A 57671-nucleotide genomic window follows, 5' to 3' on the forward strand; every position below is an offset into this window, starting at 1 on the left:
CACGGTTCTTTTCACCTTTCCCTCACGGTACTGGTTCACTATCGGTCTCCCAGGAGTATTTAGCCTTGGCGGATGGTCCCGCCGGATTCACACAGGGTTTCACGTGCCCCGCGCTACTCAGGATACCACTATCTTAAACGCTCCTTGCCCGTACGGGACTGTCACCCATATCGTGCAGCTTTCCAACTGCTTCCGGTTCGTCGCGCTAAGAACATTGTGGTCCTACAACCCCGTCATTGCCGAAACAACAACGGTTTGGGCCAGTCCGATTTCGCTCGCCGCTACTCTCGGAATCACTCTTGTTTTCTCTTCCTCCGCCTACTTAGATGTTTCAGTTCAGCGGGTTCGCCCACCTTGCGGTGTGACTGGCCTTCAACCAGCCGGGTTGCCCCATTCGGACACCCGCGGATCAATGCTCATGTGCAGCTCCCCGCGGATTTTCGCAGCTTATCACGTCCTTCATCGCCTCTGAGAGCCTAGGCATTCCCCATACGCCCTTCTTTTGCTTGTCGCACCTGTACCTAAGTACAAATGCCCTCTCGTAATCCTTAATGTTCTATTCTACTTCGTGTTTCTTCTTTGACTTCGCAATAAAACGACCTAAGTCGCTCTTGCTCCGTCCCAATATGTCAATGAACTTTTAATCCCGGACTTGTTCCGGGACCTCTCCGGCAAAGTACCGAACTTAATCGGTGCACCCCCTTTGAGGTTCCCGCCTCCGCGGGAAAAATGTGGAGAATATCGGAGTCGAACCGATGACCTCCTGCGTGCAAGGCAGGCGCTCTAGCCAGCTGAGCTAATCCCCCATTACCCTAGTGTAGAGTTGTGAGTTGTGAGTTATGAGTCTATAACCCGCAATAACTCGCTCCTAGAATTTCCAATTCAATATCCCTCAATGAACCTGGTCCGTAGTCTCAGGCAGACTTACTTCGACTGCGCTCAGCACAGGCTTCTCGTCCGCTCTCGCCTACTTTCGTAGTCTCAGGCAGACTCGAACTGCCGACCTCTACATTATCAGTGTAGCGCTCTAACCAGCTGAGCTATGAGACTGTTTGGCCTTATTGCCAGTATTTGTAACATATTATAAACGACAGCGCAGAGATAAAACCATCTCGTGCGGGACAAGGGTGTTCCGGACATCTCTTTCTCTAGAAAGGAGGTGTTCCAGCCGCACCTTCCGGTACGGCTACCTTGTTACGACTTAGCCCTAGTTACCGATTTTGCCCTAGGCCGCTCCTCTCGGTGACGGACTTCAGGCACTCCCGGCTTCCATGGCTTGACGGGCGGTGTGTACAAGGCCCGGGAACGTATTCACCGGATCATGGCTGATATCCGATTACTAGCGATTCCAGCTTCACGGGGTCGAGTTGCAGACCCCGATCCGAACTGTGACCGGTTTTGTAGATCCGCGCCCCCTTGCGGGGTGGCTTCCCTCTGTACCGGCCATTGTAGCACGTGTGTAGCCCAGGACGTAAGGGCCGTGATGATTTGACGTCGTCCCCACCTTCCTCACGGTTTGCACCGGCAGTCCCGTTAGAGTCCCCATCTTTACATGCTGGCAACTAACGGTAGGGGTTGCGCTCGTTATAGGACTTAACCTGACACCTCACGGCACGAGCTGACGACAACCATGCAGCACCTTGCAGGCAGTCCGAAGAAAGGGGTGTCTCCACCCCATGCAGCCTGCATTTAAGCCCTGGTAAGGTTCCTCGCGTATCATCGAATTAAACCACATGCTCCACCGCTTGTGCGGGCCCCCGTCAATTCCTTTGAGTTTCATTCTTGCGAACGTACTCCCCAGGTGGGATACTTATCACTTTCGCTTGGCCACGGAGACCGAAGTCCCCACAGCTAGTATCCATCGTTTACGGCGTGGACTACCGGGGTATCTAATCCCGTTCGCTACCCACGCTTTCGTCCATCAGCGTCAGTACATGGTTGGCCACCTGCCTTCGCGATCGGTGTTCTATGTGATATCTATGCATTTCACCGCTACACCACATGTTCCGGCGACCCCACCATGACTCAAGACCTGCAGTATCAAAGGCAATTTTATGGTTGAGCCACAAACTTTCACCCCTGACTTACAGGCCCGCCTACGGACCCTTTAAACCCAATGATTCCGGATAACGCTCGGACCCTCCGTATTACCGCGGCTGCTGGCACGGAGTTAGCCGGTCCTTATTCTTACGGTACCGTCAGACACCTACACGTAGGTGCGTTTCTTCCCGTATAAAAGCAGTTTACAACCCATAGGGCCGTCATCCTGCACGCGGCATGGCTGGATCAGGCTCCCGCCCATTGTCCAATATTCCTCACTGCTGCCTCCCGTAGGAGTCTGGTCCGTGTCTCAGTACCAGTGTGGGGGATCCCCCTCTCAGGGCCCCTAACCATCGCTGCCTTGGTGGGCCGTTACCCCACCAACTAACTAATGGTACGCATGGCCATCCCTGTCCGATAAATCTTTAACCGCAATATCATGCGATATCGCGGTACCATGGGGCATTAATCCAAGTTTCCCTGGGCTATTCCCCTGACAGGGGCAGGTTCCATACGCGTTCCGCACCCGTGCGCCGGTCGTCATCAAGAAAGCAAGCTTTCCTATGTTACCCCTCGACTTGCATGTGTTAGGCCTGCCGCTAGCGTTCATCCTGAGCCAGGATCAAACTCTTCATTGTATTTCCTTGAATGTCTGTCCGACACCCGGAAACCCGAGTCCCTGCATCAAAATGGTTTATTCTTAATTCTACGCTGTCGTTACAATATGTATATGAACTTCTTTACTTTTTTCCAAACTCAAAAGGACTCTCTTCTCATAAAATCCCCTCTCGTCAACGCCCTGCCTTATCAGCTAAGCGGGTGCAAATATACGCACCTTATTTCCTTACCGCAAAATGTTTTTCAATATTTTTTTGAAAAAAAATCAGTTAAATTATAAGTGCTTGTTTTTCAGTATTTCCTTGTTTTGCTTCTCATCAAATTTTATGAAAAGAAATTCCAAACCAACCCAAATCTAATCACAAAATCCCGGTATGGATAATTTGGTGAGGAGTAATAATTAGGTTCTGAAAAAATGGAATTCAGGTGTTCTGCCTTTAAATAAATCCTGGTTTGCTTCACTTTGGCATTTATAAAAACATCCAATAGCGGATATCCTCCCAACTCTTCGTTATTCTGAATATAGAACTCGCCCAACAATGGGTTATAGGCATTCATATTATAGGAAGTGAAATATTTAAAGGTTACTCCTGTTTGCAAGAACATGGCTTTCTTAAATACATCGCTTGAAAAGTACAGACTATTTCTTGTTACCACTTGGGGAAGATTGAGCACTTGATTGTCCTGCGTTACCTCCTGATACATTACGGTGTTCATCAACGCCCACTTTCGCCACTTCACTTCTTTTATATACTTCGCCTTTAGGTGATTTATGGTTCCCGATTCTTGAAACGGCCTCACAAAAGCAGTTTCTTGCCCCAACCCTATTTCTTCTTCACTTGCTGTAGATGCAAAGTAGGTATAATTGTCCACTACGCTATACGTTGCTTCCAACTGACCAAAATATTTTGAATCGAAACCAAACTTGATACTCTGCGTTTGCACCTTCTCGAAGGTATTGTTGTTTTGCCAATTGAAATTGCGATAATCACTTTGATATAGCAAATAATTAAAGTCTGGCATCCGTGAAGAAATATGTATGGCGCCCGTTATTGAATTGTTGTCATTTAACCGATATCTCGCCATGGCATCAAAATTATTACCGGTAAGGTCTCCAGAAACGGTGTAGTTTACGTTTCCTTTTAGAAAAAATGGCCCTAAAGTGTTACTATATGACCCTCCAACCGAAATTTCCTCACCTTTCAATTTGTTTTGAATGGTTTCTTCCTCAGTTATAAGAAGACTATTGAAGAAGTAATTATAGTTGTACAAGCTTATATTACCAGACAATCTGCCCAAGGTTCTATTTGAAAACCCGACTGTTCCCTTATTGAACATCGTCTTCAGCCGGGCCCTATCTTCAATTGGGGTTAAAAACGGGTCTTGACCAAATGCATCATTCTGTCGGGTTTGTTCAAAATCGTATATTTTGGATTCGTAACTAAACTCATGCCCGATGACCAAGGTGGTTGGTTCTTTGTCCGTTGAATCTTTTTTGTGGTTGACCAATTTGTATTGGTGGTCCAGGAAATAGCGCTTTCCCAATATTCGATTGTTGGCATCGGTATACAGTAAATCGATTTTTGCCCTATCCTGAAAATCGGGCAAATCATCCTCAAATTGACTTCTATCCTGTAAGCCACCACTTTCTTCGCTTTCCATCTCTTGGGCCGCTATGTGTCCTTGAAGGCCATATCTTCCATTTTGGGTGAGATAATTAAAGGCTACCCTAAATTTCCCATCCTGCGCTTCTTCATACCTGTATTTTCCCAATGAGCGAAAACCATTGTAGGCTATAGATGCGTTAAATCGCTTGGACACATTAAAGGCAAGTAGCGCATCCAAAAACTGTCCTTGCTCCATGGTTGTCTTGAACATAAGCTCTGTCATCGGAGTAGGGACATTATAATAGTTGATGTCCTCCTTTTCAAAATATCCTGGATGTTTTGCAGTAGCTCCTATCCGTGGATAATAGGGTGTTTCCAAGAAGTTCTTACCAAGCTCGTTATAAGGTTGCCCCATATTGGTAAAAGGCATCAACTCAAAATCATCTTTTCTAAGATAATTGTACTTATACTCTTTTTTTATGGTTAAAGTGGTGTCCACATAGATGGTATCGCGTTGGTACGAAATTATTTTATAATCACGGATACTTATGGAATCCTCCTTTTTAACTCCCAACCTATCCATTCCCTTATCTTTTAATTTTCGCCTTGTGGAATCCTTTGGAATTGAATCCTTGGATTTAGTCAAAAGGGAGTCTTTATCCTGAAGCTGTAAGGAATCTGCCTGTTTTGTTGGTGGCAGCGAGTCTTGCTGCGCCATAAGGACATGGCCAAAAAATAAAAGCAGGGTCAATATTAAAAATCTCATTCCGTGATATTGGTTGGGCAAAGGTAAAAGTTTTGTTACTAAAGAAATGTGAAAAGTTGATGCATAAAAAAACCCCGCCAATTGGCGGGGTTTTCACTAAAACTTATATAACAGCTCAAAACTAGTTTTGAGTTGAAATGCTTGGATTGTTTTGGATTTCCGACTGAGGAATCTCAAAGGTCAATCTTTCATCATCGTAATTGATTGCGGTACCTACATTTGAAAGGTGATTGTCCCCCCTAACAACGGTTCCTTGGTTTCTCTTTAGAGAAAGGTAACTTTTCCCCTCTCCCCAAAGCTCAATACGAGTTTGAAGATAAATCTCGTCCAATAGTGCCTGTCCGGAAAGACCATCAATATAAGCCGTACTCGGCAATCTCTCTGCCAACAAATCCTTCAATATGGTTCTTGCCGTTCCGGCTTCACCTGCCTTGGCAGCAGCCTCTGCGTGCAATAAATACATTTCTGCCACCCTTAAGTAAACATAATCTGTAGTAATGTTGGCCTGACCACCTATTACTCTGTCCGGATGGTAGAATTTGTTCAAAGGCATTAGGTCCGTATATTCCCCGATTGGCTCGGCAAACTGCTGCTTACGCACATCGTCCTCTGGAATGGCTGCATAAAGGTCGGAGTCGATAGCCTTGGCATCGCCTGCCCAGGCATAACTATAGGTGAAAAGGTCCATTTGTCCCCACCAAGAAACAAGTCCAAGACCGGCATCAACCGTTAGGTCAACGCCCCAAATCCATCCTGAGGTGTTCAAATCGTTGAAACCGCCCAAAACTTCTTCTGAGCTCATCAGTGTATAGCCTCCATTGATAACTGCTTGTGTCAATTCCATCACTTCTTCGTGACTATCGCCCTTTGACGCAAGAACGTAAGCTAGAATAGCCTGTGCCACTGTTTTGTCAACTTGACCTTTTGAGCCTCTGGCAAAACCGTCCAACAAAGAAATAGACTCATTTAGATCCTTTTCCATAAGAGTATAAATCTCTGCAGTAGTCACCTTTGGCCCATTCAGGTCGTCCGGGCTATCGTAGATAGGCAGAATCTCAGCTGAAGGGTCGTAGGAATTTGAAAAGTATTGGGTCAAATAGAAGTAAGCATGTGCACGAAGCGTTTTTGCTTGTCCCATCAAATATTTATTTTCATCCAATTCAGGAATTACATCATTACCGCCCAAGGCATCGATTACCAAGTTCGCAGAACGAACAATGCGATAATAATATCTCCAAACAATATAGTTCCTTGTTCTAGTAAAATCCTGGGTTGCTTGGAACTCCGTGATATCTGCTCTGTACCATCCGTATGTACTTACTGAAAGTGCCATATCCCCGGAAAGCATGTCTCCGTAAATGTCATATCCCTTGTGACCAAAGTCATCATGACCTGTAGTACCCCCACTGCCCGTATCGAACATTGTTGAGTAGATACCCGAAATTGTTCCTTCAATTACCGCTGGGTTATTGGCTGCCGCCTCCCCAACTTGCTCTTGCGTTAAGAACTCGGACGGTTGCTCGTCCAAAAAATCCTTACCACAGCCCGCCAACAACAATAGCGAGGCTATAACTGAAAATTTTATATTACTGTTTTTCATAACTTTTTTTTCTAAAATTTAACTCTTACACCCAAGGTCACTGTAGTCAAAGGAGCGTAGATTTGCCTCTCTGAACTACCATCCTCCCTGATTGATGGGTTATAACCTTGTCTGGCCGTCTTGATTGCCAAGTTATCCCCGGACAACCAAATGTTCACGTTTTTCAATCCCATTCTTTCGATATCCTTTCTGGGCAAGGTATATCCAATCTTGGCATTGTTGAATGCAATGTAGTCTGTGCTTACCAACCATCTGGTCGTTCCGACTCTTTGGTCTTGACCAGTAGCATCATCCAAACGGGGTACATCGGTAACATCGCCAGGGTTTTGCCATCTCTGAGCAATATCCTTATGGAAGTTTGTGGAGGCTGCACCGAAGTTATCGCTCATCAACTCAGAATACTGATTGTCCATCGCCCATCCTCCAAGGCTATATGTAAACTGCGCAGAGAAATCGAAATTCTTCACTTGGGCCGCCAACCTAAATGCTCCTCTTAAATCTGGAATTCCGGACTTGCCCACATACTTTTGAGTCGCATCGGCATAAGTCTCGGTAGTTTGTCTTGCAACATTGGCATCAGGGTTTTCATCCATATATGCCATCATGTCCGCAATACCATCTTCCCCATCATCAAGGGTACCGTTTCCGTTGGTATCGTTAAAGTACTGATAATACATACCCACACCATTGTCTGGATTTACACCTGCCCATTCCCTGATATAAAAATCATAGATAGAGCTTCCTTTGGAATATCCATAAGGAGATGCAGAAGTATCCAAAATTCTTGGCTCACCTGTTGAAGGTTCAAGGGGCATGGTCAAAATCTCGTTGTTCACGTGGGAACCGTTGATAGAAAGATCCAATTTAAAATCTTCCTTGTTAAAGATATGTCCTGTAAGGTCAAATTCAACACCTTGGTTCAACAATTCACCGTCGTTTACCGTAACAATTGCAATACCTTGTGATGGCCCAACCCTTCTCTCAAAAATCAGGTTGTCCGTCTTTTTGCTATAGAAATCAACAACACCGTCCAAATATCTTCCAAGTCCAAACTCGATACCTGTCTGGAACATTTTTGAAGTCTCCCATGTCAGGTCAGGGTTTCCATTGTCCCTGATAGAAAGGGAAATTCGGTCGTTAAGGTTGTTGATGTCGTAAGTATCGTATGCGATGTAATAATCATTTTCATCAACTGCTTGATCACCGGTAAGCCCGTAAGACGCTTTCAACTTCAAGAAATCGAAAACACCGTTGCCGGACATGAAGTCTTCATTGGAGATAACCCATGCTGCACCAACCGAACCGAAGGTACCCCATTTTTCGTTGATAAACCTAGAAGAACCGTCCCTACGTACCGATGCGGTCAAGAAATATTTCTTATCGTAATCATAGTTTACCTGACCAAAGTAAGACTCAATGCTATACCCTCTGGAAAAACCGGAAGGAGGTCCTTGCGAAACAACAAAGTTGTTCAACTCATAAATATCGGGGTGTACCGCCAATCTTTTTGAAGCAACACTTTGCTCTCTCTCGAACTGGTTGTTCTCATGGGCAACCAAGGCTTCAATGGAGTGGCTACCAAATTCAGTCTGGTAACGCAACAGTTTCAAGAAATTGGTTGTCAAGAAATTCCTGTCCCTTTGGTACAAGCTACCACCAGTGGAAATACCACCACCATAGAATGGGTTAGTGAATGACTTATAACGTTCAGTGGCAAATTGCGCACCGAAACGAGTTTCAAAGGTCAATCCTTTGGCAATATCAATATCCAATGAAAAGTTTCCATTCACCTCATGCCTGTCTGTACCAACATAATCGTACAATGCTGATGCAATAGGGTTCAACTGGTCAGCGTTTGGTCTTGACCTGAATCCAGAAGCCGTACCGTAATCGTACTGATAACCTCCAAATATTGGATCTTCAACCAATTGAGCATTATCGTCCCTTAAGAATACCGGGAATATCGGCGCCATTTTATCGGCGAATTCAAACAGGTTCTCAGAACCATCTGTTTGACCGTTGTTTCTACTTTTTGAGTAGGCGTAACCTGCATTAACACCGACTTTTAACCATTTTTTTACTTGCGAATCTGCATTCAATCTGGCAGTATACCTTTGGTATCCAGTGTTGATGGCATATCCATTATCATCAAGATAACCAACGGAAGCAAAGTATTTACTTTTTTCGTCGCCACCTCCCATTCTTAAGTTGGTTTCTGTCCTGATAGCGGCATCGAATGCCAAATCAGCATATCTCTCGGGAGTGTACTTTCTTGTTACGCCCGGTCTAACAGTACCGGTAGCCGGATCAATCAATTCACCTCCATCGGCAACGTTCCACATATTGTACCCAGAAGCTACATAATTGGCCGTAAACAAGTTGTCGTTGGCAAAAGCTACAGGATCGGCCTCACCGTCCAATGCCGCACCATTGCGAATACCTTCCCACACGTAACCAATGTACTCTTCGGGAGAGGTTAGCACATTGTATCTTGGAATCAACTGCATGTTGAAACCTGATTTCACATCAACCTCAACAAAAGATTCGTTGGCCGTACCTGTTTTAGTGGTAATCAAAATAACACCATTGGCGCCACGAGAACCATAAATTGCAGTTGCCGTAGCATCCTTAAGTACGGTTGTTGTTTTGATATCCCCAGGGTTAATCGAGTTGATACTTCCCGTAAAAGGAACACCATCAACTACATACAAAGGGTCTCTGTTACCATTAACGGAGCCATACCCCCTTACACGGATAGTGGAAGAAGTACCTGGCTGCCCAGATTGGTTGATTACGGTAACACCCGCAACCTCACCTGCCAATGCCTGGGAAACGTTGGAAAAGGATTTCACCTCTAAGGCTTCGGCCTCAACAACAGATGCCGTACCCGCAAAGGCTTGCTTTGTTGTGGTACCATAACCTACAACAACCACCTCTTCCAGTGCTTGGGCATCGTCCTGCATCTGCACATTAATAGTGGATGATGCGCCAACAGTTCTCTCTACGGTCGCCTGACCGATATAACTGAAACGCAAAACTTGTCCTTCGGAAGCTGAGATGGTGTAATTTCCATCAAAATCTGTTTGTGTTCCATTAGACGTTCCTACAACGACTATGGAAACACCAGGAAGCGGCAGACTATTTTGGTCCGTCACGTTACCTGAAACTGTTTTCTCTTGTCCAAAAGAGAAAGACATGCATAACACCAAGAAAGGTGTTAGCATCCATGCTAACTTAGCTCTCATTTATTTCATTTTTTGAATTAGTCCGCTCAAAAATCAATATAAAAAGTTAATATTCAAAAAAATTAACAACCTTGCACATCGAATGTTAGGGTGATACTAATCAGTATTTTTCATAATTTTAACATATTATACGCAAGCCAAAGCCTTGTTTATTGGGTATGTAGGATTTTTTTTAACCTTTTGTTAGTAATTATGTTTTTCTGCAGAAATCATTTGTTAAATTTTCAAGAAGTATGTTAAAGTCCTGTTACCGTTCTTACTTTGAAGCTGGAACCGACGAAGCTGGAAGAGGCTGTTTAGCTGGTCCCGTTACTGCTGCAGCGATTACATTGCCTGAAAATTTTAATAATAACATATTAAATGACTCCAAACAGCTTTCTGAGGCTAAACGGACCATATTAAGGCCAATTTTGGAAAAAGAAGCGGTTTCTTTCTCCGTATGTCACGTTTTCGAAGATGATATCGATGAAATAAACATTTTAAACGCCTCTTTCTTGGCCATGCACCGTGCCATAGACAAGTTGGTGCCTTTACCTTCATTTTTAATAGTGGACGGTAACCGTTTTAAACCCTACCCCAACATTGACCACGAATGCATAGTTAAAGGAGACGGAAAGTATATGAGCATTGCCGCTGCCTCCGTACTTGCAAAAACCTATCGAGACGAATACATGGCAAAAATCCATGAAGAATTCCCCATGTACAACTGGAAAAAGAACAAAGGCTACCCCACCAAGGAGCATAGGGAGGCCATAAAACAATACGGCCTAACCAAATATCACAGAAAAAGCTTTAGGCAACTGCCCGAACAATTGACGCTGGATATTTAAAAATCCTAACTTTGTGTCAAACTTCAAGAATGAGATCAAAGGTACTTTTTTGTTTGCTTCCCATATTTATTGCATCCTGTACAAAAGAGGTAAAGACCAAAGATTCCCTTTTGGAACATTTACCACCTAACCCTTCACTCGTTTTAAAGATTACCAACCTGACCAATTTTAAGAGCGAACTCAAAAACAACTCCAACCTTAAAAGCATTGAGGGTTTTTCCAACATAAAAGAGGTTGCCGATAAAATTCAGGGACTGGAACATCTTACTACCGATAAAACCTGTGTGCTCGCACTTTACGAAGTAGGCAAGGACAACCACGACTATATAATGGCAGCTAAAAAAGGTTCCGACCTCTTTAATATTGACAGTGTTGCCAACAAAACCGTGGAAACGTTAACCTACGAAGGCACCAATATGACCAAATACAATCTTGATGGTCTAGAAGTCTATAGTCTACAGAAAAACAATGATATCTTATTGAGTTCCTCCATGATGCTGATGGAAAACCTTATCAGAGTAAGTGAAAATACACCTGTGGACCCTACCTTGGAAAAACTTTATCAGGCAAGTTCGCTTGATAAGTCGGCCACTATATTTATTAACCCTAGCGGCAATACATCTTGGTTAGCCTTAAAAGAACAGGATGAAACCATGGACAATCCATTTTCTTCTTGGATTTCTTTGGATTTTACTGCGAATTCGGATGAAGTTAACCTGAACGGCGTAGCTATGGCGCCCGATTCCACAAAAAATTTCATCAATTTATTTAAGGGCACATCTCCCCTAGCCAACAAAACACCTTCGTACGCTCCCTTGAACGCCCAGGCGATACTCTCCTATACTTTTGACGATTACCAAGTGTTCACCAAAAACCAGAACACCTATTTGGACAGAGTAAAGAAAACCGACTCCCTTTTCAATACCATCGAGGAAGTTGGGATAATCTATTTGAACAACGAAAAGGTAGTCCTTTTAAAATCTTATGGCACCGAAAGTTTGTATGATTATTTGGACAGTAGAAAAACGGCTTCTCAGGACTATCAGGGCAGCGAAATTATAGAGCTCGAAGATCCAAATATTGTTGAAGAAGGTTTTACGCCCTTGGTCAAAAATTTTGAATCCAACTTTTGCACGATCATGGAGAACAGCTTTATCTTTTCGGAAGGGAAAGAAGCGCTACAGACCATTATCAGCAACCATAAAAGTGCTTCTTCTTTTGACGGTGACCAAGGTTTCAAAACAGCAAAGGCATCTCTGGCGAACGAATCGAGCATGCTTTTTGTTTCCAATGCTTCAGGAATTGATTTTTTTGCCCAACAGGAACTTTCCCCAGAAGTATTCGAAAACATTAAAGACAATGATTTTAAGGAGCAGATTTTTGCATCACAAATGGTAATGGACAATGGTTTCGGGCATTTCAATCTACTTGTATCAAAAATTGAAAAGAACAAAGAAAGAAACACGGTGTCACCCTTGTTTACTTTGGAATTGAATACCGATTTGGCCACAGACCCCCAGTTTGTAAAAAACCATAGAACCAAACAACAGGAAATTGTGGTACAGGACCAAAATAATGTTCTCTATCTTATCTCTACTGATGGAAAAGTACTTTGGACCAAACAGTTGGATGGTCGAATTCAAGGAGGAATACAACAAGTTGACATTTATAAGAACGGAAAACTACAGCTTGCCTTCACCACAAACGACCAATTTTTGATTTTGGACCGCAATGGCGACGAAGTTCCTCCTTTTAAAATTGATTTTGAAGGTGGCAACCTGAACCCATTGGCCATTTTTGATTATGATGGAAGCAGAAATTACCGTTTTGTAATCACCCAAGGCCAAAAAGTATATATGTATAACAATCAGGGTAAGATAGTTCGCGGGTTTACCTTTACCGATGCCCCGAGCAATATTTTGGATGCTCCCAAACATTTTAGAGTGGGCAACAAGGATTACTTGGTATTTAAACAGGATAACGGCACCCTCAGAATTTTACACCGAGTGGGAAGCGACCGGATTAAGGTCCCTGAAAAGATAGATTTTTCCAACAATGAAGTGTTCCTGTATAAAAACAAGTTCTCGGTAACCAACAAAACTGGTGTGCTGCATCAAATTGATACGAACGGAAAATTGACAGCTACCAATTTTAATCTAAATCCTGACCACGGATTTTATGCCACAAGCAATACCTTGGTTTTTATGGATGACAATGTCCTTAGTATAAAAGGGAGAAAAGTAGAACTGGAACTGGGCGTATATTCCAAACCTAAAATCTTTTACATCTACGATAAAATATATGTAGGTGTCACCGATATCCAGAACCATCAGATTTACTTGTACGATAGCCAAGCGGAGCCTATTCCCAACTTTCCCGTATTTGGCAGCTCTTTGATCGACCTTACTGATATGGACAATGACAGAAGACTGGAATTGGTCGCCAAAGATCAGGACAACTCGCTGATTGTGTATAAAATAAACTAGGTTGTTTTCTTATTGCCACCTGTACAATAATTGTTGCAAAACATACATTTTTAGCCTGTACGAGGGTTTTATTTGAGTAGTTTGGACAGTATTGCTTTATCAACAAACTAAAAACACTTTTAAATGAAAACCTCAAACAAACTATTCTACTGTTTGTCCTTTGCCCTATTGCTGGGCACCAGCGGAGAGGCTCAGTTTTTTAAAAAATTGGCCAAAAAAGCGGAAAAGGCAGCTGAACGCACAGTTGAAAGACGGGTAGAAAGAGAAACCTCTAAAAAAACGGACCAAGCACTCGACAGTGTCTTAGAACCTGGTTCTGGTGGAAAACAAGCACCGAACACCGAAGGAAACGAAAACACCACGGGCACTAACGACGAAAACACAACATCTACAAGTTCGGTTGCGACCGGTCCAAAAACCATCGAAGTTTACAGTAAATTTGATTTTGTACCGGGTGACAAACCTTTGTTCTTCGATGACTTCAACGATGAGTTTATGGGCGATTTTCCTTCCAAATGGAACACCAACGGTTCCGGGGAAGTGGTCACCATTGGCTCCATACCGGGTAAATGGTATTCCATAGCCAGTAGAAGTATTACCGTGCCCAATTTGGGCACTACCCTTCCCGAGGACTTTACCATGGAGTTTGACCTTAAAGTGGTCAACTTGAGCAGAAATACGGGTTCTGGCGCCAAATTGGGCATTTATTTTTCTGAAACCTCTGGACTTACCACCAACGAAAACAATGTATTGGCCAACCTCAACTTTTGCCAATACATAGCAATCGGAGTAAGAGTGGACAACAATTTTAAGGGAGATCCGGCTCCCATACAGAACACTTTACAACAAGACCTACGAGAGATTTACAAGGATGTGGTCCATGTGTCTATAGCCGTAAACAAGAATAGATACCGCCTTTGGCTAAACGAGATAAAGGTTGCCGATCTTCCCCAATTCATCGTAAAGCCAGAATTGATCAACTATGTAAAGTTTTATGTGAACGGTATCGACAAACAAAAAAGACAGGAACAAGTACTGATCAGTAACTTGAAAATTGCAGAAGGTGGTGTTGATTTACGTAGAAAACTCATGGCCGAAGGAAAAATTTCCACCAACGGCATACGCTTCAATTCTGGTTCGGCGGACATTCTGCCGCAATCTATGGGGATTATTAGACAAATCTCCCAAGTGTTAAATCAAGATTCCTCTATGAATCTCAACATTGTGGGACATACCGATTCCGATGGAACCGACGAAAGTAACATGAAACTTTCCAAAGATCGGGCCGAGGCCGTTAAAAAAGCGCTGGTGTCCGTTTATGGAATTTCCGAGGACCGATTGAGCTCCGAAGGAAAAGGAGAAGCAGAACCTGTTGCCGACAATGGTACCTCACAAGGCAAAGCGCAAAACCGACGAGTTGAATTCATTAAACTTTAATAAAACATGAAACGTTATTTTCTTTTAATTGTACTAGCCCTATTTACGGTACACACTTCCGAGGCACAATCCAGTTGCAGTGCTTATTATCCTTTGGTAGATGGCGCCAATTTCCAATATACCAACTACAACAAAAAAGGTAAGGAAGAAGGCCAAATCAATTATAAAGTTACCAATGTTCAAAACGGCGGTGATACGGTAAGTGCCATCATGATGATGGAAATGGTGGACAGAAAAGGGAACACCTATACTTCGGATTATGAGATTGCTTGCGACGGAAATGTGGTAAAAATTGATTTTAAATCATTGATGAACGAGCAAATGATGAGTCAGTTCGAGGATATGGAAATGGATATCTCCGGAACCGATGTGGAACTCCCCAACAACCTTTCCGTGGGGCAAGAGCTACCGGACGGCAACATGGAACTTAAAATGAAGATGGGTGGAGCCATAAACATGAACATGAATGTGGAGACCATTAACCGCAAAGTGGAAAAGAAAGAAAGTGTCACCACCCCCGCAGGCACCTTTGATTGCTTTGTAATCTACAGTGAAACCAAGACCAAGATGATGATGGGCAACCAAACCTTCCCCTCCCGAACGTGGTTGGCCGAAGGTGTTGGCATGGTAAAACAAGAATCCTACAACAACAAAGGCAAATTAACGGGCAGCATGGTGCTTACCCAGTTCAGCAAATAAGTTGGTTATTTTGCAAAAAAACAAAACCGAGGCTCCGCACCTCGGTTTTATTTTTTTGAATCAATATCTATGGCACTTATCGGTTTTGGATATGAAATGTAGTGTTTTTAAAAACACCATCTTTTTGGTTTAGCACTTACTAGCAATGTTTATGCACTGTATTCTAGCCAGTTTTTATTTAAAATAACTTCCAAAATACTTTTTTACCGTTTCTAAATCATATTTATCCTCACCTCTCCAGTATCCAACAAAAGTCCAGTCATCCTTTCCTTTAATAGGTCTGTCAAACCTTTTTGGTTTTAATATTTCAATTGCAGCTAAAATCTCAATTAAGACTTGTCTTTCAGATTTACTTGATTTTAATACACTCTTTAACCTTGTTTCTAGTTTTCCTGGATAATCGTCAGCATTGGAGGTTTCAATGACTTTTAGTATATTTTTAAATATATCTACATCTTCTTTCAAAGGTTTTTGAATTTGTTCTCTTTCGAACTGCTGTAAATCAAACAGCATATATATTAATTCTCCATGTCGAACCCCTCCCCATTTTAATCTTTCAAAGTTAAGTACGTTTAAATCTTGGTTTTCATAGTTTTCATTTCCTATAACACCATATTGGACCTCCTTGCATATTCCACAAGTATAGGAATGAAATTTAGGTTTTCCACGCTCATAAGAAGTTCCTGAAATAACAGGGGAATACTTGTGCTTTGAGATTTTTTTAGCTAAAAAGTAACTTGATATAGGAGAACGCAAATCAAGTCTTTTTGATGAAAGACTACTAAGAAAGGCTTCCGATATATTTTCAGAACTAATTTTGTCCCTAATTGATATAAGCTTATCTATAGCTTCATTATGGTTAATTGTTAAAGGTTCAAACATTAGGCCTTTGGATTTAGCATATTCGAAGTCCTCTATAGACAACTGTCTATCTTTAGAATCAATCCAACCATTTTTCCAAAATGATTTAAATAAAATCTGTTTTGCTTTTTTATCTAGCATTATTTTTCAAATTGGCTTCAACGTTAAAGATATGATTCGTTTTTAATGAATTATATCGACCGGTTACTGAAACACCTTGCCTGCCAGTAGGTAGAAGTCAAGCTTTGGAGAGAAAAATAATTGAAAAATCTAGACCCCAGCTTCTCCGTTGAATGTTTTAATAAAAACATCATTGAATGTCCGCAATGTGTCATAATATTACCAGCGTCACCCTGAACTTGATTCAGGGTCACATAAAGATGCTCATATTCAGCAGGATGAGATGTTGAAACCTGCCTTTGCCGGCAGGCAGGCAAGTTCAACATGACGCCAAAAACACCATTATGACATTAAACGGACAATCAGTAAAACATCTAACTATTTTAAAAAAACCGAGGCTCCGCACCTCGGTTTTTTTCATTTCTACAGTATTTTTATCGTCTCTTATATTCAATAATTATTTCTCCCGATAAATGTGAGCCAAACTGAGCGTTGTCCAGGGTCAATTTCAAATTATCCCCGCTCAATTCTATAGATGATGTTGAGGAATACTCTTCAAACTCATCGGGACCTTGTTGGACAGAATCGGTAACGATGAGCTTTCCTTCTTCAATTTTCCAAGTACCCGCATGAAACCCTTCCCCATCATCTCCATCCATAAAATTCGTCCCCGTCGAACCGGTGAACACCTTTTCCCCATTGACTATTTCATATTCTTCCCTGGAATAGCGTAAAAAACCGGTAGTCTTTATTTCTTTGGGGTTATCGGTAAATTCAATTCCATAATCCGTTTCTTCGGGTACCATTTGTTCTATTACTCCATACTCACCTTCCACAAAAAAAGTGTCGTCGTAGTAATTGGTCAATGTCCACTTGCCCAACAGTTGCTCATCCATAGGTAAATCAGATGCAGCATCATCTTTGCTACAGGCCATTGCTAAAAAGGCTAAAAGACAAAATTTTAATTGTTTCATAAGTTATGATTGTGTTTGATTAATATTTTAAATGATTTGGATATTTCTCCCTATTGATGATTTGGGGAATTTATTCTTCCACTCGGACATACTCTTCAAAACTGTAATCCACTTCTTCTGAATCATTTTCAAAAATCCAGCGCATGGTATCAGAATCAGGGAATTGGATAGTAATGTTGGCCCCATTTCCTTCATCAGATGTATCCGAAGTATCTGTAATAATTTTGAAATGATACGACTCACCTTGATTTTCCCAAGTACCCGTAGTAACCCCAGTACTGAAACAATCATTTTCGGTACCATCAAATGTTTCCACTCTAAAACTACCATCTTTCTTAAAAGAATAATTCCCTTGGGTGGTACAGAAATATTTATGCCCATAAAACTGACTTGCGCCATCACTATAAATGGTCCCCCTGCCAGATGGGTTCCACGTACCGACAATCAGATCGGTTTTTCCTGAATCACTCGCATCATCTTTACTACAGGCCATCGCTAAAAAGGCTAAAAGGAAAACTTTTAATTGTTTCATAATTTATGATTGTGTTTGATTAATATTTAAAAAAAGAAAGTTGACGGACAGGTCTCCGTTTTGAGTTATCTAACTATTTAAAGATTGAATCCTAGTCCCAAACTGATTACGGAGGTTTTAATGATATCGTCTCGCTCTATCAAGCCATAACTATATCTCAAATTCAACTCCATTTGATCAGTGAGATCAAAACCTAGTCCCCCATTTAGACTAAAATCAAACCTATCAAAGTTAGAATATGTCGCCCTTTCACCTTCCCAGGAAGGTTCAAAAGAGACTTCCTTTACCACTACGGTTCTTTTAAGCGTATATCCTGGCTGAATACCAACCTCTAGAAATAAAAAATCGACCAATGCTAACCTATAGCTAACAGGCAATAAAATCATCAAATCATTTACCTTATTTACAACTTCACCTTCTTCTTCATAAAAGAAGTCCACATAAAATTCTTTTGAAGTTGTCCCTTGATTTGCAAATAGTAATTCTGGCCTTATGCTTGATTTATCAGAAATAGCGATATTAAAAAAACCACCAACATAATAGCCTAATTTTCCTTGGAAGTCCTGAACTTTTTCACCATTATAATATTCCACATCTGGTCTAAATTGGGAATAGTTAGTTCCAGCTTTGACACCAAAGTTATTATCGAATTGTGCCGATGCGGTAAAACAAATCAATACTGCAATAAGTAGGTTTGCTTTTTTCATTTTTAGATGTAAGATGATTAATTATTTAAATGACCGAGGCTAATTCGGCTTTGGCGGGGAAAGTAACAAGTATAGAGCGGATAGCATACCGCAAATTGACGGATGCCCCTTCTCGATTGACGGATGGCGGAAAAGTAGAAAAAAACCGATTTAAACCCGTTGTGCATTTTGATTGAAATTCGTCAGTTCGAGTGATTTTTGGTGGTTGAGCGAAGTCGAAACCATAGAAAAATCGTATCGAGAACTAGAATTTCAAGTCAAAACCCGATTCTCGATACAAAATTCCTTTGGAATTTCACGAATTGACGGCTTTTGATACATGAAGCCTTCAAAATGTACAACGGGTCTATTTAAAGCTTCCTTTTAATCATATTGTAAACAAAAAAACCGAGGCGTGGACCTCGGTTTTAATATTAAATCAATTCTTATTTTTATCTGGTAAAGGCGAAATCATAATGTGGGCCCTGTGCGTTCCGGGGTTCATGATCCAAGGATGATTTGAGCCCACGGGTTTTTCAGGAAGTCCTGTAGATTCGGCGGTGGCAAATGGCAAATAAACCACATACCGATAATGCGCCCCTTCCACTTCATTGGTTTCAGGGTTGTACAAATCACTTTCCCCATAATAAATGTGTAGGGTGGATCCCTGCTTTCCCATATCCAGCTTACCCGATTTTGCTTCTTCTTCCCTTATATCAAATATTTCGGGTCCCGTCTTTCCTTCAGCCCTCAGCTCTCGGCCTCTTGCCATAAAAGGTTCCAGACTTTTGTGGTAACAGGCCGCATTGAACCCCGATTTTTTAGGGTCATCTGCAAGCACTATAAATTCGTTATCCCCTTCTCTGAGCGTTACAAACTCACCAGCCATATTATACCCAATGACTTTGCATCCTGCCCTACTTGCTTCCGGTGCGGCCATTAATGATGCTGCAATCAAAGCTTCGTCGGAATCAATAGGAACATAGTTTGTTGTAACTTGATCAGCGGTGTTATCCTCAACGGTTTCGGCAACAGCGGAATCGTCTGCTTCTTGTTTGTTTTCACCTGCGTTCTTGCAGGAAATTAAAGCTCCTGTCAAAGCAATTGCTATGATAAATTGTTTCATGGTATTTTGAATTTAGTTATCGGTATTGGAATAGCTAACCAAAAAAATATAAAGGTATTCTACTGATTTTGTACCCAACATGTACCTATTCAGTGCAGCAGTAAGTTAAAAAAATATTCGGCACCAAGATTAAGAAGAAAGAAAAAACCCTAAACCCCTGCCCTTTCCTTAATCAATTCTGCCTCAAAAAGAGCAGTAAAATGCTTCAGCAATTTTTCTTTTACCTCTTCCATATCTACTTCCTTCTGGCCCAATTCCACGTTAAGGGAAGTCACCGCTTTATCCTTGATGCCACAGGGAATCATCATATCAAAATAACCAAGGTCGGTGTTTATGTTTAGAGCAAAGCCATGCATGGTCACCCAGCGGCTGGCGCGCACGCCCATGGCACATATTTTACGGGCAAAGGGGGTGCCCACATCCAGCCAAACACCGGTTTCTCCTTCGGAGCGCTGTCCTTTTAGGCCATATTCGGCCAAGGTGAGAATCACCATTTCTTCCAAAAAACGAAGGTATTTGTGGATATCGGTAAAGAAATTGTCCAAATCCAAAATAGGGTAGCCAACCACTTGCCCCGGACCATGGTAGGTAATATCGCCCCCACGGTTTATTTTATAAAAAGTTGCTCCTTTTTCTGCTAGTTTTTTTTCATCCACCAACAAATTGTTGATGTCACCACTTTTGCCCAAAGTGTACACATGCGGGTGTTCCACAAACAAAAAATGGTTTGGGGTTTCAAGGCCGGCATCCTCACGCCGGTTGCGGATCTTGGTATCCACAATGTCCTTGAACAGCGTTTCTTGGTAGTCCCAAGTTTCCTTGTAATCCTTAAATCCTAGATCTTGCAGGGCAACTTTCTTGTTCATGCCACAAAGATACGAAGCCTAGTAATGGAAAACTATTGCTCCAGTTCCACCTCAAGATCCAAAACCGAGGGGTCTTTCATCAAATCCAAAAAGTTTACCTCGTAGATCAACGTCTTTCCATCGGCACTAAAGGTAGCCTCTTCCACTGTAGTGGATTTCACCCTTTTCGGAAAATGATATTTAAGCGTATAGGTTGAGCCCGACAGGAACATTTCGGCACCTTGCAGACTGTCCAATTGCTGCTGAAACAGCTCTTGGTCCACAATTTTAGAGGTCCGGGTAAATGTATTTTTCTTGAATGAGTAATTCACCTCTGTTGCTTGGTCGGCAGGCTTTATCTTTTCTTGCTGCGGATTGGCATTGCCACCTATTGCACTAGCTTCTTGAAAGGTGCTGAAGGCATCATTCATTTCGCTTACATCTTTAAAATCGCTGAAAAGGTCGAACATCATCACACTTTTCTCGGGATCCATCACCATTCGCATATTAAATGGTTCCAATTTTTTCAATTTGGCCTGCTCCTCTGGTGGCAGTTGGGCAATACTGTCTTTTTTATCTTTCAACAATTCTCTAAAGGAAATAATGGAATCTACTGGCTTTTCGTTGGTCTTGGCCATTTCTTCGCCAGCCATTTGCATAAGTTCGGACCCATCAAAATTGATGGACAACTTTCCCGAACCATCTTCTTTCAAATGGATTTCCTCTGTAAAATTACATGCGTAGGTCAGGGCAACCAACATTGCCAATAACAAGATTTGGATTTTTTTCATAAGATATTTAGTTAGTGTTATTTAAAATAACCAGGGCTCCTATTACACCCGGAACCCATCCGCAAAGGGTTAAAAGTAATACAATAAGAATAGAGCCACAACCTTTTCCGATGACTGACAAGGGCGGAAACAGTATAGCCAACAAAACTCTCCAGAAACTCATTTTTTTTGATTTTGATTGATGATACCTATAAGTAGTTAAAATAACACTTTTGTTACATAAAAACCACTATTTTTAGCCCGAATCGGATACCAAATGCGGTTTTTTGTCCTTATCATATTAGTAATAAACTCATCTGCCCTTTGGGGGCAATACCATTTTTCTGGAGAAGTTTCCAAGGAAAATGCGGGCAATTCCATTTACTTATCGTTGGTGGAGGATTACCGTAAATCTTCACGGGTTTACTTGGATCAAATCGTTCAGAAATCAGAAGTAGATTCCTTGGGTCATTTTTATTTTGAAGGAAATAATCTCAACGGACAAAACCGAATGTATCGCATTCATTTGGATGGTTGTTCGGACAACACGGGGAGCAACCACTTTTTGGGCCAGTGCAACAACAGCAAAAACGTGCTTTTTATAGCCAACAATAAAGATACGCTCAAGTTCCCTACTTCTTTTGAAGATCAATCCCTCTGCACTATTTCTTCCACAAACCCCAATTCGGGACTGTTATTGGAAATAGAAAACTTGAAAGACCACATGACCTACGATTTTGTGGACTACCCGAGTGAAGCCAACAAAAAATTGAACTTGGCTAAATGGTTCACCACCCTTCACAATTTTGGAAAAGATACCCATGAGCCGCTAGCAGAGCTTTACATTTATGATTTTTTATCCGACAAAAGAAACGAAACCTTTAGGTTTTATCTGGAAGACCTTACAAACAATGATTATTACGAAAACTTGTCCGAAAGATTGAACAACACTTATCCCAACACGGAATTCACACAACAATACCAAGCCGAAATCACTACCGACAAAGAGTTGGCCAGCTTTAACCAGCCCAAATCATCCAAATGGAACAGGACCATAATTGCCCTTTTGGCTGTTTCCATATTGGGCAATGTGTTGTTCTTTCTTGGTAAAAAGAAAAAGAACAGTGCCTCCCACTTACTTGAAAAACTCACCCCTCAAGAGCAAAAAATCGTCAACTTGATGCTGCAAAACAAGACCAACAAAGAGATTGCCTCGGAACTTTTTGTGAGTGTTAGCACCATAAAAACGCACATCAACAACTTGTACAAGAAACTAGACGTTTCCTCCCGCGAAGAGATGATTGTCCGCTTTAAAAAATAAATTTCAACCCCGGTCTAGTCCCGATTTCCAACGCCTAAAAATTCTTTCAGCTATTGATTTTAGTGAATTTGGCCATCTAACCATAAATCACATAAAATCATGAAACAAGTTTTAACCGCATTGTTTATGCTATGCATTTTCTGTGTTTCGGCACAAGAATTCAACAAGGAAATCACTACCGAAAATGGATTGAAGTTTTTGGTAGGGCAAATCAATTTGGAAGGATTGCAATCCCAACCTTACGGTAAATGGTTTCAAACTAGGTACAACAACTACACTGTAGATGAAACCATGGCATCCCTTTTTAAAGAAAAATTGGCGGAATACAACATCAAGCTGTTTTTGGGCACGTGGTGTGGCGACAGCAAACGGGAAAGTCCCAGATTCATCAAAATATTGGAAGCCGCAGATTTTCCGATGGAGCAATTGGAAATCATCGCATTGGATTACCGCAAAGGGCTCTACAAAACCAGTCCGACCGGAGAAGAAAAAGGGTTGAACATTATAAAAGTACCCACCATCATATTTTTTAAAGATGGAAAAGAGGTGAACCGAATTGTGGAAAGTCCTTTGGAAACTTTGGAGGAAGACATGGCCCAAATTGTATTTAAAAAGGACTATGTGCCCAATTATGCATATTAAGTTTGACCAAGGCAAGGATTTAAAGCGCAAAAGTGTAATTTTGCGCTTTAAATTTTTTACAGACTATGCAACTATCGGAACAAGAGATCGTTCGAAGGGAAAAATTGACCAAACTCAGGGAAATGGGCATCAACCCATATCCCGCAGCATTGTATCCTGTTGATGCCACTTCCAAGAGCATCAAGAATGATTTTGAAGAAGGAAAGAGAGTAGTAATTTCCGGTAGATTGATGTCGCGTAGAATCCAAGGAAAAGCCTCTTTTGCCGAACTTCAAGACAGTGAAGGTCGCATCCAGGTCTATTTTAACCGCGATGAAATTTGTCCTGATGATGACAAAACCTTGTACAACGATGTGTACAAAAAATTGTTGGACATCGGGGACATCATCGGTATAGAGGGAGAGCTTTTCACTACGCAAGTAGGCGAAAAAACCGTGATGGTGAAGAACTTCTCGCTTTTGAGCAAAAGTTTAAAACCATTGCCGCTACCAAAGGTAGATGATGAGGGAAAAGTGTACGATGCCTTCAACGACCCGGAACTTCGTTATCGTCAGCGGTACGTGGATTTGGTCGTGAATCCTCACGTGAAGGACACTTTCATCAAAAGAACAAAAATCACCAACAGCATACGGGAGTTCTACAACCAAAAAGGATATTTGGAAGTGGAAACCCCCATTTTGCAGCCTATACCCGGGGGTGCGGCGGCTCGTCCGTTTTTAACGCATCACAATGCATTGAATGTACCCTTGTACCTACGAATTGCCAACGAGCTTTATTTGAAGCGATTGATTGTGGGCGGGTTCGATGGTGTTTATGAATTCTCAAAGGATTTCCGTAACGAGGGGATGGACCGCACCCACAATCCAGAGTTTACCGTAATGGAGCTCTATGTGGCCTACAAGGACTACAACTGGATGATGGATACTACCGAAAAGCTACTGGAGAAAGTAGCTGTTGATGCTACCGGCAGTTCCAAAGTAAAAGTGGGTGAGCACGAAATCGAATTTAAAGCGCCTTACCCAAGAGTCCCTATTTTGGAGGCCATTAAAATCCATACCGGTTATGATGTAGCTGGAATGGAAGAGGATGAACTTCGTGAAGTAGCCAAGAAATTGGACATCGAAGTGGATGAGACCATGGGTATCGGTAAATTGATCGATGAGATTTTTGGCGAAAAATGTGAGCACCACTACATTCAGCCCACCTTTATTATAGATTATCCGAAGGAAATGAGCCCGTTGACCAAAGAGCACCGTACCAATCCAAGGCTTACGGAGCGTTTTGAATTGATGGTAAACGGTAAGGAATTGGCCAATGCCTACTCCGAGCTTAACGATCCCATTGATCAGCGCGAGCGTTTTGAAGAACAGCTCAAGCTCTCCGAAAAAGGAGACGATGAGGCCATGTTCATAGACCAAGATTTTTTGCGTGCTTTGGAATATGGTATGCCTCCTACTTCGGGCATCGGAATCGGAATTGACCGCTTGGTGATGTTGATGACCAACAACTCATCCATCCAAGAAGTGTTGTTCTTCCCGCAAATGCGACCAGAGAAAAAACAGGTTGAACTTACCGAAGAGGAAAAAATCATTTTGGACATTCTTAAGCCACAAGGCGAAATGTCATTGGGCGACCTTAAAACAAAAACAGGTTTAAGCAATAAAAAATGGGACAAGAGTACCAAAAGCCTTACCAAACACGGGCTTATCAAAGTAGAAAAAACGGAAGACGCCCTACTTGTGAAGTATACGGGTTAACCTGATAAATTCCATCCTAATCATACATAAACCCCTGAGGCTTAAATCAAGTTCAGGGGTTTTCATTTTTAAAAAAAATCCTATCTTTCCACCGTTTTCCTCTTTTCTGAGGAAAATTTCCAGCAGCTACCCCCAATAATCTTACTAAAATCTACTTATATGAAAAGAATGAAATTAACATTCCTTTTTGTGCTGTTGGTATCGTTTGTTAGCAAGGCACAAGAGGTAACAGGAACCGTTTACGACGACCAAAATGTACCTTTGCCGGGAGCTTCGGTCCAATTAAAGGGCACAACAACAGGAGCCATCACCGATTTTGATGGCAACTACACTATCGAGGCAAATCAGGGCGACATTTTAGTGTTTTCCTACATCGGTTTCAACACCCAAGAAGCAACCGTAACAGGTACCACCTTGGACATTACACTACAAGCAGGGCTTGAACTGGAAAATGTGGTGGTCGTAGGATCCCGTAATGCCAACAGAACGGCAACGGACACCCCTGTTCCCGTAGATGTTTTGGATGTCACCGAATTGACTCAATCCACTCCGCAAGTCACCGTTACTGAAATTCTGAACTATGCGGCGCCATCTTTCAGCTCCAATCCGCAATCCATTTCCGATGGTACGGATCACATTGCCCCTGCTTCTTTGCGTGGACTTGGGCCCGATCAGGTTTTGGTGCTCATCAACGGTAAAAGAAGGCACAAAACAGGACTTGTAAACGTAAACGGGACCTTTGGTCGTGGTAGCGTAGGTACGGACATGACTACCATTCCCTCCAACTCCATTGCAAGAATAGAAATTTTACGTGATGGTGCAGCCGCCCAATATGGCTCTGATGCCATCGCAGGGGTCATTAACATTGTGCTAAAAAAGAACGTGAACGAATTACAAGTGGATGTTAATACTGGGGCCAACTTTACCAGCGAACATGGTCCGGACAAAAATGTGGACGGAGAAAAGGTAAGCCTCGGATTGAACTACGGGCTACCTATTGGAAAAAACGGTGGATTCATCAATTTTACGGGGAATTTCAACCACAGAGGTTCGACCAACCGTATGCAGGAGTGGGAAGGTTCTATTTTTAATGGTTATAATTCAGTTGAAAGGGTTGCAGCAGCATCCGGTGTTGATACATCAACATTGTTGATGAATGATGCATTAGTTAGACAATATGCTCAAACAGCCGGATTCACAAACAATCAATTGGCATTGGTCAATGGTGCTTCAAATCCCGAACTGCATGATTTAAACGGTTTAGCAGGCTCACAGAGGGTATATGGTGATGACTTTGGGTATAATGATTTCCAAAATGGAGTTTTCACATTCCAAGATATGTTGAATTCGTTTAATTCCCTATCCTATACAAATGCAAACCAAGCAGCACAGATACAAGAATTCTACAACAGTTTACCAAACGACATCAGTAGTTCACAGTATGGTCAACTACTTAATCAATTCCAAGTTGATTCACCTTTGGGGTTCAACAACACCAACGCAGAATTAGCTGCAAGAAATATGGTACGCAGCGACTTCAATATGCAGGTAGGGCAATCCAAAGTGAGGGGCGCTCAATTTTTCGCCAACCTTTCCATTCCTTTGGACGAAAATCTGGAGCTCTACGGTTTTGGCGGATTGAGCTTTAAAAATGGTAAAGCCGCTGGTTTTTATCGTCTGCCCAATCAATCCAGAACCTATTCCCCAGCCTATCCCAATGGTTTTCTGCCAGAAATTAATTCCAACATCATGGACCAATCGGCCGCCTTTGGTATTAAGGGAATGTTGGGCGATTGGAATGTGGACTTTAGCAATTCGTACGGAAAAAACGAGTTCATGTACTACGTTACCAACTCCAACAATGCATCCATGGGCAATTCCACTCCGTTCGAAGCAGAATCAGGTGGGTTTAACTACAGCGAGAACACCACCAATTTTGATATGAACCGCTTTTTTGAAGACACCATGGCCGGTTTGAACATCGCTTTTGGTGCCGAGTATCGTGTAGAAAACTACGGTATTGTCGCTGGTGAAGAGATTTCTTATACGCAGTACAATACTTTGGGCAATCCGCACGATCCTACCGACCCCAACTCTGTTGTTCCCACTGACTTTTTTGGAAGTTCCAGACCAGGAGGCATACAAGTATTCCCCGGTTTTAAACCTGACAATGAAGTGGATGCCTTTAGAAATACCATTGCCGGCTATTTTGATATGGAAGTAGATTTCACCGAATCCATTTTGTTGAGCGGTGCAATCCGTTATGAAAACTTCTCCGATTTTGGGGGAACCCTCAATTACAAATTGGCCACTAGAATCAAAATTTCTGAGAATTTTAACTTTAGGGGTGGTGGACAAACAGGTTTTAGGGCCCCTTCCCTACACCAAATCCATTATAGTTCCACCTCTACCCTGTTTGTAAAGGGAGTCCCGAACGAAGTCGGTATTTTCCCCAACACCTCAAGGGTTGCCCGTTTGTTGGGCATTGAATCGCTCAAAGAAGAAACTTCCATTGGGGCGACAGCGGGTTTTACGGCAAGAGTTCCCAGTGCCAATCTTAAATTTACTTTGGATGGATATCTCATCAATATTGATGACAGGGTCATCCTAACGGGCCAATTTGGTGATAATGGCAATGCAGAACTGGCCAATTTGTTTCAACAAGCCAACGCCACCCAAGCGGCTTTCTTTGCAAACTCGGTGGATACCCAAACAATGGGACTGGATTTTGTAGTTGACCACAAAGCGAATATTTCAGATAATGTTTCATTAACGAACACCTTGGCTTTTACATTTTCTGAAACAAGTGTGGAAAAGGTTAAAGTTCCCAAAGCTATCGCCGATGCAGGCTTGAGCGACACCTATTTTGATCCTACCAGTAGAATTTATTTGGAATCTGCCGTACCCACCACAAAAGGAAATCTTTCCCACAATGTAAAAGTGGGCGACAACTGGAATTTCTTTTTGAGGAACGGCTATTTTGGCGAAGTAAGGGAAGCTACCAACGAAAATGATCCTACCATTGATTATACGTTTGGTGCTAAAGTAATCACCGACCTTTCCATAGGTTATAACATTTCAAGCAATACAAGATTCACACTCGGAGCAAACAACCTTCTGGATGTGTATCCGGACAAGAACGACCCTGCTTTTAGATCGGACGGAAGATTTATCTACTCCAGAAGGTCTGTTCAATTTGGAACCAACGGACGTTATGTTTTTGGAAGGCTGACCTTCAAGATAAAATAGGGACAGTTTTTAATTTAACTGTCTCGAAGTAGAGGTAAGCAAAAAACAATGAAGTTTGAATTTTGTCAGGTTGAGCGCAGTCGAAACCTTTTGATTATTAGTAGTAGTCAATAAATTCTCGACTGCGCTCGAATTGACAGAGAGCAACTTTTTTTAGACAGCTTCTTTATATTTTTATCTTTTAACAAAAAATCCTAGCTTAGAACCCCAATGGAACTAAGCAAAAAAATTGGGCTGGTCCTAGGGCCGGTTGCCTTTCTCATTTTGAACTTTCTGCCTTTTGAACTTGTATCGGAAAAAGGCGACCCTGTAATTTCAGTAGCAGTCTGGATGCTAATTTGGTGGATTACCGAAGCGGTCTCCATTTCCGTAACCGCACTGCTTCCTTTACTTCTTTTGCCTATTTTAAAGGTGTTGCCCATTGCAGAGGTCGGAGCCAATTATGGCAGCCCTATTGTATTCCTCTTTTTTGGAGGATTTGTAATGGCGTTGGCACTGGAAAAGGTGAATCTTCATAAGCGAATAGCCCTAAATATTATCAGATTGACTGGTACGACCCCCAACAAAGTGATTTTGGGCTTCATGATTGCAACGGCTACCTTGAGCATGTGGATCAGTAATACGGCCAGTACAGTAGTTATGCTTCCCATTGCTGTTTCCGTTATCAACCTATTGATAAATGATGCCGATGGTTTTACCAAAAGTGATCAAAATTTTGCCCTGAGTGTCATGCTGGGAATCGCCTTTTCCGCAAATGCGGGAGGAATCGCCACAGTAATCGGTACGCCACCAAACTCTGTATTGATAGGGCTGCTGGAGAATGAGTACAACATAGAAATTTCATTTTTAAAGTGGATGACGATAGGTTTGCCATTTTCCATCATCATGGTTGGGATTTGTTATTTGGTACTGGTAAAATGGATGTTCCCCAATCGTGACCTGAAATTCAATGCTTCCAAAGAAGTGATTCATACTGAACTGGAAAAGTTGGGCCCTACATCGGGCAAGGAAAAAATGGTGCTGGTTATTTTTGGCATAACGGTCTTTTTATGGATTTTTAGGACATTGATCAATGGTATTTTCCCCCAATTGGGACTTACGGACACCATGATCAGTATTTTTGCAGCCATTGCGCTTTTCGCCATACCCTACAACATCAAAAAAGGTGATTTTATCATTGTATGGAAGGATACCTCCAGATTGGCGTGGGGCATATTGATCTTGTTCGGTGGGGGACTGGCCCTGGCCCAAGGCATGTCCACGAGTGGTATTGTGGATTTGGTTGCCAATGCCATTGCCCAAAGCGAAATAAGTATTTTGTTCACTGCTGCCCTATTGATTTTCCTAATGTTGTTCATGACCGAGTTGATGAGCAACGTGGCCTTGGTGGCCGTTCTTGCACCTGTAGTTGCAGGTATAGCCATTGGTCTGGATATTCCGATGTTGCACTTATTGATTCCTGTGACCATTGCCAGTAGCTGTGCTTTTATGCTTCCCATGGCCACACCTCCCAATGCCATTGTTTTTGCGAGCGGCTATGTAAAAATTCCACAGATGGCACGTGTTGGTGTAATGCTCAACCTGATTGCGGTAGTGTTGCTTATTTTGGTGTTCCAGTTCGTGATTCCGCTATTGTTCTAAACTAAAAAATGCCCCTCCGGGCGGAAGGGCATTTTCACAAACTAACTAACTCAAAAAAATGTAAGAAACTAACTTAATCAACGCTACTCACCTTTAAGCAAGTGGAACGTAACTCTTTGTTAGGTACAAAGTTACAACCCTTTTTTGTGAATTTTATTGTAATTAGTTTTTTGTTAACGCAACAGTTAAATCCCGTAAATGATTCCTTGTTATGCGTTTATCCAAAAAGGATGCAATAATTTTAGTAAAACCCATAAAAGGTTGAATAATCTGCATTCTAAAAATCATTTTACTAAAAATACTGCCGTCTAAAAAGATGATGTTATTTTTTTGTTAACCAGACATTTATAAGTTTTCATTAACAAAAAAACTTCTTCCAAACAAAAACCCCTCGATCGAGGGGTTTTCATAGCTAACTCAAATAAGTTGTAAAATGATGAACATTTTACTGTATTGACCCTGAGTATGGATCAAAATCTTCTGGGAGATACGTAGAAGTATCAAAACCCAAATCTATTTCTTCGTCTTCCATATAGTTAACGGAAGTGACTGCAATTACATCGGTGTAAGGATCAAAACCTTCAGGCAATAGATACTTGCTGTTTACTCCCAATACAAGTTCAGTTTCTTCCTCTACATAAGGAATTGACTTTAAATCCACATATACTTCATAAGGAGAAAAATCTTCGGGCAAGTAATCTTTGGTATCAAAACCTAAGTCCATATCCTCTTCCTCCATGTAATTGATGGAATGTACATCCACCACATCCGTGTAGGGATCAAAATTTTCCGGCAAGTACTTTTGGGTATCAAAACCTAATGCGGGTTCAACTTTGTTTTCGAAGTATATGATGGAATTCAAATCAAAATAGTTTTTGTAAGGGTCGAAGCCCTCGGGAAGATAATCTGCGGTATCAAAACCTAGATCTACTTCTGGCTCTTCCTCTAAATAGACTATTTCGTTCAAATTCAATTCATACGATGCGTAACCTGCCATCTCTGAAGTTGAATCGTTTAACTCAGCACTAATGTTCAATGTGGTTAAACCGGTTTCTAAACTACCTGGAGTCTCGGATTGCACCTCGACAACCTTGGTATTTTGTTGGTCGTTCGCTATGGCAGTACTACTTAATAATACACTACCATAAATTAATAATAACTTGTTCATTTTTTGATTGAATTTTATGATTGATGTTATGCTTATAAGACTGCCCTAGTTTCAAAATGTTACAGTATTTAGAAATTTTTCACAAAAATCAAACACCTCTTGAACCCAGCTATACGGGGCGATACGGCTCAAACCATCAGTAAAAGGCAGGACTCCCAAAGGTTGATGCATTCCGTTAAAAAAACGACCGTTAATATTTATTTAACAGTTAGTTCTCACGAATTTTAGGTTCTTTGAATCTTCTTAGTTATTCAAACAAACCTATAATGATCAAAAATTTACTACCTCGACTAATTTTAGTTGTTATTCTTCTGGGAACCGTCCAAACCACGGAGGCCCAACTTTTCAAAAAGAAAAAGAAGGACACCGAGCAAAAAAAGGACGACAAGTCCAAATCGGACGACATTAAACCTTATGACAAGGTAATCACCAAAGATGCGAAAACGGATGAAGGACTTTTTAGCATACACACCGTAGACGACAAACGCTATTATGAAATCCCCGATTCCTTGTTCAATCGTGAAATGCTCATGGTGAGCCGAATCTCTAAAACTGCCACAGGAATTGGTTTTGGTGGGGGAAAAATCAACACACAAGTGCTACGTTGGCAAAAAAAGGACAAAAAAGTATTGGTCCGTGTAGCTTCATACGAAAATGTGGCTGCGGATTCATTGCCTGTCCACGAAGCGGTGGTCAACTCCAACTTTGAGCCCGTGCTTTTTTCTTTTGACATCAAGGCCATCAACAAAAAAGATTCCTTGAACCCGGCAACGGTGATAGAAATAGATCCTTTGTTCACCAAGGATGTAAAAGCACTTGGTTTTCCCGATGGTTACCGAAAAAGATTTAAAGTTACCCGTATGGACGGGGACCGAAGCTATATCGAATCCATTAAAAGTTACCCTTTAAATATAGAAGCGCGCCATGTAAAAACATATCTATCCAGCGACCCGCCGAGCAATTCCAGCTTGGGTTCCATTTCTTTGGAAATCAACAATTCCATGATCTTATTGCCCAAAGAACCCATGAAGCGTCGTTATTTTGATAGACGTGTAGGTTGGTTCGCCAGAGGACAGGTAGATTACGGTTTAGATGCCCAAAAAAGCAAAACGGTTACTTACCTCGACCGTTGGAGACTCGAAGTCAAAGATGAGGACATTGAAAAATTCAAGGCCGGCGAATTGGTAGAACCCAAAAAACCTATTGTTTATTATGTGGACCGTGCCACTCCCAAAGAATGGGTACCCTATATAAAACAAGGAATTGAGGATTGGCAGGTTGCATTTGAGGAAGCAGGCTTTAAAAACGCCATTATCGCAAAGGACCCGCCTTCCTTGGAGGAAGACCCGGAATGGTCTCCAGAGGATGTTAGATATTCGGTGGTACGTTATTTGGCCTCCCCTATTCCAAATGCCAATGGTCCGCACGTGAGCGACCCAAGGAGCGGTGAAATTTTGGAATCCGACATCAACTGGTACCACAATGTTATGAGCTTGCTTCGCAATTGGTACTTTGTACAAACAGCGGCCATTAATCCAGAAGCACAAAAGGTACAGTTCAAAGAAGAAATTATGGGCCGTTTGATACGTTTTGTATCATCTCACGAAGTGGGCCACACCTTGGGATTACCGCATAATATGGGAAGTAGTGTAGCCTATCCCGTAGATTCTTTACGTTCGGCCAGTTTCACCAAAAAATATGGTACGGCACCATCCATTATGGACTATGCCCGTTTTAACTATGTTGCTCAACCAGGTGACGAGGGTGTTGCACTTATGCCAAACATTGGTATTTATGATAAATATGCCATTAAATGGGGGTACAAGCCCATTATGGACAAAACTGCGAAGGAAGAAAAACCAATTCTAAACGATTGGATTTTGGAACATGCCGGAGACCCCATGTACCGTTTTGGCCACCAACAGGTTGGGGATATCCACGACCCTAGTTCCCAAACCGAGGATTTAGGGGATGATGCCATTAAAGCCAGTATGTATGGTATTGAAAACTTAAAACGTATTGTTCCCAAATTGATGGAGTGGACCACAGAGGACGGTGAAAATTACGATGATCTGGAAACCATCTACGGCCAGGTAATTGCACAGTTCCAGAGATACATGGGACACGTTTCCAACAACATTGGAGGTGTTTACGAGTATCACAAAACCGCAGATCAAGAAGGCGCTGTTTATACCCATGTGGGCAAAGAGCATCAAAAAAATTGTATGGCTTTTATGCAGGAACAATTGTTCGAGACTCCTGAGTGGTTGATTGATCAGGATATTTTCAACAAAATTCAATATTCGGGGTCTGTGGAGCGTATCCGTTCCATGCAAGAACGCTACTTGAACACCATGCTGCAATTAGGCAAATTGGCACGAATTATAGAAAATGAGACCTTGAACAGTGATGATGCATATGGTTTAGTAGAAATGATGCGTGACCTGCGTAGGGGGATTTGGTCCGAAACCCGAAGTGGCAAAACAATCGACACTTATAGAAGAAACCTTCAAAAAGCACATATTGATCGTTTGGAATACTTGATGACTGCGGATAACCAAGATAAATTACCTGATTTTGGCGGTTATAGAAAATCCACGCCCATCAATACAAGCCAATCCGATATTCGTTCGGTGGCGCGTGCTGAGCTCAATAACCTTAAAAGAGATATTAGAGGTGGTCTTGCCCGGATTTCCGATACCATGAGCCAATACCATTTGCAAGATGCCTTGGAACGTATAGACCTTATATTGGAGCCTACTAGATAGATACTTTTTTTAGATAAGTACAAATTGTAAAGGTGTAGCCGATTCGTTTATCGGTTACACCTTGTTTTTTTTCCCATACACATCCAAACATAGCCGTTTCACAACAAATCGCTGAAATTCCCATTCGGTTTGATTACTTTAGTAATTCCAAATCTCACATCATGAACTACAAAACAAAAAGCTTAATCTACTTTTCCTGTTTCGTGGCGGCAGCTACCTTATATTATGTAATGGATCAGCGCGACGATTTCCAAGACCATCTCAATTCAAAAACTTACGTCGAGACCCATTTCGAGGATGCTGACGATTATACTGATGAGCCCAAAGAAGACGATTTGGAAGAAGAAACCAAGTAACTCCCCTTATTTATTATTAAAGGCTTCATGAACCATGCTGCCATGATTAGAACTTTGGATACTGTTTTGTCCAAAGAATAAATCATTAAAGTTTAACATGAAGTTATCAGTGGTACTATTGGCTATACTGAATAAGAGCTGAAGAAAATAGCCCCATCACAAAAAGAACGCACCACCTTGACATTGAATTTTACCAAGGTACCACAAAACATACTGCATGAGATAATTTGGAAAAGATCTAATGTCAAAAAAGAGAGATAGGGCAGGCAATAGTAAAATACAAAGAAAAGAGTACACGCTTGAGTCGTAAAACGACAATGCAGAAAAATAAAGATTGTACTGTACAATAACTAGACTTGAAAAATTCTCCAATCGCAAAAAGTCTATGCACCATGGCAATAAAAAAATGCAGGAGAGAGGGAGAAGAGGATAGTGTTTTTTGTTGATTTAAGAAGCCGCACCTGCCATGGGTGTGGCTTCTTTTTTATCTGCATTTTTACAGATATATTTGATTATCTGCTATTAAACAGATATATTTGATTATCCGTTATTTAATAGATATTTTAAATTATCTGTTAAAAAGCAGATAATTTGTCTGAAATTGAGAAAAAATGGTTGCCATTCTTACAGGAGATATCAAAAATTCAACAGCATACAAAACCGCCAAATGGCTACCCGTGCTAAAACAGGCCCTGGGCCATTATGGCAAAGAACCCACGGAATGGGAAATATACAGGGGGGACAGTTTTCAGTTGCAGACAACACCGAAACAGGCTTTGGAGGCATCAGTGTACATAAAGGCATGCATTAAGCAAACACGCGGAATGGATGTTCGCATCGCCATTGGTCTGGGAGAAAAAACTTATGATGCAGGAAAAATAACGGAATCCAATGGCGAGGCCTTTGTACATTCAGGTAAATGTTTTGAAAACCTCAAAAAACAAAACTTGGCCATAAAAACACCCAATAAACTATTTGACGAACACATCAACCTGCTTCTAGAACTGGCTCTTTTAACCATGGACAATTGGACCCCGGCCATCTCAAAAACGGTAAAAACCGCTATGGAAAACCCTGATTTTAATCAAAAGGAACTGGCATCAATACTCAACAAGTCTCAAGGGAACATTAGTGAAGAGCTGAACAAAGCAGGATTTGATGAAGTCCAAAAAATGATTCATTTTTACAGAACCCAACTCGCACAACTATGACGCTTTTAGCCCTAAAATTGATACTGGCCCATTTTATGGGAGACTTTGTACTCCAACCCGCACATTGGGTAGAACATAAATTAGCAAAGAAGGGTAAATCCAAATATCTATACTTTCATATTGGAGTACACGTATTGGTGCTATTGATCATATTACAATTTCAACATGTGGGTGCCATCCTTTTTATTGTTGCGACCCACTACTTGATCGACTTGGGAAAACTATACCTTAGCAACCCAAAAAACTACCGTTGGCTCTTTGTGGCGGACCAAGCACTGCACCTTTTGGTACTGGTAGGAGTGTTGTACTGGATATCTCCCTTTTCGTTGGATATTACCGCGGTTTTTACTGAAAGTTCACTTTTATTGATTACGTTTTTGGTCTTTGTCACCTACGTATCCGGCATTGTTATGCGGATGTTGTTGGCCCCTTATATTGATGAAGTTGCCAAGGACGACGAATCTGGGGAAGGCGGCTCCCTTAAAAATGCCGGGACCTACATCGGTATGCTGGAACGACTCTTTGTATTTGGTTTTATTTTGATGCAGCAATGGGCCGCGATAGGTTTATTGATTACGGCAAAATCCGTGTTTCGGTTTGGCGACCTCAACAAGGGGAAAAACAGAAAGTTAACGGAATACGTCCTTATCGGCACCCTTCTAAGTTTTGGCCTGGCCATACTTTCGGGCATGTGCTATCTATATATAAAGAAACAGCTTTAACCAAAAAAAAGACTGTCTAAAAGGTATTGAAATACGTCATTCTGAACCTGCCTACCGGACAGGCAGGTTCATTTCAGAATCTCATCTACTGATAAACCAATTGTTATGAGAACCTGAAACCTGTCCGTCCAGCAGGCGGGCAAGTTCAAGTTGACGGAAACCTATCTTTTAGACAGCCTCACTTGCTTAAAAAAAGTCGGCATCTTTTAAAACTTGTATACTTTCCAAAACGTTGCTCACAGCTAGGGTCATCGACTTTGCGGAAACCGTAGCACCGGAAATCCCATCGATATCCTTACCGTAAACAAGGGTCTCTCCCGATTTTTTTCCTATAAATTGTTTTAGCCAGCGTTGGCTCCCAACCTGACGGCCATGATCTTCGCGATAAATCAATATTTTGGATTTTTTCACGCTCAGTTCGGGGGTAAGCAGCACCACATAGTCAAAAGTTTTCTTTAAGCTAGGGGCCACTCCCACATAAACATACCCTAAGCTTGTACCGTCTGAAGTAATCTCAAACAGGTTATCTCCTCCCAGCTCCGAAGGAGTTTGTTCGTTTAAATCGGGTTTCACCTCCATCAAACCCATGGAAAAGTCCTCTACTTCAAAAGTGCCCTGTATGGCACTATTGATTTTTTCCTGAAGCCTTGGCGATATTTTATCCCCCTTGAATGCAAACAAAAACAAGGTCGATAAAATCACGGCAAAACTGAAAAATTTGAACCTATTGACCTTCCACATTGCTATGAGAAGCTTTGTTGGTTATGAACTTGTCTATGGTTTCCATTATTTGCGCTTTGTCCGCCCCTTCCTTTTCCAAAGCATAAAAGTGCATAAACAAAGGCTGACCATCAACCTGTTTTAGAAGCGTCAAACCTCCCTCTCTCTTATAAACCTCATCCCAAGCATTCCTTGCCGTTGCCCAGAAATCTTTGTTTTTGCTCCACCAATCTTTGGCTGCCTTGCATTTTTCATCTGCGACCTTAACGTACGTATTGTACCCTTTCTCTTGGGCCAAGAGCACATCTTCCTTACCATCTTTACGGATGATTTTGTCATTATCCTGCTCATGTACCCATCCAGTAGATGTAATTTCATGCCTATTTCCACGGCTCATCACATTATAGTCGCTCCTTTTGGTGTATTCCCTTCGTGGCAATGGCGAATCACTCTTGTTCTCCCAATAATGCTTTCCATCAAAATGTACCCAAGTTGAAGAACCCGCATATCTTGGGCTGTCATCCACTTGATACACCTTTTGGGTCCATTGCCCCACAACCTCATCTGCCGGAAGCTCGGTAAATACCCAATTATTGTCCTTATCGTAATGGAATATTTTCTGGTTCTCGTACAGCCAATCTTGTCTCCAATGCTTGATTACCATGGTATCATTGAGCACCAACAAATGTTGTAGCGAAATTTTATTGTTCTCATCCACAATGGGCAAAGCCAATTCCAAAGCTTTTGAAGTGTAGTCCAAATGCTTTTCGTAGTCAATTTCTGGAGCAAAGGTCTCGGTATACTTAAAACTTACCTCGTAGCATCCGCACATGTCCAAAATGGCTTGGCGGTCCAGTTCTTTCTTTTCTTGAGAAGTTGCCACAGTTGTTGCAAAAGCAATAAACAACAATGGCAGGATTAATTTCTTCATATCAGTCTCTGTTAGATTATTTTAAAAATGTTCTTGGCCAAAAATACTAAACTTATTTAGATTGAATTAAAATAAAATATATATTTGTCATCAAATTTAAATAGAATGAGTCTAAATAAAAACAATCTACTACTGTTTATCCCTTGCTTTTACTCCGTATTCGGATTGGCCCAGGAATCAAAAACAGCAGCAAAAGACTCATTGTCCATGCAAAAATTGGATGAAGTTGTAGTGACCGGGGAGAGCCAAGTCATGTCCCTAAGTAAAAAATTGTTTGCCGTGGGCGTGCTGGAACAAAAGGACATTGCCAAGGTCGCTGGCAACAATCTGGCCGACATTTTAAACTACAATCTTAATATAACGGTAACCCCGGATCCATCTACGGGCCGTTCTACCATAAGTATGTTCGGATTGGATGGTCAATATGTAAAAGTGCTTATTGATGGTATCCCCATGGCCAGCGATAATGGAATGGGCAATAACATAGACATTACCCAAATTAACCTGGAAGATGTGGAGCGTATCGAAATTGTGGAAGGCTCTATGGGCGTACTCTACGGTGACAATGCCGTGGCGGGGGTAATCAATATTGTGACCAAGCGCGGGTTGGAGAACGATTACAAGTGGCAGCTCCAAGTTTCCGTACAAGAGGAAACCGTGGGCAGCGAATATGCTTTATTTGATGAAGGCAGACACATTCAAAATGCAAAACTTAGCCATCAATTGAGTGATAAAACCAGTATTTCCATCGGGGGTTCCCGAAACGACAATGCTGGTTTTTTTAATAATTACCAAGGTAAAAACTATGTAAATATTCAGGACAACGCTGTGGTGAACGACAGTTTGCGGGGTATGGAATGGAATCCCAAAGAGCAGTTCACCGCTTTTGGAAACCTAAATACAGCCTTGGGAAAACATGCTATTTTCTACAAAATCCAATATTATGATGAATCTGTTCCGGTGTACAATCACTACGTAAACGGTAGGTTGGACAGCAATACGGGCATGGTGAATCCAACGGCCTTGGATGAAAATTTTGACACCCAAAGGCTGATGAACAATCTTAACATATCCGGTCCTCTAAAAGGGCCTACGATATATAATTTATCATTGTCCCATCAAACACAAAAACGTTACTACAAACAGTTCGTGTACAATATTCGTGAGCGTGGAATAGCATCTGTTATTGCCGACGATTTAAGTCAATCCAGCGAAATATGGTACTCAAAAGGATTTGTGAGCAATATGGTTCCAACATCAGATTTTTTCAACCTACAATTGGGCTACGAGTTCAATCACCAAACTGGGTTCGATGCCATCGCTACGGGCGAATATTCCAGCGATGTGGTGGAAAACACCTTGGAAAACTACGATTTTTTTGGGGTGGCCGATTTTAACATCACCGATAGATTTTCCGTCTTCCCCGGAGCAAGGTTCACGAACAACTCCCAATTTGGGAATAAATTGATCTGGTCCCTGTCCTCCACCTATAACATCAGCAATACCTTTAAAATAAAAGGCGTGTTCGGTTCTGCATTTAGGGCACCGAATTTTGAGGAATTGTTCTTCTACTTTGTGGATTCCAATCACAATGTACAAGGAAATCCCAAGCTTGACCCCGAGGACGGTATTTCACTTTTCTTGAACGTGGAGGAAAAGTTCAGGCTTTCCGACAAGAGCATGTTAAAAACTGCCTTAAAATCTTACTATTTTGATATTGATGATAAAATAGCCTCCGTAATTGTCACGGACGATGAAGACAGAAACTTGTTCACCTTTGATAATGTGGACTACTCCAAAATATTGGGCTTTTCATTGGAGAATTCCCTCATCATGGACCGCTGGCAAGCTTCCCTGGGGATGACTTATTTGGGACAATCCACTGCAATTGATGCTTCACAGGTAAGCAACAGCGACTATTTATGGAGCTTCAATCTCCAATCTTCTTTGGGCTATACCATCCCATCCATCAACACCACATTATCCGCACAGCTTAAATATACCGGAAGAACCCAGATTGTGGAAAATAATACTGGTGGAACAGAACTTGGCCAAACCGATGATTTTACTTGGATGGATGCCTCGGCCAGGGTCAATATCACCAAAAACTTAAGCCTTACGCTAGGGGCACGGAACATCTTCGACATTGTTCGGGTAAATGCCTCGGACACTCCCTCGGGGGCACACGGCAGTTCGGGGGTACCAAGTCGTTTATTCGGCAATGGAAGATCATATTACCTAAAACTATTATACAATCTAAATTTCAATTAAAACCAATGAGAAAAACAATCCTATTAAAAGCAATCGCACTCTTGCTCATCATTAGCTCCTGTAGCGACGATGACGATGGCCAAGACCTCATAGACTTTACGGTGAACTTTAGCAGTGAAACCGTTAACGCCTCTGAGGAGGACACAACATCAGAAATTACACTTAACTTTTCCAGGTCTGCCTCCGAAGCAGGAACCATTACTGTTGCCTACGCCGGCACCAATGCCGAATACGGAACAGATTTCACCACCTCCCCAGATGGAGCATCCGGAACCCTATCCATTCCCGTAGCGATAGGCGACCAATCCGCCTCTTTCACTTTTACCAAATTGGAAGATGCCATTGAGGGGGAAACAAAATCGGTAACCTTCTCCATTGATGGTTTCGATAATACGGATTGGTCCCAAGGTGCTACAGCATCCACTTTGGTAAGCTTTACCCCTATTGCGGCCACCAGCGGCGTAGTCGATTCTGAAAATGGGGGCGCCACCATACCCAACCAAGTCTATTTTGATTTTAGTTCCGCCACCCAAACAACTGTACAGCGAGATACTTGGGAAATTGCCCTGTACAACGGGGCAGAAAACCATGTGTTCCTGAATTCTGCCCTAGCTGTATCTGCTGTTGAGCTTATAGGGGTTACCGATTTACTTGCCATTACAGAAACTAGCAATCTTTCCGAACCTATGGAATTGATGGGTTTAAATGCAATGTTCCAACCAGAGCCTGTAACGGTTAATACCGTATCCGAACTTTTAGAAGGTTTGCCCGTGAGCTATAATCAATATGGGAACTTGGATGAAGGAATTTCCTTTACCGACAATCCCGAAGGCACTTTGGAGGACACGGCCTTTAGCGAGATATCGACTACCGCAGAGGAAAACTATGTCTACATTGTAAGTCTGGGCAATGAAATCCCTATTGAGGAAGAATTGGAAGAGTCAATTGAACCCGGTACCATTAACACCTCTGGAGATCATAGAGGGTTCTTAAAAGTAAGAATCTTGAGCGACGGCAACAGCTATACCATTCAATATGCGGATTTAGCTGAAACCGAGTCATACAATGAAGTGACCGTATCCAAAGACGACGCCTATAATCTCACTGCTTTTAGTTTGACCAATGGCGAAACCGTAAGCGTAGAGCCTACCAAAGAGCAGTGGGACATTAATCTAAGTGGTGTGTTTGCTTATTATGGTGATTCCGGAGGACTTGTTGCAGGTCTTACTTATTCTGATTATGTAGTGCACAATAATTTGGGGGGAGCTGGCGTATACCAAGTTATTGTTGAGGGCGATGCCCCTACATATGCTAATTTCAGTATGGATAATGTTGAGGAGGCTTCGTTTGTTTTCAACAACCGTTCTTATATAGGAACCGGATGGAGACAACCCTACGGAGGCCCAATCTATGAAGACAGGTATTATGTTCTGAAGGACATCGATGGAAATTATTATAAATTCATGTTTACAGCATATACCAGTACCGAAGGTGAAAGGGGCCATTACCAGTTTACTTACGAACGCTTATAAACACTAACCATTTATTCGGATGCTCAACACTCGATCCACATTACCTTTTGTTATGTTATCAACCTGAGTGGTTCAGTTTGAGTTAGTTTGTGTGAGAAGCGGGGCAATTGCCCCGCTTTTTATCTTCTTTTACGATACGAAAAAAATGGATTGGGTTAAGCCCTATCATCATAAATATTTTATTTTATAACCCGTTATGCTTTTTGATAAAATTTGTCATTTCGAGTGGATTTCACGACAGCATGAGTGAAATTTGTATCGAGAAAAAGAATTTTTGTCTAAAAAAGTTCTCGACCTGCCTGCCAGCAGGCAGGTGTGATTTTCGTTCCTCAAAATCGAACTGACGCCTAGAACTAAGTTTTATGTTCAAAATGCACAATGGGTATTTATAGTAAAAGATATTTAAATGAAGGACGATATGGGAGTAATATCAACAAACAAACGGGAAATAAAGCTTTTTTACAATGCGGAAACCAGTGTGGGCATGCAGACCTTGGCTTATTTAAAAGCTTCCAAGAAAAAAATATTGGATGTGGATTTGTCGAAAACCAAGGTAACCGGAACCCAATGGACCGAACTCGCCAAACGTTTGGAAAAGCCCATTAAAGAACTCATCAATATCGAACATCCTGATTTTATGAAGGAATACGGAAAAACACACGACCTCCATGGCGATGAAGATTGGCTCAAGGTTTTGGTAAACAATCCCAAGGTGGTAACCCAACCTATATTGGTGAACGGGGATAAAGTCATTCAAATAGATACCCCTTCGAGAGTTATGTCCTTCTTGGAAGAAGAAGAAGACCAAAACTAATCCCCAACTTTTACCCTTTACCTTTTACACTTAACCATTTTACCTTTAACCCACATTTTATTGACAATTGTCAACCGTTCATTACAAATTGCAGAAAACCCCCAGTTTTTTTAAGGTTTTCCGTAATGGTGTTTTGTTAACATTTGGTAATTTGCGATTCGCAGCCCCTCCCCCATATTTTACAAGAGCTAGTTTATGCTTTGGACAAAACATAAAGTAGAAAAGTATTAGTAGAACTAAAGTGCTGTTACATTATTTAATATAAAAGTGAAATTATGGGAATCAAACCAGGTAGAAAAAGAATAGCCAAATCAACTGGGAAACCTGACAGACGTCAAAGGGACAACAAAAAAACTCCTGGTAATACTAAAACTCTTAAACCACACAAACATAAAAAAGGGGATTAAAGTTATTTAATACAAAAAAGAGAGATATCTAATTCTTAGATCATTTCTATTCTTTGCGATTGACAAACAACTAATAAAAATGGCTGAATGTATCGAATGTGGTGAGTACACCAAATTTGAGGGTGGTCTTTGTTACCCTTGTTATAAAAATCAAAATATATCCAAGACGCAGGAAGAAAAAGATGATTCTGAAAAAAAAGGATTGAGTGATAAAGACTTCAATTATCGCTATGGGATGATTAAAGGCCGTATCGCAGAAACTTTAATTCAAGAATTGTTTTTAAGTCTAGATTATAATGTCTTCCGTTATGGTATGGAAAATACCATACCCGGAATAATGGAACTTTTGAAAGGTGTACGCTCCGATGTTGCACAAGAAATAAGAAGAATGCCCGATTTTGTAATTCAGGATCAACGTTCCAAAGCGGTTTATTTTCTAGAAGTGAAATTCAGGGCAAGTGGAGAGTTTAAACTGAAAGACCTACCTGAAAATTACCCTTATGAAAATGCTTACATAATATTAGTTTCAAAAAAACACATAAAATGTATTACTGTTACAGAGCTGATGGAGGGCAAAGAAATTACAGCAAATTCTAAAAATTATTTAGGTAGCCGAAAAGAATTTGACTTAGACAAAAAGGTTATAATTGACTTCTGCAATTTCGCAGTTCAGTTTTTTGAGAATGTTTAATAAAAATAAACAGACTAAGTTTTATTTATTACAATTTAAAAACGCAACTTGATAGGTTTGGCGAAAGAAATTCTTACTAAATATTTATTTGCAAATAAAATCTTATAAGATGGATGACAAAATTATCAACTTTCATATCTATACCGCTTGGTCCAAATAGCCTCCATACATTTCGGCAAACCGTTCCATTTTTGCTGGTGGCACTTCCATAAGCTCGGCTACAATGGTCATCAAATCCAAAGCATACAACCCACCATCATCCAAACCTATTTGCCTTAGAGCATCGGTGAGTTGGCTATGTTTTAAATCTTGCTGTATAAGCCGTACTGCCAAGAGTTTGCTATGCATCACAAATAGATATTATTGTATCTCAATATAAATTTATATCATTTTATATTATTTCACAACATTTTTATGTATTGTATTTTGCTATACGATAAATAATCAATTTGTAAAATGGTACAATTTCATATTACAAAGTAATATGTTCATGTATCGCTTTTCCTTATGAATAGAATTAAAGAGGTATTGAAACAACAAGGTAGAACCCAAACGTGGTTGGCGGAGCAAGTCGGTAAAAGCTACGTAGTGGTCACCAATTATTGCAATAACAATGCCCAGCCAAGCATCCCTGTTTTGCGGCAAATCGCCAAAATATTGGACGTGGATGTACGGGAACTTTTGGTGCCTACAAAGCCCTGATCAAATAACCTCTCCACTGCCCCGATTGTCACATCACCGTGTCATTTCGAACCGACTGCAAGGAGCGTGAGAAATCCCAAGCACGAACAGATTTCTCAATCGTCACTACGCTCCTCATTTCGAAATGACAAACTAAAGACACCCTCCCCACCGCCTCAATGGTCTTGTCCCATCACCGTGTCATTTCGAAACGGCCCCAACATTTTCACACAAAAAACCACTTCAACTAAGTTGAAGTGGTTCACGTAGTACAACATTACACCACTCTAATTCATGTGAACCTCGCCCCACTTTTGAGCTTGATCGGCAAGGTTGGATTTCATTAAATCCCCCATGGTCATTGCAATTCTGAATTCGCAAACGGCTTCAAAATTTAAAAACCAGGGCTCTGCAATTGATGGGATGTAGGAGGCATCTGGAACATCGACCACCATTACGGCGCCACGGTTCCCCTCCTGTTCGGTAAAGTAAATACTTTCAGGCTTGATTTCATCGACCACCCGACCGATGACTTCCCCTGCTGTACCATTTTTGACCATTGTATTGAACGGTTCAATGGGACAGCTTACACTAACCAACATTCTCATGATTGTGAATTTAAGTTATTGATTCCTTTAAGGTACAAAAAAGAAAAACCAACTCCCATCATTAACCGTATAATATTCAGTAGTTTAGTGTTAAATTTAGCCTTCTGCACACGCCCCTTTCAAACACTGTCCAATTGCCCTCATGCTAAATGGACAATTTCTTTATTTGTTGTAAAAAAAATCTGCAAGTAATGCTATATGCTATAGAAAGACTGGCCCGAGTTGAACAAGAAAATGGTAATGGAAAGATTCTAAAACACTTTCCCAACAGCCTCAATCGTCCTATCCAAATCGGCATAACTGAGGGCATCGTTTAAAAAGTAGCTTTCAAAAGCAGAAGGCGGTAAATACACCCCATTGTCCAACATACCGTGGAAGTATTTCTTAAAGGTGTCGTTGTTGCCTTTTGCAGAGCTGGCAAAATCCACCACAGGGGCATCCGTAAAGTGTACGGAAATCATACTGCCATATCGGTTAATCTGGTGTGGCACCCCTTTTTTGGTCAGTACCATGGCAATACCCTTGTGTAAATATTCCGTTTTTTCGGCCAAGCTGGTAAAAATTTCAGGCTGGTTGTTCAAGGCGGTGAGCATGGCCAGTCCGGCACTCATGGCCAAAGGGTTTCCGCTCAATGTCCCCGCTTGGTACACGGGTCCATCGGGTGCCAAATGTGCCATAATCTCGGCTCGGGCCGCAAACGCTCCTACGGGCAGTCCACCACCGATCACCTTTCCAAACATCACAATATCGGCATCAATGCCCAAGGCTTCCTGCGCGCCTCCTTTTCCGAGGCGAAAGCCCGTCATTACCTCATCAAACAACAATAAAATGCCTTCTTGGGTGCAGAGTTCGCGTAGGCCTTTAATAAATTCATCTTTTGGAATAATGCAACCCATATTCCCCGCTACGGGTTCCAAAATTATGGCAGCAATTTCACCTTTGTTAGCTTCCACCAAGGCTTTTACCCCTTCCAAATCGTTGTAATCGGCCAAAAGTGTGTCCTTGGCCGTGCCCTGGGTTACGCCGGGGCTGTTGGGGCTACCAAAGGTAACGGCACCACTCCCCGCTTGTATCAAAAAAGAGTCGGAGTGGCCGTGGTAACAACCCGCAAATTTGATAATCTTTTCTTTGCCCGTGTACCCACGCGCGAGGCGCACCGCACTCATACAGGCTTCGGTACCACTGTTCACAAAACGGATTTTATCGATGTTCGGCACCATGGATACCGCCAATTTTGCGATTTCAGTCTCAATTTCGGTGGGTGTTCCAAAGGAAGTTCCTTTTTTGGCCTTATCGACCACCGCATTGATCACCGGCTCGTATGCATGACCCAAAATAAGGGGTCCCCACGAAGCAATGTAATCGATAAGTTGGTTGCCGTCTTCATCGTACAAGTAGGCACCTTTGGCCTCCTTGATAAAAATAGGGTCGCCCCCTACCGCTTTAAACGCTCGGACAGGTGAATTTACTCCTCCAGGGATGTATTTTTTGGCCTCTGCGAACAAGGCGCTGCTTCGTTGGTAGATCATATATTCTCAATGTCATTCCCGCGAAGGCGGGAATCTTTTTATTATTCTCTTGCCTGTCGTTCCTGCACTTCGGCTATGCTCAGCATAAACTCCAGCAGGAATCTTTTTATTATTTCCTTTCGTCATGCTGAATTTAGTTCAGCATCTCATCCTCGTTGGTTTTAAGCCTTATGAGAACCTGAAACCTGCCTTTGCACAGGCAGGTCGAGAGCAAGGTTGACGTTAATTTGTCAGTTCGAGCGTAGTCGAGAACGATATTGGAGCTCACATCTCGACTGCGCTCGATGTGACTTACCCTTTTCGCTTAGGCAAGCTCGCCGCAAAGGTAATGAGGATCATTCGTTCTTGGAAACGGAATTTGTCCATCGTCATGCTGAATTTATTTCAGCATCTCATTGTTGTTGGTCAAAAATACCCTTCGGCTCCGCTCAGGGTACAAATATAATTTATCGGTTCGAGCGCCTGCCTGTAGTAGTCAGTCGAGAACGTCTTGTTGAACACCCAATGTCATTCCCGCACTTCGGCTATGCTCAGCATAAATTCCAACGGGAATCCATTCATTTACTTGTGGATTCCGCATCGTTGTTCGACTTCGCTCAACATAAACTCCGGCAGGAATCTATTTTATTATTTCCTTTCGTCATGCTGAATTTAGTTCAGCATCTCATCCTCGTTGGTTTTAAGCCTTATGAGAACCTGAAACCTGCCTTTGCCGGCAGGCAGGCGAGTTCAGGTTGACGTTAATTTGTCAGTTCGAGCACAGTCGAGAACGACAGGACATCACATCTCGACTGCGCTCGATGTTACAATTACTGCGTCACCCGAATGTTGAGCACCTGCCCTACGGAAATAATATTATCATTTAAATTGTTGAGGCGGCGAAGCTCATCCACCGAAATATCGTAGCGTTTGGAAATACCGTACAGCGTGTCCCCTTTTTCTACTTTATGGGTAAAAACGTCATACTGTCGGGGTTCGCGTACTGTGGGCAGGCCGTTTTCTACAACCGCTTCGTCATATTCATAAAGATTGTAGTTCTCTATTATGGAAATCAACTTTTGTGGATACCTCCGGTCGGTAGCATACCCCGCTTGTCGAAGTCCATGTGCCCATTTTTTGTAATCGTCCCGTTTGTAGTTGAACAAAAACGCATAGCGTGATCGCGTAGACAGAAAAATACTGTGATCGCGGAAGGAGTACATTGGGTGGTTGTACTTGCGGAAACATTCCCCTTTGGCATCATCATCATGAAAATCGAACTCACCCTCCCAACCTGTATGACATTTTATACCAAAATGGTTGTTCGTCTTTAGGGTAAGCTCCCCCTTACCTGAGCCACTTTCCAAAATACCTTGTGCCAACGTAATACTGGCAGGAATGCCAAAGGCTCGCATTTCGTACTGAGCGATTTCGGCAAAAGTTTCAATATAGTCTTTGGTATCGGAAATAGGAAAACGCTCAAAACGTCCCCTATCTTCGGGCATGGGATACAAATCCCGAACCTCTTCGGTTTCCAAATCGTTGGTGGTTCTCGTGGTTGGTCTTTCGCTGTTCACCACAACGGGAGCCCCTTTTCTTTGGGTTGACCTTCGTTTTTTGGCGCCACAACTAGAGAGCAAAAGCGCCGCAATCAATACATATATTATTCGCCTGATCATACGTCCAATAACGGTAAATTTTTCTTCTTCAGTATTTGGTTCATACCTTTTATTCCTTGTAATCCTCCTGTATGGATGGCCAAGATTTGGGTTCCAGACGGAAAAAAATCCCTTTTTATAAGGTCAAAAATACCAAAAAGCATTTTTCCCGTGTATATAGGATCCAAGGGTATGCCTTTTTCACTTTTAAAAAGGTTGATAAAATCAATCAGCTGCCGGTCCACTTTGGCGTAACCTCCAAAATGATAATCGGTTACGAGTCGCCAACGCTTATTTTGAGCAAAAGTACGAATCTCCTCGATTAAAAAATTGCCCTTTAACGCGGGGAAGCCCAAAACCGTTTGATGCGGTCGGGATGCATTGATGAGTCCGGCCAAGGTGCCACCCGTGCCGACTGCACTGCAGATGTAATCAAAGGTTGCATCATTTTGGGTTAAAATTTCAGTGCACCCTTTTACCGCCAAAGCATTGGTTCCACCTTCGGGCAGCAGGTGAAAATCTCCAAACCGCTCTTTTAAATCTTGAACAAATGATGCTTCACTTTTGAGACGATAATGACTTCGAGATACAAAATGGAATTGCATACCGTGTTCGTGCGCCATTTTCAAGGTTGGATTGTCCTGCCATTTGTTTTCCAATTCTTCGCCCCGAATCACACCAACGGTTTTTAACCCCTGTTCGTGACCTGCATAAGCCGTAGCAGCTATATGGTTGGAAAAGGCTCCACCAAAGGTGAGCAAGGTGTCCTTGCCCTGTTTTTTGGCTTCAATCAGGTTGTATTTGAGTTTGCGGTATTTATTGCCCGAAATTAAGGGATGGATGGTGTCTTCCCTTTTAATGTTGAGGATAACTCCCTTTTCTCGGAGCAGCGGCAAATCTATATGTTGATTGGGGGTAATCAAATTGTTAATTTAGGCATATTGTTCCTAAGTCTAAAAAATGATTGTTTTATATACAAAATATCTTAATATATTTGTATTGTTTTCCTAAACAAATATAGGTCAAAATGTTGGACATTGTTTTAAATTATAAAAACTTGCTAGAAAACCTCAACACATATATTGAGGAAAGTAAGTTCAAGAAGGAACATATTATCAAGGAGCTTGGTGTTTCTAGGGCGACTTTCTACAACAAACTGAAAAAACGTAGTTTCAGTGTTTCCGAAATGGTCAAATTGAGCACGCTTCTTTTCCCAGAGGATGTCAAGGCAATGGAAATTAAACAAGCTTTGGAGCGCAGCCGTGAGGATAGCGCCGCAGGTCGTGTTTTGGAACACAAATCCGTTATGGACGATGCCAGAAAAAGAGTTTCCCAGTGAAAGTCGTCTGGACCTTTGAGGCAAAAAAATCCTTTAATGGCATATTGGGCTACCTTATGGAAGTCTGGACCCAAAAAGAAGCCTTGGCCTTTATTGACCTGGTAGAAGATACTATCGAAAAAATAAAGGACAATCCAGAAATGTTCAAAGTTTCCCAATATAACGGGGCAAGCCGTGAGGCCCATATTACCAAACATACTACAATGTTTTATAGGATTTTGGATGAACTGATCGAGGTGGAGTATTTCTGGGGCAATTTCCAAAATCCCGATAAAATTGAAAAGCTTCTCAGTTAACTACTGGGCAACCAACTATATTCAGCAAGGAATATTAACGCGTCAAATAATGTAAAAAACCAAAGGTTTTGCGGTTGGATAGATACTGCATGTCCTTTTCGTTGGCATAGGCCTCACGTTCAAAACTGATGTTTTGGTAGGCGCGGTAACTATCCAAATAAAGGACGGTCCGAAACAACCACTCTAAAATATACCAGATATAAAAAGGCAAGATCAGTAGTTCCCGTTGTTGCTTTAGATGGATACGTTCGTGGTTAATGAGCACCTCGTCGGCCATTAGGGAATCCTCCTTTAGGATAATAAAAGGCCATAGCGAGAGCCCCACATAATTTTTATAGAAGAAATGTTTAAAGACAACTATCAAATTGACAAATGGTTAGGTTATCACTACAAATATAACTGCAAAAAATACTCAAAATTGGACAGTTAGCAGAAATCAATCAACATTTTCGGTGAACAACCTTGTTTTGAAAATCTTAAAACCTTCGCCCTTTTCCCACTAAAATCGTAAATTTATATAGTAAACTACCTCGGGGCAACTTGCCTAACGGCAGTCAGGTTTAAATCTCGATTATCGAGTAAAATGGCATACACCACATGAAAGAACACATTCCCTTGGAAGAGGGTGATTATTACTTATCGGAACAAGGGTATAGGGTGTTTACCGAAAAATACCACCTAAAACGTGGTTATTGTTGCGAAAGTGGTTGCCGCCATTGTCCCTATGGATATAATGCCAAAACAAACACCCAAAATTAGACATTCGGCATAATATTTGTGGTTTATTTAATTACATCTCAAGAATTTAAAAAAAGTACTATGAAAAGTTTAAAACGTTTTGCACTGATTGTCTTTTCCTTTGGTTTGTTGGCCTCCTGTACTTCCGTACGGGTGATTTCCGATTACGACCAAAAAGCTGACTTTAACACCTATAAAAGCTATGCTTTTTACAAAACTGGTATAGATAAAGCCCAAATTTCGGATTTGGACAAGAAAAGAATTTTAAGGGCCATTGAGGCTGAAATGGGTTCTCGTGGATTTGTGAAATCCGACAACCCCGATGTTTTGATCAGTATTTTTACCAAAGAGCGCGAACGTGTGGACGTCTACAACAACTACGGTTGGGGCTGGGGCGGATTTTATAGCCCATGGGCCTGGGGTCCCGGTTGGGGCTGGGGAGGCTATGGCAACAATGTTAGCACCCGTACCGAAGGTTCTTTGTACATCGACTTAATCGATGCCAATAAAAAAGAACTGGTTTGGCAAGGTCGTGGCGTAGGTACATTGAACAATACCAAAAACATTGAAAAGAAAGAACAACGCATCAAAGAATTTGTTTCACAGATTCTTGAGGAATACCCCCCAAGCACGGCTGTGGCCGTAAACTAAAAAACAGAAGGTTGCCTAAAAAGCAACAAAATTTTGATTTTGTCAGGTTGAGCGCAGTCGAAACCCATTCATTATCATCATGGTTTAGGTTCTCGACTGCGCTCGAACTGACAGGCTACAAGCTTTTTAGGCAACCTCTTTTTTATTACCCTTAACTTTCCTTAAGAGAAAATCCATTCTCTATTTCGTATCTTTAAGTCGCACAAAAATTGACTTATGAGCTACGAATCCAATCCTATACTGGACAAACTACCGAAGCACCTCAAACAATTCATAAAACCACAAAATTATGAAGAGTACACGGCCATTGACCAAGCTGTTTGGCGCTATGTGATGCGCAAAAACGTGGATTATTTGAGTAAAGTGGCCCACAGCTCCTACGTGGATGGATTAAAAAAGACAGGGATTTCCATAGACCATATTCCCAATATGTACGGAATGAATAGAATCCTCAAGGAAATTGGTTGGGCCGCCGTTGCGGTGGATGGTTTTATCCCACCTTCTGCCTTTATGGAGTTCCAAGCCTACAATGTGCTCGTGATCGCTTCGGATATTCGACAACTTGAAAATATAGAATATACCCCTGCACCCGATATTATTCATGAAGGTGCCGGACACGCTCCCATTATTGCCAATCCAGAATACGCTGAATATTTGCGCCGTTTTGGCGAAATTGGCTGCAAGGCCATTTCCAGCGCCAAGGATTATGAACTTTACAATGCGGTGCGACATCTTTCCATCATCAAAGAAGCACATGGCACCCCGAAAAGTGAAATAGAAGAAGCCGAAAAGCATATTGAGCACCTTCAGGAAAACATGGGTGAACCCAGTGAGATGGCCCTCATTAGAAATTTACATTGGTGGACCGTGGAATATGGTTTGATCGGCACCGTGGACAACCCAAAAATTTATGGGGCGGGGCTACTTTCGTCCATTGGGGAAAGTACGTGGTGCATGACGGACAAAGTGAAAAAGATTCCATACTCCATTGAAGCGGCCCACACGGAGTTCGATATCACCAAACCCCAACCACAACTTTTCGTGACACCCGATTTTGCATTTTTAAGTCAGGTTTTGGAAGACTTTGCCAATACCATGGCCGTGCGAACAGGAGGACTTTCAGGCATCAAAAAGTTGATGGGTTCCAAAGCGCTTGGTACCATCGAATTAAGCACTGGGCTCCAAATCTCTGGAGAGTTTAGCAATGTAATTGAAAACGACGGGAAACCTATCTATATACAAACCACGGGCGGTACGGCCCTTGCCTATCGTGAAAAAGAGTTGGTCGGGCATAGTATTGCACAACATGCCGATGGTTTTGGCTCACCTATCGGAAAGTTGAAAGGCATCAACATCGCCATTGAAGATATGGGTCCACGTGATCTTAAAGCCTATAAAATTTATGAAGGGGAACAAATTGCCTTGGAGTTTGAAGGCGGCATCAAAGTGGAAGGAACCATAGTAACGGGCACCCGAAACTTAATGGGTAAAATTATTCTTATCACTTTTGAAAATTGCACGGTTACCCACAACAATAAAATTTTATTCCAACCTGAATGGGGATTGTACCACATGGCTGTTGGCCAACACATTGTATCAGCTTATAATGGTCCCGCAGACCTTAATAGTTTCGACCTAACCACCCATCAAATTACAGAAAGCACCATAAAATCCAAAAAAGACGAAAAAAGGTTGCAATTGGAGCGGTATTATGAACAAATAAGGCATTTTAGGGAAGGAAAAAACACCACGATTTCACGAAACAAGGTCTTTCAAGCTCTTAAAAAAGACCATCCAAAAGATTGGTTATTGCCCGTAGAATTGTACGAACTGGCCAAACAGGACAACAATCAAGAGTATCAGCAAGAGATTTTGGAACACTTGGAAAACATTAAGCGGGATAACCCCAAGGTAGGCCATTTAATTGATGACGGTCTCCAACTGGTCGATACCGCTTTGGTAAGTTAGGCGGCGGTTAACCACTAATCCAAAAAAGTTTTCAACTGTTCGGCATTTTCAACAGGAGTATTTTCATAGACCAAAGTCCAGCCCATGGTGTTGGTGAGCACCAAAATGCGTGACAGTTCGCTGACCAGTCGGTTTTCTGCATTGGATCTCAAAGAAGAGGCTTCGATTTTCTTCATTAAAGACGCATTCACATTGCGCTTAATGGCATTGTAATCCCCTGCGTTGAAAGGATTCAAGTAATCTGCCGTAACATCGTAGTACTCAAAATCGGGACTGATTTTTATCTCTGGTTCTGGAATTTGGGTGATAGTGAGCAATTTTTGCTCTTCATCCACTTGGTAGTTGATTTTGGACATATCATAGGCGATGGACACATCGGCATTGACTACAACCAGTGCTTTTTTGTGTGCGGTTATTAACGGCCCGAACAATTCTTTGGAATCTTTGTAATTGTAAACTTCGGCAAAGTGCCCTTCGGTAACCACTAATTTGGATACGTTTCGTAATTCCTGTTGAATGAGCATGGAATTCTCTTCCAGAATTGACTTTTGTTCACGGTCATCGGTACACGATTTATAGATTAAAACCGAGGCCAAGGCAATTACTGCTCCTGCTAAAACTTTTTTCATAAAGAACTCATCTTGAATTTTATGAAAGGATATCTTTCTTGAAGATACGTAATTTTTGTGCGGAGCGATGTTTTGAACTTTTGATGTGCTTCGGAATCGGGGTTAAAAGGTCGGTGCATCAAGCCTTTTTGAACGGCATCCACCTCGTCCATAATAGAGTAAGCATCTTCAGCAATCCAAACGGATTTGAAGCGCTCCCATATATAATCGACTGCCAGTTCGTTGGGGTGCACCATATCTTTTCCGTAAAAACGGTAATCGCGTAGCTCGTCCATCATAATTTCATAGGATGGAAAATAGGACAGCTCTCTCGACTGCGCTCGAGATGACAAAACGGATTGAACTGCGGTAATTAGGTGTGCCTTGCTCTGCTGGTTCTCTACAAAACCATCTTTTAAATGACGAACGGGAGAAATCGTGAAGATGATTTGTGCATGGGGATTCACTTTTTGAATCATTCCCACTAAATTATTGAGACTGGACTCGATTTTGGTTACGCTCAACAATTTTTTAGTGAATTGCTTTTGGGGCACCTTATGGCAATTGGCCACTATTTTATTTGAATCCTGATGCTCATACACCCATGCAGTTCCGAGGGTGATAACGATATGGGAAGAAGTTTCCAACCCTATTTTGGTTTCTCTCAACCTTTGGCTGAGGAATTGCAATAATTCCTCCGAATCTTCGGAGCGTAAATCGGAATGGGCATCAAAACAACGCCAAATACCGTCTTGCTCAAAAATTTCCTCCTTTTGATAAGTTTCTTCTTGAATAGATCGTTGAACCAGATTTTCTATCGCCAAAGGATGAAACAATATCCCAAAGGGATTTTGTGCTTGTTGGAACTTGAAGTAATCCAACTTCCTGCCCATATTTTCTACAAAACAAGAACCCAAAAGCATCAATTTATTATGATAATCGATGGGATTATCGCTGGGCGTTAAAGATATCTTGGTCTGTAGTTCCATTTGCTTTGCTAAAAATGTCAGTTCGATTTTTTGGTGGTTGAGCCCTTCGGCTCTGCTCAGGATAAACTAAAGTCGAAACCAAAGAAAAATCGCCTATTTGAAGTAGACAGGTATCGAGAACCAGAATTTCAAGTCAAAACCCGATTCTCGATACAAAATTCCTTTGGAATTTCAATCGATTTGACGGCTTTTGACATCTGTATTTGAAGCCTTCAAAATGCACAACAGGTTATTTAACATACGCTCTTACTTTATCCAGCGCCTCTGGAATCCCGGATGGGTTTTTACCTCCTGCAGTGGCAAAGAAAGGTTGTCCGCCACCACCACCTTGGATGTATTTGCCCAGTTCGCGAACAATGGTTCCTGCATTCAGGTCTTTTTCGGCCACCAAACCCTTGGAAATGTAGCAGGACAATATAGCTTTTTCGTCTTTTTCGGAAGCCAGTAATAGGAATAGGTTTTCCACCTGACCCCCCATTTCAAAGGCTAAATCTTTAATGCCACCTGCATCCAAATCCACTTTTTTGGCCAAGAATTGGATTCCGTTTACCTCTTCCAATTCTGCAATCAGTTCATTTTTGAGCCCTTTGGCTTTATCCTTCAACAATTGCTCTACCTGCTTTTTAAGGGCAAGGTTTTCTTCTTGCAAACTGGCCACCGATTTTACAGGGTCTTGGGAATTTTTCAACATATCCTTAATCTCGAAGAGCATACGATTGTTGTTGAAATAAAACTCTTTTACGGCATCAGAAGTAATTGCCTCAATCCTTCGAATTCCAGCGGCAACAGCTCCTTCGGAAACTATTTTAAAATGCCAAATATCAGCCGTGTTTTTTACGTGGGTTCCTCCACAAAGTTCAATGGATTGTCCAAAACGGATGGTACGGACCGTATCGCCGTATTTTTCCCCAAAGAGTGCCATCGCACCTTGTTCCATGGCTTCTTTCATGGGAACATTACGGTTTTCTTCCAAAGGCAAGTGACCATCAATACGGGCATTGACAAAATTTTCGACTTTCCGTAGCTCTTCCACGGTCAATTTTGAAAAGTGGGAGAAATCAAAACGTAAATATTTAGAATGTACCGCAGAACCTTTTTGTTCCACATGAGTTCCCAACACTTCGCGCAAAGCTTGGTGCAACAAGTGCGTAGCTGTATGGTTACAGGCCGTTCTCCAACGTTGTTTTTCGTCCACAACCGCTTTAAAAGTTCCCGAAACTTCTTTTGGCAACGATTTTGCAAAATGAACAATCTCGTTGTTCTCCCTTTTGGTGTCAATAATATAAGTGACATCGCCATTAGGAGCTTCCAAATAGCCTTTATCTCCAACCTGACCACCGCCTTCGGGGTAAAATGGGGTAAGATTGAACACCAATTGATATTGGTCTCCTTCTTTTTTACTGGTCACTTTACGATACTTTACCAGTTTTACATTGGCTTCGAGACTATCGTAACCTATAAATTCTTGTTCAGCATCGGTCAACAAAACGTTCCAATCATCCTTGGACACTTCGGAAGCTGCCCGGGAACGGTCTTTTTGTGCTTTCAAGGCTTTTTCAAACCCCTTCGTATCCAATTGATAGCCTTTCTCTTCTAAAATCAGAGCGGTTAAATCTATCGGAAAACCAAATGTATCGTACAATTCAAAGGCCTTATCGCCAGCAATGGTTTTATCTTTAGATGAATTTATCACGGAATCCAACAACACCAAACCTTGTTCCAAGGTGCTCAAAAAAGAGCTTTCTTCCTCCTTGATTACATTTTCTATCAACTGATATTGCTCCTTCAACTCTGGGAACGCTTTGCCCATTTGTTCGCCCAACACCTTCACCAATCTGTAAATGAATGGTTTGTTGGTGTCCAAAAAGGTAAATCCGTAGCGAATGGCACGGCGTAAAATCCTTCGGATTACATAACCAGCACCTGTGTTGCTCGGTAATTGGCCATCTGCAATGGAAAATGCTACGGCACGCACATGGTCGGCCACCACACGGATTGCGATATCGGTCTGCTCGTCCTTGCCATATTTTTTCCCTGTAATAATTTCCACCTCACGAATCAGCGGGGTAAACACATCGGTATCGTAATTGGATTGTTTTCCTTGGAGTACCATACAAAGGCGCTCAAAACCCATTCCTGTATCAATATGCTTTTCGGGAAGGGGTTCCAGACTTCCATTCGCCTTACGGTTGAACTGCATAAAAACCAAGTTCCAAATCTCCACCACTTGCGGATGGTCCTGGTTTACGAGCGAAGCTCCATCCACTTTTTGTTTTTCTTCCTTGGGTCTTATATCCACATGAATCTCGGAGCAGGGCCCGCAGGGGCCTTGGTCGCCCATTTCCCAGAAATTGTCCTTTTTGTTTCCTTTTATGATTCGATTCTCAGGTACGATTGCCTTCCACAGATCGTAAGCTTCTTGATCCAATGGCAATCCATCATCCTCACTTCCTTCAAAAACCGAAACATAAAGACTTTCCTTATCAATTTTGAATACCTCGGTGAGCAATTCCCATGCCCACGCAATGGCTTCTTTCTTAAAATAATCCCCAATACTCCAATTCCCCAACATTTCGAACATGGTGTGGTGGTAGGTATCCTTCCCAACTTCTTCCAAGTCGTTGTGCTTACCGCTCACCCGAAGACATTTTTGGGTATCGGTCAATCTTTTGCTCTTTGGAACGGAATTCCCCAAAAAGTACTCCTTAAACTGGTTCATGCCGGCATTGGTGAACATCAATGTAGGGTCGTCTTTCATCACCATGGGCGCCGATGGTACAATCTTGTGGTTCTTTTCTTTAAAAAAGTTTAAAAACTGGTTTCTAACTTCTTGGGATGTCATTGAATTCCTAGGGTTTTCTTAAATTTAACACTTTAAGCAAAACAATTTTTATATTTGTTTGTTTTGATTAAATGAGTGAGCAAAAATAGGATAAAATCCATTCATGTCTAAAGTAAAGTACTATTACGATCCGGACACACTTTCTTATAGAAAGATTGAGCCGAAGAAATCCAAAAGATACAGGAATATTTTCTTGTTCTTGCTGGGCTCCGCACTGTTCGGTTTCCTTGGACTGATTATTCTTTTGAACACCCGATGGGTAAATACGCCCAAGGAACTTTCCCTTGAACGAGAGGTTCGGAATTATGAACTTCAGTATGACATCATGAGCAGGAAGATGGA

49 protein-coding genes, 2 tRNA genes and 2 rRNA genes (2 of these 53 only partly in view) are annotated in these 57671 nt (G+C 41.8%); 26 read left to right on the forward strand and 27 right to left on the reverse strand.

Annotated elements, in window-relative coordinates:
* The 7 genes from MURRU_RS03780 to MURRU_RS03810 all read right to left on the reverse strand — a co-directional run.
* Positions 1 to 513 (reverse strand): 23S ribosomal RNA (locus MURRU_RS03780); it reaches 2314 nt to the left of the window's first position.
* Positions 514 to 732: 219 nt separating this feature from the next.
* Positions 733 to 806: transfer RNA gene (locus MURRU_RS03785), tRNA-Ala, on the reverse strand.
* 170 nt (positions 807 to 976) lie between these two features.
* Positions 977 to 1050 (reverse strand) — tRNA-Ile (locus MURRU_RS03790).
* 102 nt (positions 1051 to 1152) lie between these two features.
* Positions 1153 to 2678: ribosomal RNA gene (locus MURRU_RS03795) — 16S ribosomal RNA — on the reverse strand.
* Together the 16S and 23S rRNA genes with 2 tRNA genes alongside form the textbook arrangement of a ribosomal RNA operon.
* Before the next feature lie 304 nt (positions 2679 to 2982).
* Positions 2983 to 5031: a putative porin gene (locus MURRU_RS03800; RefSeq protein ID WP_041801775.1), complete on the reverse strand. Its 2049-nt coding sequence runs from the start codon at positions 5029 to 5031 to the stop codon at positions 2983 to 2985.
* A gap of 121 nt (positions 5032 to 5152) precedes the next feature.
* On the reverse strand, positions 5153 to 6631 hold the full coding sequence (locus tag MURRU_RS03805) for a RagB/SusD family nutrient uptake outer membrane protein (protein ID WP_014032095.1): 1479 nt from the start codon (positions 6629 to 6631) through the stop codon (positions 5153 to 5155).
* Positions 6632 to 6642: 11 nt separating this feature from the next.
* A complete protein-coding gene (locus MURRU_RS03810; RefSeq protein WP_014032096.1) occupies positions 6643 to 9876 on the reverse strand; it encodes a SusC/RagA family TonB-linked outer membrane protein in 3234 nt (1077 codons plus the stop codon).
* 233 nt (positions 9877 to 10109) lie between these two features.
* Between MURRU_RS03810 and MURRU_RS03815 the strand changes: the two genes are divergently transcribed.
* From MURRU_RS03815 to MURRU_RS03830, 4 genes are all read left to right on the forward strand, one after another.
* A complete protein-coding gene (locus tag MURRU_RS03815) occupies positions 10110 to 10706 on the forward strand; it encodes a ribonuclease HII (RefSeq protein ID WP_014032097.1) in 597 nt (198 codons plus the stop codon).
* Positions 10707 to 10735: 29 nt separating this feature from the next.
* Positions 10736 to 13192, forward strand: coding sequence for a hypothetical protein (locus MURRU_RS03820; protein WP_014032098.1), 2457 nt, complete (start codon positions 10736 to 10738; stop codon positions 13190 to 13192).
* A 123-nt stretch (positions 13193 to 13315) separates the two neighbouring features.
* On the forward strand, positions 13316 to 14629 hold the full coding sequence (locus MURRU_RS03825) for an OmpA family protein (RefSeq protein WP_014032099.1): 1314 nt from the start codon (positions 13316 to 13318) through the stop codon (positions 14627 to 14629).
* 6 nt (positions 14630 to 14635) lie between these two features.
* Entirely contained in the window at positions 14636 to 15328 is a 693-nt protein-coding gene (locus MURRU_RS03830) for a TapB family protein (protein WP_014032100.1), read from the forward strand.
* 174 nt (positions 15329 to 15502) lie between these two features.
* On the opposite strand, the gene MURRU_RS03835 is transcribed toward MURRU_RS03830, so the two are convergent.
* The 4 genes from MURRU_RS03835 to MURRU_RS03850 form a co-directional block, all read right to left on the reverse strand.
* The gene (locus tag MURRU_RS03835; protein WP_014032101.1) at positions 15503 to 16330 is read right to left on the reverse strand and encodes a hypothetical protein; all 828 of its coding nucleotides are present in this window, start codon (positions 16328 to 16330) and stop codon (positions 15503 to 15505) included.
* A 413-nt stretch (positions 16331 to 16743) separates the two neighbouring features.
* The gene (locus MURRU_RS03840) at positions 16744 to 17283 is read right to left on the reverse strand and encodes a hypothetical protein (protein WP_014032102.1); all 540 of its coding nucleotides are present in this window, start codon (positions 17281 to 17283) and stop codon (positions 16744 to 16746) included.
* A 70-nt stretch (positions 17284 to 17353) separates the two neighbouring features.
* Positions 17354 to 17815 (reverse strand): lipocalin-like domain-containing protein, encoded by a 462-nt coding sequence (locus MURRU_RS03845; protein ID WP_014032103.1) that lies wholly within the window; start codon positions 17813 to 17815, stop codon positions 17354 to 17356.
* A gap of 77 nt (positions 17816 to 17892) precedes the next feature.
* Complete coding sequence (locus MURRU_RS03850) at positions 17893 to 18522, reverse strand: porin family protein (protein WP_014032104.1); 630 nt, start codon at positions 18520 to 18522, stop codon at positions 17893 to 17895.
* A 29-nt stretch (positions 18523 to 18551) separates the two neighbouring features.
* Here MURRU_RS03850 and MURRU_RS17890 point away from each other — a divergent pair, with 29 nt between their 5' ends.
* Positions 18552 to 18698, forward strand: coding sequence for a hypothetical protein (locus MURRU_RS17890; RefSeq protein WP_014032105.1), 147 nt, complete (start codon positions 18552 to 18554; stop codon positions 18696 to 18698).
* A gap of 242 nt (positions 18699 to 18940) precedes the next feature.
* On the opposite strand, the gene MURRU_RS03855 is transcribed toward MURRU_RS17890, so the two are convergent.
* From MURRU_RS03855 to MURRU_RS17585, 4 genes are all read right to left on the reverse strand, one after another.
* Entirely contained in the window at positions 18941 to 19627 is a 687-nt protein-coding gene (locus MURRU_RS03855; RefSeq protein ID WP_014032106.1) for a hypothetical protein, read from the reverse strand.
* A gap of 149 nt (positions 19628 to 19776) precedes the next feature.
* Positions 19777 to 20493, reverse strand: coding sequence for a lipoyl(octanoyl) transferase LipB (lipB, locus tag MURRU_RS03860; protein ID WP_014032107.1), 717 nt, complete (start codon positions 20491 to 20493; stop codon positions 19777 to 19779).
* Between the two features lie 32 nt (positions 20494 to 20525).
* Entirely contained in the window at positions 20526 to 21263 is a 738-nt protein-coding gene (locus MURRU_RS03865) for a hypothetical protein (protein ID WP_014032108.1), read from the reverse strand.
* A gap of 7 nt (positions 21264 to 21270) precedes the next feature.
* Positions 21271 to 21426: a YqaE/Pmp3 family membrane protein gene (locus MURRU_RS17585; RefSeq protein WP_014032109.1), complete on the reverse strand. Its 156-nt coding sequence runs from the start codon at positions 21424 to 21426 to the stop codon at positions 21271 to 21273.
* Positions 21427 to 21519: 93 nt separating this feature from the next.
* On the opposite strand from MURRU_RS17585, the gene MURRU_RS03870 reads away from it, so the two are divergent.
* From MURRU_RS03870 to MURRU_RS03890, 5 genes are all read left to right on the forward strand, one after another.
* Entirely contained in the window at positions 21520 to 22563 is a 1044-nt protein-coding gene (locus tag MURRU_RS03870) for a response regulator transcription factor (RefSeq protein WP_014032110.1), read from the forward strand.
* Positions 22564 to 22662: 99 nt separating this feature from the next.
* Positions 22663 to 23205: a thioredoxin family protein gene (locus MURRU_RS03875; RefSeq protein WP_014032111.1), complete on the forward strand. Its 543-nt coding sequence runs from the start codon at positions 22663 to 22665 to the stop codon at positions 23203 to 23205.
* A gap of 65 nt (positions 23206 to 23270) precedes the next feature.
* Positions 23271 to 24962: a lysine--tRNA ligase gene (gene lysS, locus MURRU_RS03880; RefSeq protein WP_014032112.1), complete on the forward strand. Its 1692-nt coding sequence runs from the start codon at positions 23271 to 23273 to the stop codon at positions 24960 to 24962.
* 159 nt (positions 24963 to 25121) lie between these two features.
* Complete coding sequence (locus MURRU_RS03885; protein ID WP_014032113.1) at positions 25122 to 28211, forward strand: TonB-dependent receptor; 3090 nt, start codon at positions 25122 to 25124, stop codon at positions 28209 to 28211.
* A 210-nt stretch (positions 28212 to 28421) separates the two neighbouring features.
* The gene (locus MURRU_RS03890) at positions 28422 to 29852 is read left to right on the forward strand and encodes an SLC13 family permease (protein ID WP_014032114.1); all 1431 of its coding nucleotides are present in this window, start codon (positions 28422 to 28424) and stop codon (positions 29850 to 29852) included.
* Positions 29853 to 30297: 445 nt separating this feature from the next.
* Here the strand turns inward: MURRU_RS03890 and MURRU_RS03895 are convergent, their stop codons facing one another.
* Complete coding sequence (locus MURRU_RS03895; protein WP_014032116.1) at positions 30298 to 31020, reverse strand: hypothetical protein; 723 nt, start codon at positions 31018 to 31020, stop codon at positions 30298 to 30300.
* Between the two features lie 266 nt (positions 31021 to 31286).
* Between MURRU_RS03895 and MURRU_RS03900 the strand changes: the two genes are divergently transcribed.
* The 4 genes from MURRU_RS03900 to MURRU_RS03915 all read left to right on the forward strand — a co-directional run bounded on the left by MURRU_RS03900 (position 31287) and on the right by MURRU_RS03915 (position 36077).
* Positions 31287 to 33788 carry a zinc-dependent metalloprotease gene (locus MURRU_RS03900; RefSeq protein ID WP_014032117.1) on the forward strand — a complete coding sequence of 834 codons (2502 nt, stop codon included), beginning with the start codon at positions 31287 to 31289 and terminating at the stop codon, positions 33786 to 33788.
* Between the two features lie 161 nt (positions 33789 to 33949).
* Positions 33950 to 34144: a hypothetical protein gene (locus MURRU_RS03905; RefSeq protein ID WP_014032118.1), complete on the forward strand. Its 195-nt coding sequence runs from the start codon at positions 33950 to 33952 to the stop codon at positions 34142 to 34144.
* A gap of 611 nt (positions 34145 to 34755) precedes the next feature.
* Positions 34756 to 35355 carry a hypothetical protein gene (locus MURRU_RS03910; RefSeq protein ID WP_014032119.1) on the forward strand — a complete coding sequence of 200 codons (600 nt, stop codon included), beginning with the start codon at positions 34756 to 34758 and terminating at the stop codon, positions 35353 to 35355.
* Entirely contained in the window at positions 35352 to 36077 is a 726-nt protein-coding gene (locus MURRU_RS03915) for a DUF3307 domain-containing protein (protein ID WP_014032120.1), read from the forward strand. The genes MURRU_RS03910 and MURRU_RS03915 overlap by 4 nt, the downstream gene beginning before the upstream one ends.
* 186 nt (positions 36078 to 36263) lie before the next feature.
* Here MURRU_RS03915 and MURRU_RS03920 read toward each other — a convergent pair whose 3' ends face one another.
* Positions 36264 to 36758 (reverse strand): FMN-binding protein, encoded by a 495-nt coding sequence (locus MURRU_RS03920; protein ID WP_187289871.1) that lies wholly within the window; start codon positions 36756 to 36758, stop codon positions 36264 to 36266.
* A gap of 43 nt (positions 36759 to 36801) precedes the next feature.
* Complete coding sequence (locus MURRU_RS03925) at positions 36802 to 37728, reverse strand: DUF6607 family protein (protein WP_014032122.1); 927 nt, start codon at positions 37726 to 37728, stop codon at positions 36802 to 36804.
* A 105-nt stretch (positions 37729 to 37833) separates the two neighbouring features.
* Here MURRU_RS03925 and MURRU_RS03930 point away from each other — a divergent pair, with 105 nt between their 5' ends.
* The 4 genes from MURRU_RS03930 to MURRU_RS03945 all read left to right on the forward strand — a co-directional run bounded on the left by MURRU_RS03930 (position 37834) and on the right by MURRU_RS03945 (position 43443).
* A complete protein-coding gene (locus MURRU_RS03930; protein WP_014032123.1) occupies positions 37834 to 39999 on the forward strand; it encodes a TonB-dependent receptor plug domain-containing protein in 2166 nt (721 codons plus the stop codon).
* Positions 40000 to 40004: 5 nt separating this feature from the next.
* Positions 40005 to 41531, forward strand: coding sequence for an HmuY family protein (locus MURRU_RS03935; RefSeq protein ID WP_014032124.1), 1527 nt, complete (start codon positions 40005 to 40007; stop codon positions 41529 to 41531).
* Positions 41532 to 41949: 418 nt separating this feature from the next.
* On the forward strand, positions 41950 to 42345 hold the full coding sequence (locus MURRU_RS03940) for an arsenate reductase family protein (RefSeq protein ID WP_014032125.1): 396 nt from the start codon (positions 41950 to 41952) through the stop codon (positions 42343 to 42345).
* A 486-nt stretch (positions 42346 to 42831) separates the two neighbouring features.
* Complete coding sequence (locus MURRU_RS03945) at positions 42832 to 43443, forward strand: hypothetical protein (RefSeq protein ID WP_014032127.1); 612 nt, start codon at positions 42832 to 42834, stop codon at positions 43441 to 43443.
* Between the two features lie 138 nt (positions 43444 to 43581).
* Here MURRU_RS03945 and MURRU_RS03950 read toward each other — a convergent pair whose 3' ends face one another.
* The gene (locus MURRU_RS03950; protein WP_014032128.1) at positions 43582 to 43791 is read right to left on the reverse strand and encodes a hypothetical protein; all 210 of its coding nucleotides are present in this window, start codon (positions 43789 to 43791) and stop codon (positions 43582 to 43584) included.
* Positions 43792 to 43950: 159 nt separating this feature from the next.
* Between MURRU_RS03950 and MURRU_RS03955 the strand changes: the two genes are divergently transcribed.
* Positions 43951 to 44145: a helix-turn-helix transcriptional regulator gene (locus MURRU_RS03955; protein WP_014032129.1), complete on the forward strand. Its 195-nt coding sequence runs from the start codon at positions 43951 to 43953 to the stop codon at positions 44143 to 44145.
* A gap of 266 nt (positions 44146 to 44411) precedes the next feature.
* On the opposite strand, the gene MURRU_RS03960 is transcribed toward MURRU_RS03955, so the two are convergent.
* The gene (locus tag MURRU_RS03960; RefSeq protein WP_014032130.1) at positions 44412 to 44732 is read right to left on the reverse strand and encodes a hypothetical protein; all 321 of its coding nucleotides are present in this window, start codon (positions 44730 to 44732) and stop codon (positions 44412 to 44414) included.
* 251 nt (positions 44733 to 44983) lie between these two features.
* A complete protein-coding gene (hemL, locus tag MURRU_RS03965) occupies positions 44984 to 46261 on the reverse strand; it encodes a glutamate-1-semialdehyde 2,1-aminomutase (RefSeq protein WP_014032131.1) in 1278 nt (425 codons plus the stop codon).
* 345 nt (positions 46262 to 46606) lie between these two features.
* Between hemL and MURRU_RS03970 the strand changes: the two genes are divergently transcribed.
* Entirely contained in the window at positions 46607 to 46999 is a 393-nt protein-coding gene (locus MURRU_RS03970; RefSeq protein WP_148261477.1) for a hypothetical protein, read from the forward strand.
* Between the two features lie 71 nt (positions 47000 to 47070).
* Here the strand turns inward: MURRU_RS03970 and MURRU_RS03975 are convergent, their stop codons facing one another.
* Positions 47071 to 47919: a glucosaminidase domain-containing protein gene (locus tag MURRU_RS03975; RefSeq protein WP_014032132.1), complete on the reverse strand. Its 849-nt coding sequence runs from the start codon at positions 47917 to 47919 to the stop codon at positions 47071 to 47073.
* A complete protein-coding gene (locus MURRU_RS03980) occupies positions 47916 to 48821 on the reverse strand; it encodes a 1-aminocyclopropane-1-carboxylate deaminase/D-cysteine desulfhydrase (protein WP_014032133.1) in 906 nt (301 codons plus the stop codon). Before MURRU_RS03980 ends, MURRU_RS03975 begins: the two co-directional genes overlap by 4 nt.
* Before the next feature lie 104 nt (positions 48822 to 48925).
* Here MURRU_RS03980 and MURRU_RS03985 point away from each other — a divergent pair, with 104 nt between their 5' ends.
* Together MURRU_RS03985 and MURRU_RS03990 are read left to right on the forward strand one after the other, a co-directional pair.
* Positions 48926 to 49237, forward strand: coding sequence for a hypothetical protein (locus tag MURRU_RS03985; protein ID WP_014032134.1), 312 nt, complete (start codon positions 48926 to 48928; stop codon positions 49235 to 49237).
* Entirely contained in the window at positions 49234 to 49533 is a 300-nt protein-coding gene (locus MURRU_RS03990; RefSeq protein ID WP_014032135.1) for a type II toxin-antitoxin system RelE/ParE family toxin, read from the forward strand. The genes MURRU_RS03985 and MURRU_RS03990 overlap by 4 nt, the downstream gene beginning before the upstream one ends.
* Before the next feature lie 34 nt (positions 49534 to 49567).
* Here MURRU_RS03990 and MURRU_RS03995 read toward each other — a convergent pair whose 3' ends face one another.
* The gene (locus MURRU_RS03995; protein WP_014032136.1) at positions 49568 to 49897 is read right to left on the reverse strand and encodes a hypothetical protein; all 330 of its coding nucleotides are present in this window, start codon (positions 49895 to 49897) and stop codon (positions 49568 to 49570) included.
* A gap of 233 nt (positions 49898 to 50130) precedes the next feature.
* Here MURRU_RS03995 and MURRU_RS17895 point away from each other — a divergent pair, with 233 nt between their 5' ends.
* The 3 genes from MURRU_RS17895 to MURRU_RS04005 all read left to right on the forward strand — a co-directional run bounded on the left by MURRU_RS17895 (position 50131) and on the right by MURRU_RS04005 (position 52890).
* Complete coding sequence (locus tag MURRU_RS17895) at positions 50131 to 50292, forward strand: DUF5522 domain-containing protein (protein ID WP_014032137.1); 162 nt, start codon at positions 50131 to 50133, stop codon at positions 50290 to 50292.
* Between the two features lie 60 nt (positions 50293 to 50352).
* Positions 50353 to 50922, forward strand: a complete 570-nt coding sequence (locus MURRU_RS04000) for a DUF4136 domain-containing protein (RefSeq protein ID WP_014032138.1) — start codon at positions 50353 to 50355, stop codon at positions 50920 to 50922.
* 216 nt (positions 50923 to 51138) lie between these two features.
* The gene (locus MURRU_RS04005; RefSeq protein WP_014032139.1) at positions 51139 to 52890 is read left to right on the forward strand and encodes an aromatic amino acid hydroxylase; all 1752 of its coding nucleotides are present in this window, start codon (positions 51139 to 51141) and stop codon (positions 52888 to 52890) included.
* 14 nt (positions 52891 to 52904) lie between these two features.
* Here the strand turns inward: MURRU_RS04005 and MURRU_RS04010 are convergent, their stop codons facing one another.
* The 3 genes from MURRU_RS04010 to alaS all read right to left on the reverse strand — a co-directional run bounded on the left by MURRU_RS04010 (position 52905) and on the right by alaS (position 57329).
* Positions 52905 to 53519, reverse strand: a complete 615-nt coding sequence (locus MURRU_RS04010; RefSeq protein ID WP_014032140.1) for a DUF4230 domain-containing protein — start codon at positions 53517 to 53519, stop codon at positions 52905 to 52907.
* Positions 53516 to 54487 carry a GSCFA domain-containing protein gene (locus tag MURRU_RS04015; RefSeq protein WP_014032141.1) on the reverse strand — a complete coding sequence of 324 codons (972 nt, stop codon included), beginning with the start codon at positions 54485 to 54487 and terminating at the stop codon, positions 53516 to 53518. Before MURRU_RS04015 ends, MURRU_RS04010 begins: the two co-directional genes overlap by 4 nt.
* A gap of 229 nt (positions 54488 to 54716) precedes the next feature.
* Entirely contained in the window at positions 54717 to 57329 is a 2613-nt protein-coding gene (alaS, locus tag MURRU_RS04020; protein WP_014032142.1) for an alanine--tRNA ligase, read from the reverse strand.
* 103 nt (positions 57330 to 57432) lie between these two features.
* Here alaS and MURRU_RS04025 point away from each other — a divergent pair, with 103 nt between their 5' ends.
* On the forward strand, positions 57433 to 57671 hold the 5' end (the start) of the coding sequence (locus MURRU_RS04025; protein WP_014032143.1) for a M23 family metallopeptidase. It continues 739 nt past the right edge of the window; 239 of the gene's 978 nt are visible here — the first part of the coding sequence; the start codon lies at positions 57433 to 57435; its stop codon lies off the right edge, out of view.

Origin of the sequence: Allomuricauda ruestringensis DSM 13258 (assembly GCF_000224085.1) — a bacterium.
Classification (GTDB): domain Bacteria; phylum Bacteroidota; class Bacteroidia; order Flavobacteriales; family Flavobacteriaceae; genus Flagellimonas; species Flagellimonas ruestringensis.

Coding starts and splice junctions, on each gene's coding strand:
- MURRU_RS03940 (WP_014032125.1), top strand. CDS start 41,950: ATGGGAGTAATATCAACAAACAAACGGGAAATAAAGCTTTTTTACAAT.
- lysS (WP_014032112.1), top strand. CDS start 23,271: ATGCAACTATCGGAACAAGAGATCGTTCGAAGGGAAAAATTGACCAAA.
- MURRU_RS03805 (WP_014032095.1), bottom strand. CDS start 6,631: ATGAAAAACAGTAATATAAAATTTTCAGTTATAGCCTCGCTATTGTTG.
- MURRU_RS03835 (WP_014032101.1), bottom strand. CDS start 16,330: ATGCTAGATAAAAAAGCAAAACAGATTTTATTTAAATCATTTTGGAAA.
- MURRU_RS03985 (WP_014032134.1), top strand. CDS start 48,926: ATGTTGGACATTGTTTTAAATTATAAAAACTTGCTAGAAAACCTCAAC.
- MURRU_RS03850 (WP_014032104.1), bottom strand. CDS start 18,522: ATGAAAAAAGCAAACCTACTTATTGCAGTATTGATTTGTTTTACCGCA.
- MURRU_RS03895 (WP_014032116.1), bottom strand. CDS start 31,020: ATGAACAAGTTATTATTAATTTATGGTAGTGTATTATTAAGTAGTACT.
- MURRU_RS03870 (WP_014032110.1), top strand. CDS start 21,520: ATGCGGTTTTTTGTCCTTATCATATTAGTAATAAACTCATCTGCCCTT.
- MURRU_RS03830 (WP_014032100.1), top strand. CDS start 14,636: ATGAAACGTTATTTTCTTTTAATTGTACTAGCCCTATTTACGGTACAC.
- MURRU_RS04005 (WP_014032139.1), top strand. CDS start 51,139: ATGAGCTACGAATCCAATCCTATACTGGACAAACTACCGAAGCACCTC.
- MURRU_RS03910 (WP_014032119.1), top strand. CDS start 34,756: ATGGTTGCCATTCTTACAGGAGATATCAAAAATTCAACAGCATACAAA.
- MURRU_RS03925 (WP_014032122.1), bottom strand. CDS start 37,728: ATGAAGAAATTAATCCTGCCATTGTTGTTTATTGCTTTTGCAACAACT.
- MURRU_RS03915 (WP_014032120.1), top strand. CDS start 35,352: ATGACGCTTTTAGCCCTAAAATTGATACTGGCCCATTTTATGGGAGAC.
- MURRU_RS03800 (WP_041801775.1), bottom strand. CDS start 5,031: ATGAGATTTTTAATATTGACCCTGCTTTTATTTTTTGGCCATGTCCTT.
- MURRU_RS17890 (WP_014032105.1), top strand. CDS start 18,552: ATGACCGAGGCTAATTCGGCTTTGGCGGGGAAAGTAACAAGTATAGAG.
- MURRU_RS17895 (WP_014032137.1), top strand. CDS start 50,131: ATGAAAGAACACATTCCCTTGGAAGAGGGTGATTATTACTTATCGGAA.
- MURRU_RS03935 (WP_014032124.1), top strand. CDS start 40,005: ATGAGAAAAACAATCCTATTAAAAGCAATCGCACTCTTGCTCATCATT.
- MURRU_RS03885 (WP_014032113.1), top strand. CDS start 25,122: ATGAAAAGAATGAAATTAACATTCCTTTTTGTGCTGTTGGTATCGTTT.
- MURRU_RS03890 (WP_014032114.1), top strand. CDS start 28,422: ATGGAACTAAGCAAAAAAATTGGGCTGGTCCTAGGGCCGGTTGCCTTT.
- lipB (WP_014032107.1), bottom strand. CDS start 20,493: ATGAACAAGAAAGTTGCCCTGCAAGATCTAGGATTTAAGGATTACAAG.
- hemL (WP_014032131.1), bottom strand. CDS start 46,261: ATGATCTACCAACGAAGCAGCGCCTTGTTCGCAGAGGCCAAAAAATAC.
- MURRU_RS03865 (WP_014032108.1), bottom strand. CDS start 21,263: ATGAAAAAAATCCAAATCTTGTTATTGGCAATGTTGGTTGCCCTGACC.
- MURRU_RS03975 (WP_014032132.1), bottom strand. CDS start 47,919: ATGATCAGGCGAATAATATATGTATTGATTGCGGCGCTTTTGCTCTCT.
- MURRU_RS03955 (WP_014032129.1), top strand. CDS start 43,951: ATGAATAGAATTAAAGAGGTATTGAAACAACAAGGTAGAACCCAAACG.
- MURRU_RS03840 (WP_014032102.1), bottom strand. CDS start 17,283: ATGAAACAATTAAAATTTTGTCTTTTAGCCTTTTTAGCAATGGCCTGT.
- MURRU_RS04015 (WP_014032141.1), bottom strand. CDS start 54,487: ATGGAACTACAGACCAAGATATCTTTAACGCCCAGCGATAATCCCATC.
- MURRU_RS03855 (WP_014032106.1), bottom strand. CDS start 19,627: ATGAAACAATTTATCATAGCAATTGCTTTGACAGGAGCTTTAATTTCC.
- MURRU_RS03930 (WP_014032123.1), top strand. CDS start 37,834: ATGAGTCTAAATAAAAACAATCTACTACTGTTTATCCCTTGCTTTTAC.
- MURRU_RS03905 (WP_014032118.1), top strand. CDS start 33,950: ATGAACTACAAAACAAAAAGCTTAATCTACTTTTCCTGTTTCGTGGCG.
- MURRU_RS03820 (WP_014032098.1), top strand. CDS start 10,736: ATGAGATCAAAGGTACTTTTTTGTTTGCTTCCCATATTTATTGCATCC.
- MURRU_RS03825 (WP_014032099.1), top strand. CDS start 13,316: ATGAAAACCTCAAACAAACTATTCTACTGTTTGTCCTTTGCCCTATTG.
- MURRU_RS03875 (WP_014032111.1), top strand. CDS start 22,663: ATGAAACAAGTTTTAACCGCATTGTTTATGCTATGCATTTTCTGTGTT.
- MURRU_RS03900 (WP_014032117.1), top strand. CDS start 31,287: ATGATCAAAAATTTACTACCTCGACTAATTTTAGTTGTTATTCTTCTG.
- MURRU_RS03815 (WP_014032097.1), top strand. CDS start 10,110: ATGTTAAAGTCCTGTTACCGTTCTTACTTTGAAGCTGGAACCGACGAA.
- MURRU_RS04010 (WP_014032140.1), bottom strand. CDS start 53,519: ATGAAAAAAGTTTTAGCAGGAGCAGTAATTGCCTTGGCCTCGGTTTTA.
- MURRU_RS03950 (WP_014032128.1), bottom strand. CDS start 43,791: ATGCATAGCAAACTCTTGGCAGTACGGCTTATACAGCAAGATTTAAAA.
- MURRU_RS03960 (WP_014032130.1), bottom strand. CDS start 44,732: ATGAGAATGTTGGTTAGTGTAAGCTGTCCCATTGAACCGTTCAATACA.
- MURRU_RS03810 (WP_014032096.1), bottom strand. CDS start 9,876: ATGAGAGCTAAGTTAGCATGGATGCTAACACCTTTCTTGGTGTTATGC.
- MURRU_RS17585 (WP_014032109.1), bottom strand. CDS start 21,426: ATGAGTTTCTGGAGAGTTTTGTTGGCTATACTGTTTCCGCCCTTGTCA.
- alaS (WP_014032142.1), bottom strand. CDS start 57,329: ATGACATCCCAAGAAGTTAGAAACCAGTTTTTAAACTTTTTTAAAGAA.
- MURRU_RS03845 (WP_014032103.1), bottom strand. CDS start 17,815: ATGAAACAATTAAAAGTTTTCCTTTTAGCCTTTTTAGCGATGGCCTGT.
- MURRU_RS04000 (WP_014032138.1), top strand. CDS start 50,353: ATGAAAAGTTTAAAACGTTTTGCACTGATTGTCTTTTCCTTTGGTTTG.
- MURRU_RS03945 (WP_014032127.1), top strand. CDS start 42,832: ATGGCTGAATGTATCGAATGTGGTGAGTACACCAAATTTGAGGGTGGT.